55 protein-coding genes and 3 pseudogenes (2 of these 58 only partly in view) are annotated in these 57,049 nt (G+C 58.1%); 39 read left to right on the top strand and 19 right to left on the bottom strand.

Translation table 11 applies throughout. From position 1 onward, the window contains the following. From CO675_RS27040 to CO675_RS27025, 4 genes are all read left to right on the top strand, one after another. Positions 1–674 carry the 3' portion of an LvrA C-terminal domain-related protein gene (locus CO675_RS27040; RefSeq protein ID WP_097674883.1) on the top strand. 322 nt of this gene lie to the left of the window's left edge, so only the last 674 of its 996 coding nucleotides appear in the window; the start codon falls outside the window, past its left edge; the stop codon is at positions 672–674. A 300-nt stretch (positions 675–974) separates the two neighbouring features. Continuing rightward, on the top strand, positions 975–1,286 hold the full coding sequence (locus tag CO675_RS27035) for a hypothetical protein (protein ID WP_097674882.1): 312 nt from the start codon (positions 975–977) through the stop codon (positions 1,284–1,286). Beyond that, a complete protein-coding gene (locus CO675_RS27030) occupies positions 1,283–1,870 on the top strand; it encodes a DUF6362 family protein (RefSeq protein WP_097674881.1) in 588 nt (195 codons plus the stop codon). Before CO675_RS27035 ends, CO675_RS27030 begins: the two co-directional genes overlap by 4 nt. Continuing rightward, the gene (locus tag CO675_RS27025; RefSeq protein ID WP_097674880.1) at positions 1,867–2,259 is read left to right on the top strand and encodes a hypothetical protein; all 393 of its coding nucleotides are present in this window, start codon (positions 1,867–1,869) and stop codon (positions 2,257–2,259) included. Before CO675_RS27030 ends, CO675_RS27025 begins: the two co-directional genes overlap by 4 nt. Positions 2,260–2,274: 15 nt before the next feature. Here the strand turns inward: CO675_RS27025 and CO675_RS40145 are convergent, their stop codons facing one another. After that, complete coding sequence (locus CO675_RS40145) at positions 2,275–2,745, bottom strand: hypothetical protein (protein ID WP_143279127.1); 471 nt, start codon at positions 2,743–2,745, stop codon at positions 2,275–2,277. Between the two features lie 325 nt (positions 2,746–3,070). Then, a complete protein-coding gene (locus tag CO675_RS42030; RefSeq protein WP_502693412.1) occupies positions 3,071–3,229 on the bottom strand; it encodes a YodC family protein in 159 nt (52 codons plus the stop codon). Between the two features lie 113 nt (positions 3,230–3,342). Here CO675_RS42030 and CO675_RS27015 point away from each other — a divergent pair, with 113 nt between their 5' ends. From CO675_RS27015 to CO675_RS26945, 16 genes and pseudogenes are all read left to right on the top strand, one after another. Further along, positions 3,343–3,717, top strand: coding sequence for a DUF5681 domain-containing protein (locus CO675_RS27015; RefSeq protein ID WP_143279125.1), 375 nt, complete (start codon positions 3,343–3,345; stop codon positions 3,715–3,717). Then, a pseudogene (locus tag CO675_RS41565) lies at positions 3,602–5,076 on the top strand (terminase large subunit domain-containing protein). Before CO675_RS27015 ends, CO675_RS41565 begins: the two are co-directional and overlap by 116 nt. After that, the gene (locus tag CO675_RS27000) at positions 5,076–7,340 is read left to right on the top strand and encodes a portal protein (RefSeq protein ID WP_097674876.1); all 2,265 of its coding nucleotides are present in this window, start codon (positions 5,076–5,078) and stop codon (positions 7,338–7,340) included. The pseudogene CO675_RS41565 and the gene CO675_RS27000 overlap by 1 nt, the downstream one beginning before the upstream one ends. Before the next feature lie 71 nt (positions 7,341–7,411). Next, a complete protein-coding gene (locus CO675_RS26995; protein WP_097674875.1) occupies positions 7,412–8,254 on the top strand; it encodes a hypothetical protein in 843 nt (280 codons plus the stop codon). A gap of 30 nt (positions 8,255–8,284) precedes the next feature. Then, positions 8,285–9,523 (top strand): P22 phage major capsid protein family protein, encoded by a 1,239-nt coding sequence (locus CO675_RS26990; RefSeq protein WP_097674874.1) that lies wholly within the window; start codon positions 8,285–8,287, stop codon positions 9,521–9,523. 56 nt (positions 9,524–9,579) lie between these two features. Beyond that, complete coding sequence (locus tag CO675_RS26985) at positions 9,580–9,804, top strand: hypothetical protein (protein WP_097674873.1); 225 nt, start codon at positions 9,580–9,582, stop codon at positions 9,802–9,804. Continuing rightward, entirely contained in the window at positions 9,804–9,974 is a 171-nt protein-coding gene (locus CO675_RS40680) for a hypothetical protein (RefSeq protein ID WP_158231309.1), read from the top strand. The genes CO675_RS26985 and CO675_RS40680 overlap by 1 nt, the downstream gene beginning before the upstream one ends. Next, entirely contained in the window at positions 9,955–10,371 is a 417-nt protein-coding gene (locus tag CO675_RS26980) for a hypothetical protein (RefSeq protein ID WP_097674872.1), read from the top strand. The genes CO675_RS40680 and CO675_RS26980 overlap by 20 nt, the downstream gene beginning before the upstream one ends. Next, entirely contained in the window at positions 10,365–11,792 is a 1,428-nt protein-coding gene (locus tag CO675_RS26975; protein WP_097674871.1) for a packaged DNA stabilization protein, read from the top strand. Before CO675_RS26980 ends, CO675_RS26975 begins: the two co-directional genes overlap by 7 nt. Beyond that, positions 11,792–12,007 carry a hypothetical protein gene (locus CO675_RS40140; RefSeq protein ID WP_143279124.1) on the top strand — a complete coding sequence of 72 codons (216 nt, stop codon included), beginning with the start codon at positions 11,792–11,794 and terminating at the stop codon, positions 12,005–12,007. The genes CO675_RS26975 and CO675_RS40140 overlap by 1 nt, the downstream gene beginning before the upstream one ends. A 3-nt stretch (positions 12,008–12,010) precedes the next feature. Further along, entirely contained in the window at positions 12,011–12,700 is a 690-nt protein-coding gene (locus CO675_RS26970; protein ID WP_097674870.1) for a hypothetical protein, read from the top strand. A 3-nt stretch (positions 12,701–12,703) separates the two neighbouring features. Further along, a complete protein-coding gene (locus tag CO675_RS26965) occupies positions 12,704–14,167 on the top strand; it encodes a hypothetical protein (RefSeq protein ID WP_097674869.1) in 1,464 nt (487 codons plus the stop codon). Beyond that, the gene (locus CO675_RS26960; RefSeq protein ID WP_097674868.1) at positions 14,168–16,831 is read left to right on the top strand and encodes a hypothetical protein; all 2,664 of its coding nucleotides are present in this window, start codon (positions 14,168–14,170) and stop codon (positions 16,829–16,831) included. It begins immediately after the preceding gene. A gap of 61 nt (positions 16,832–16,892) precedes the next feature. Beyond that, the gene (locus tag CO675_RS26955; protein ID WP_097674867.1) at positions 16,893–17,945 is read left to right on the top strand and encodes a hypothetical protein; all 1,053 of its coding nucleotides are present in this window, start codon (positions 16,893–16,895) and stop codon (positions 17,943–17,945) included. A 12-nt stretch (positions 17,946–17,957) separates the two neighbouring features. Further along, complete coding sequence (locus CO675_RS26950) at positions 17,958–18,302, top strand: hypothetical protein (protein WP_097674866.1); 345 nt, start codon at positions 17,958–17,960, stop codon at positions 18,300–18,302. Further along, the gene (locus tag CO675_RS26945; RefSeq protein WP_097674865.1) at positions 18,302–20,092 is read left to right on the top strand and encodes a glycosyl hydrolase family 28-related protein; all 1,791 of its coding nucleotides are present in this window, start codon (positions 18,302–18,304) and stop codon (positions 20,090–20,092) included. Before CO675_RS26950 ends, CO675_RS26945 begins: the two co-directional genes overlap by 1 nt. A 58-nt stretch (positions 20,093–20,150) precedes the next feature. Here CO675_RS26945 and CO675_RS26940 read toward each other — a convergent pair whose 3' ends face one another. Continuing rightward, complete coding sequence (locus tag CO675_RS26940) at positions 20,151–20,966, bottom strand: FkbM family methyltransferase (protein WP_245452930.1); 816 nt, start codon at positions 20,964–20,966, stop codon at positions 20,151–20,153. Positions 20,967–20,976: 10 nt separating this feature from the next. Between CO675_RS26940 and CO675_RS26935 the strand changes: the two genes are divergently transcribed. The 6 genes from CO675_RS26935 to CO675_RS26910 all read left to right on the top strand — a co-directional run bounded on the left by CO675_RS26935 (position 20,977) and on the right by CO675_RS26910 (position 23,923). Next, positions 20,977–21,642 (top strand): hypothetical protein, encoded by a 666-nt coding sequence (locus tag CO675_RS26935; protein ID WP_143279122.1) that lies wholly within the window; start codon positions 20,977–20,979, stop codon positions 21,640–21,642. After that, entirely contained in the window at positions 21,639–22,001 is a 363-nt protein-coding gene (locus tag CO675_RS26930) for a hypothetical protein (protein WP_097674862.1), read from the top strand. The genes CO675_RS26935 and CO675_RS26930 overlap by 4 nt, the downstream gene beginning before the upstream one ends. A gap of 3 nt (positions 22,002–22,004) precedes the next feature. Further along, positions 22,005–22,442 carry a hypothetical protein gene (locus CO675_RS26925; RefSeq protein ID WP_097674861.1) on the top strand — a complete coding sequence of 146 codons (438 nt, stop codon included), beginning with the start codon at positions 22,005–22,007 and terminating at the stop codon, positions 22,440–22,442. A gap of 116 nt (positions 22,443–22,558) precedes the next feature. Further along, a complete protein-coding gene (locus CO675_RS26920; RefSeq protein WP_097674860.1) occupies positions 22,559–22,807 on the top strand; it encodes a hypothetical protein in 249 nt (82 codons plus the stop codon). After that, positions 22,804–22,986 carry a hypothetical protein gene (locus CO675_RS26915; RefSeq protein ID WP_097674859.1) on the top strand — a complete coding sequence of 61 codons (183 nt, stop codon included), beginning with the start codon at positions 22,804–22,806 and terminating at the stop codon, positions 22,984–22,986. Before CO675_RS26920 ends, CO675_RS26915 begins: the two co-directional genes overlap by 4 nt. Positions 22,987–23,128: 142 nt before the next feature. Then, the gene (locus tag CO675_RS26910) at positions 23,129–23,923 is read left to right on the top strand and encodes an outer membrane protein (RefSeq protein WP_097674858.1); all 795 of its coding nucleotides are present in this window, start codon (positions 23,129–23,131) and stop codon (positions 23,921–23,923) included. Between the two features lie 58 nt (positions 23,924–23,981). Here the strand turns inward: CO675_RS26910 and CO675_RS26905 are convergent, their stop codons facing one another. The 10 genes from CO675_RS26905 to CO675_RS26850 form a co-directional block, all read right to left on the bottom strand. After that, entirely contained in the window at positions 23,982–24,266 is a 285-nt protein-coding gene (locus CO675_RS26905) for a hypothetical protein (protein ID WP_143279121.1), read from the bottom strand. A gap of 130 nt (positions 24,267–24,396) precedes the next feature. After that, positions 24,397–24,582: a hypothetical protein gene (locus CO675_RS26900; RefSeq protein WP_097674856.1), complete on the bottom strand. Its 186-nt coding sequence runs from the start codon at positions 24,580–24,582 to the stop codon at positions 24,397–24,399. Then, positions 24,579–24,785 (bottom strand): hypothetical protein, encoded by a 207-nt coding sequence (locus CO675_RS26895; protein WP_097674855.1) that lies wholly within the window; start codon positions 24,783–24,785, stop codon positions 24,579–24,581. Before CO675_RS26895 ends, CO675_RS26900 begins: the two co-directional genes overlap by 4 nt. A 769-nt stretch (positions 24,786–25,554) precedes the next feature. Further along, the gene (locus CO675_RS26885; protein WP_097674853.1) at positions 25,555–26,412 is read right to left on the bottom strand and encodes a GumC domain-containing protein; all 858 of its coding nucleotides are present in this window, start codon (positions 26,410–26,412) and stop codon (positions 25,555–25,557) included. A 1,157-nt stretch (positions 26,413–27,569) separates the two neighbouring features. Beyond that, positions 27,570–27,851: a hypothetical protein gene (locus CO675_RS41885; RefSeq protein ID WP_097674851.1), complete on the bottom strand. Its 282-nt coding sequence runs from the start codon at positions 27,849–27,851 to the stop codon at positions 27,570–27,572. 9 nt (positions 27,852–27,860) lie between these two features. Beyond that, on the bottom strand, positions 27,861–28,997 hold the full coding sequence (locus tag CO675_RS26870; protein ID WP_158231308.1) for an acyltransferase family protein: 1,137 nt from the start codon (positions 28,995–28,997) through the stop codon (positions 27,861–27,863). Further along, positions 28,997–29,260: a hypothetical protein gene (locus CO675_RS26865; RefSeq protein ID WP_097674850.1), complete on the bottom strand. Its 264-nt coding sequence runs from the start codon at positions 29,258–29,260 to the stop codon at positions 28,997–28,999. The genes CO675_RS26870 and CO675_RS26865 overlap by 1 nt, the downstream gene beginning before the upstream one ends. 880 nt (positions 29,261–30,140) lie before the next feature. Beyond that, on the bottom strand, positions 30,141–30,935 hold the full coding sequence (locus CO675_RS26860) for a hypothetical protein (RefSeq protein WP_143279119.1): 795 nt from the start codon (positions 30,933–30,935) through the stop codon (positions 30,141–30,143). Positions 30,936–31,162: 227 nt separating this feature from the next. Further along, positions 31,163–31,681 carry a WbuC family cupin fold metalloprotein gene (locus CO675_RS42025; protein ID WP_097674848.1) on the bottom strand — a complete coding sequence of 173 codons (519 nt, stop codon included), beginning with the start codon at positions 31,679–31,681 and terminating at the stop codon, positions 31,163–31,165. 246 nt (positions 31,682–31,927) lie between these two features. Beyond that, positions 31,928–32,539: a hypothetical protein gene (locus tag CO675_RS26850; RefSeq protein ID WP_245452929.1), complete on the bottom strand. Its 612-nt coding sequence runs from the start codon at positions 32,537–32,539 to the stop codon at positions 31,928–31,930. 673 nt (positions 32,540–33,212) lie between these two features. Between CO675_RS26850 and CO675_RS26845 the strand changes: the two genes are divergently transcribed. The 5 genes from CO675_RS26845 (at position 33,213) to CO675_RS26825 (ending at position 38,514) form a co-directional block, all read left to right on the top strand. After that, positions 33,213–34,190, top strand: a complete 978-nt coding sequence (locus CO675_RS26845) for a Bug family tripartite tricarboxylate transporter substrate binding protein (protein WP_502693411.1) — start codon at positions 33,213–33,215, stop codon at positions 34,188–34,190. 152 nt (positions 34,191–34,342) lie between these two features. After that, positions 34,343–35,218, top strand: coding sequence for an S-methyl-5'-thioadenosine phosphorylase (locus CO675_RS26840; RefSeq protein WP_097674846.1), 876 nt, complete (start codon positions 34,343–34,345; stop codon positions 35,216–35,218). A 41-nt stretch (positions 35,219–35,259) separates the two neighbouring features. Next, the gene (mtnA, locus tag CO675_RS26835) at positions 35,260–36,360 is read left to right on the top strand and encodes an S-methyl-5-thioribose-1-phosphate isomerase (RefSeq protein ID WP_097674845.1); all 1,101 of its coding nucleotides are present in this window, start codon (positions 35,260–35,262) and stop codon (positions 36,358–36,360) included. A gap of 76 nt (positions 36,361–36,436) precedes the next feature. Then, complete coding sequence (locus CO675_RS26830; protein WP_097674844.1) at positions 36,437–36,979, top strand: tripartite tricarboxylate transporter TctB family protein; 543 nt, start codon at positions 36,437–36,439, stop codon at positions 36,977–36,979. A gap of 23 nt (positions 36,980–37,002) precedes the next feature. Next, positions 37,003–38,514, top strand: coding sequence for a tripartite tricarboxylate transporter permease (locus tag CO675_RS26825; RefSeq protein WP_097674843.1), 1,512 nt, complete (start codon positions 37,003–37,005; stop codon positions 38,512–38,514). Between the two features lie 4 nt (positions 38,515–38,518). On the opposite strand, the gene CO675_RS26820 is transcribed toward CO675_RS26825, so the two are convergent. Then, positions 38,519–39,712, bottom strand: coding sequence for a CaiB/BaiF CoA transferase family protein (locus tag CO675_RS26820; RefSeq protein WP_097674842.1), 1,194 nt, complete (start codon positions 39,710–39,712; stop codon positions 38,519–38,521). 964 nt (positions 39,713–40,676) lie between these two features. Here CO675_RS26820 and CO675_RS26815 point away from each other — a divergent pair. Genes CO675_RS26815 through CO675_RS26785 form a run of 7 tightly spaced genes read left to right on the top strand, consistent with a single transcriptional unit; the run spans position 40,677 to position 48,928 of the window. Continuing rightward, on the top strand, positions 40,677–41,687 hold the full coding sequence (locus CO675_RS26815; RefSeq protein ID WP_097674841.1) for a polysaccharide biosynthesis protein: 1,011 nt from the start codon (positions 40,677–40,679) through the stop codon (positions 41,685–41,687). Then, a complete protein-coding gene (wecB, locus tag CO675_RS26810; protein WP_097674840.1) occupies positions 41,680–42,804 on the top strand; it encodes a non-hydrolyzing UDP-N-acetylglucosamine 2-epimerase in 1,125 nt (374 codons plus the stop codon). The genes CO675_RS26815 and wecB overlap by 8 nt, the downstream gene beginning before the upstream one ends. A gap of 27 nt (positions 42,805–42,831) precedes the next feature. After that, on the top strand, positions 42,832–43,713 hold the full coding sequence (locus CO675_RS26805) for a GumC domain-containing protein (protein ID WP_097674839.1): 882 nt from the start codon (positions 42,832–42,834) through the stop codon (positions 43,711–43,713). Continuing rightward, the gene (locus CO675_RS26800) at positions 43,714–45,189 is read left to right on the top strand and encodes an oligosaccharide flippase family protein (protein ID WP_097674838.1); all 1,476 of its coding nucleotides are present in this window, start codon (positions 43,714–43,716) and stop codon (positions 45,187–45,189) included. A 15-nt stretch (positions 45,190–45,204) separates the two neighbouring features. After that, a complete protein-coding gene (locus tag CO675_RS26795) occupies positions 45,205–46,506 on the top strand; it encodes a glycosyltransferase family 2 protein (protein WP_097674837.1) in 1,302 nt (433 codons plus the stop codon). A 2-nt stretch (positions 46,507–46,508) separates the two neighbouring features. Next, entirely contained in the window at positions 46,509–47,972 is a 1,464-nt protein-coding gene (locus tag CO675_RS26790) for a hypothetical protein (RefSeq protein ID WP_143279118.1), read from the top strand. Further along, positions 47,969–48,928, top strand: a complete 960-nt coding sequence (locus CO675_RS26785; protein WP_097674835.1) for a GDP-mannose 4,6-dehydratase — start codon at positions 47,969–47,971, stop codon at positions 48,926–48,928. The genes CO675_RS26790 and CO675_RS26785 overlap by 4 nt, the downstream gene beginning before the upstream one ends. A 403-nt stretch (positions 48,929–49,331) precedes the next feature. On the opposite strand, the pseudogene CO675_RS26780 reads toward CO675_RS26785, so the two are convergent. Then, positions 49,332–49,583: pseudogene (locus CO675_RS26780) on the bottom strand (hypothetical protein). A 218-nt stretch (positions 49,584–49,801) separates the two neighbouring features. On the opposite strand from CO675_RS26780, the gene CO675_RS26775 reads away from it, so the two are divergent. Next, positions 49,802–50,842, top strand: a complete 1,041-nt coding sequence (locus tag CO675_RS26775) for a glycosyltransferase family 4 protein (RefSeq protein ID WP_097674834.1) — start codon at positions 49,802–49,804, stop codon at positions 50,840–50,842. 419 nt (positions 50,843–51,261) lie between these two features. On the opposite strand, the pseudogene CO675_RS26770 reads toward CO675_RS26775, so the two are convergent. The 4 genes and pseudogenes from CO675_RS26770 to CO675_RS26745 all read right to left on the bottom strand — a co-directional run. Next, a pseudogene (locus CO675_RS26770) lies at positions 51,262–51,824 on the bottom strand (IS110 family transposase); the annotation flags it as partial. Positions 51,825–52,093: 269 nt separating this feature from the next. After that, on the bottom strand, positions 52,094–53,314 hold the full coding sequence (locus tag CO675_RS26760; protein WP_097674833.1) for a glycosyltransferase family 4 protein: 1,221 nt from the start codon (positions 53,312–53,314) through the stop codon (positions 52,094–52,096). A gap of 2 nt (positions 53,315–53,316) precedes the next feature. Continuing rightward, on the bottom strand, positions 53,317–55,230 hold the full coding sequence (locus CO675_RS26755; protein WP_198964753.1) for an SDR family NAD(P)-dependent oxidoreductase: 1,914 nt from the start codon (positions 55,228–55,230) through the stop codon (positions 53,317–53,319). 949 nt (positions 55,231–56,179) lie between these two features. Beyond that, on the bottom strand, positions 56,180–57,049 hold the 3' portion of the coding sequence (locus tag CO675_RS26745) for a UDP-glucose 4-epimerase family protein (protein ID WP_097674830.1). The gene runs 60 nt beyond the window's last position; the window shows 870 of its 930 coding nt (coding positions 61–930); its start codon lies beyond the right edge, outside the window — the gene reads right to left on this strand; it ends in the stop codon at positions 56,180–56,182.

Raw genomic sequence — 57,049 nt, 5'->3', positions numbered from 1 at the left:
ATTATGAAAAATATCAGGGGTCGATGGATGAAACCGGGACAGAAAGCGAGACGCAATCAGGGACAGATGATGGGACGCTCGCGGGACAGCAGCGGGACAAACGAGAAAACAATAAACAAATAAAACAAACACAGACGCGCGCGAAGCGCGCTCCGGCGAGCGTTGGACGTTTCAACGAATTCTGGGCGGAGTACCCGCGCCGAGATGGTCCCAATCCACGGAAAGAAGCCCTGAAGGCCTATCAGCGCGCCGTGGAATCCGGCGTCGACGAGCAGGTCATGATCGATGGCGCCAAGCGCTACCGCGCCGATCTGCGCCGTCGAGGGCAAGAGGGAACGAGGTTCATCCCGCAGGCGGTGACGTGGCTCAATCAGTGCCGATGGGAGGATGATCTGCCGACCGCTGCCCCAGCGTCAGCTCCGAATTTCGCGACGGAGGGTGCTGCCGTCGATTGGCACAAGTGGATGAACGGCTACATGAGGATGCCGGCTTACTCCCGTTCCTGGTTCGGGCCCGGTGGTGAGCCCGGGCGAGAGGGCTGCGAGGTCCCCTGCAGCATTTTGCGCGAATACGGGATCGAGCCGGTGCCTTGGATACGGCGATCGGACGGCAAGCAATTCGGCATTGAAGACAACGGAGGGCGCGATGAACTACCACGTCAAGCTGCTGGCTGATGCCATGGGCAGCCGCTCAGCACCGCCCAACATTGCAGGGCTACACCCGGTAATTGGATCGTGGCATCGCCAGGGTCCTTGGATCAGGGGTAGGCGCCGCGGCACTTATCAGGCCTGCTACGCTCGATCCGTTCCGGATCCAGCTGAACGTCGGCACCCCGTCGTGGACGCGGCCATCGTCCATGACGAAAGCGCCGTGAGTTGGGTGCTCGATCGCACGCCTGGAGCGTTTACGCGCATTACACGCGCGGTTGGCGACTCGCGATCGATGGCTACAGGAACCGCGGAGCCCGTCGGCCCATGACGCCAGAGCAATTCCTGGAACGCAATCCCAACTGGAAGCAGGACGCTTCCGAGCTCTGTGGGCTCACGGTCCTTCGGATGATCAAGGATTCGCGGCTGCCGATGCCATGGACGGATGAAACGGTGACGCTGATCGGCGAGATGGCAACGAAAATGACCTTGGAAATCTTCGAACAGCACCGTGCCCAGATGGGCGATGACCTATTCGGCGAACTCGTCCTGTTCATGGGCGAGGAAGCGATGCGCTATGCCAACCTGGCGCGATCTGGCACTGAGTTGTCCGCTGCCAAGCGGGAGACGCTGCAGTGACGCCGAAACAGCAGCATTCCGCCCTCAAGATCGCGATCAAGCGCGGGATCGTGGTGCTCGACGCGCTCGGCGATAACGAGCTCAAATTCCAGAGCGTGTCGCAGGTCTGGAATCGTGCGACCGCCGACGCCGCCTTGGCTTACGGATACAATGAAACTCGTGTCAGGATCGTGCCGACGGCTCGGGAGATCGCCCAGGCTGAGACGGTGGCCGATTGGCTGGCGTGGCTAGGGCATCACCACGGCGGCGTCCAGCGGTTGGTGGCTTGGGCGCACGATGATCCGATCTGGCGGATAGCAGAGCGGGAACGTTGCAGCGAGCGCACGATCCACAATCGAATCGATCGGTCCGTGGCGCTGATCCTCCAGCAGTTCGGCGGCGTGGAGGTCGAGGTCGAACTCGTCGACGAGCCGGCCGGTCGCGCGCACCCGCCGAATTTCATGACCGAGCGGGGCATGGTTGGGGTTAACCCGGTCGTTAACCCGCACGGCAAGGTCTGGATCGGCGGCGTCGGCTGGATGAAGGATGGGAAGCGGTGGCATGACGGCCAGTATAAGGCGGCTCGATTTGAGGGGCGCTCATGATCGATCTTGCCGACTACACCAAACCGATCCGCGATGCGCTGCGGAATGGGGGATTTGCCTGCGTCTATGCGGTGGCTAGCGCGGATAAGACTCGCGTCGGGTACTCACAGGATCTCCCGTCGACGATTACCCGGCTGCAGGCCTCGTCGCCGTCCGAATTGTCTTTGGAGGGCGCGCTATGGGTGCCTGACAGAGGCATTGCCACGAATATCTCCAAGGCCGTCCATTGTGACCTGATGCCGAACAGGACATCCGGAGGATGGTTCAATCTGCCGGCGCCGAGCGCCGCGCAAGCGATCGAGATCGCAGCCTTTCGCATCTATCCTAGTGCCGCGATGGTTTGGCATAACGAGTTGATGCAGCAATGTCGTTGGAGAGCCATTGGATGATGGAGATATCGCCCACTAACGGTCGGGTTTCTTTGAAGACTGCCGCTCAGACTGCCGCCGCTGCTTTTTGGCTTGGCGTTCTTTGTGGCGCTGTTGCTGTCTGCTCATCTTTGGTTTTTCTTCAGGTCTTGACTGGCTCTCCGCCGGTCGCGAGGTTTGAGGGTAAGGGTCTGCTCCAGTGGCATAAACATGAACCTGGTCGATTAGTTTGTTCCAATCAAGTGTCGTGTTCATTGAGCACCCTGCCAACAGAGCGAACAACAACGACGCAAGGATTGGCTTCGCACTCGCGGAGACTTTTTTCTGAATAGCCCCGGCTAGTTCGGGAGATGCTGTTTCTATTCTAGAGAGAACTTCTGCGTCCGGCTTGCCCTGTTCGGCATCTCGTAGAGCCGATTGGAGGACGGAAAGAATTGCAAGCGTCCGGGCTGGTGCACTTTTTACGCGGATGGCATTGCTGACAAAGTCAAATGTGCCATCTATCACTTGGGCTGATCCTCCACAGCCGGGACAGCTGAGCCACATGTCTTGAAACGATATATTCCTGACGTCCCCCTCGACGCTGAATAGGTTGGATACGAATACGAGTCCGCACTTATTGCAATGGCTTGGTAGCCCCGTCATCCCGCCCCCCCCCTGCTTCCGTACCGTTTTAGCAAGCTATAACGTCGCTAACCGTTTATACTTTAGGTTGACCCCTTGACTTCTGCAGCGACATGGCCACAAATGGCATGCAAATCAGCTTGAGTGAATAGATGCGCCCGCCCGGAGATATCCGCGGCGGGCTTTCTTATGTAGAACCGGCCCAAGCCTATCCTATTACTGGGCCGCCGTCGTTGGATTCAAGGACTGTCGGCTTAAAGGATTGGCCCTTTAGTTCCTGGTTCTTATCGAACCATTGGCACCAGATATTCCCATCCGTTTGAATGGACGAGATTGTCATGAGGGGGCCACCAGATTTAAGGCGCACAGTATCACCCGGCTTGAAGTCAGCCACAGCAGTTCTCCTAAATTGAAAGTAGTAACATCAGCCTAGATCAACGCCAGATAAAGGCAAGTAGACCGAAAGTCGGTGAAATCGGCATGACTGATCAAACAGAGAATGAACAGCGGCCGGAACATCTGTTTAAGCCGGGCCAATCTGGCAACCCCGCCGGTCGCCCGAAGGGCTCCCGGAACAAGCTCGGCGAGGAGTTCATCCAGAAGCTCTATGCCGACTTCCAGGAGCACGGCGAGGCCGCGATCGTGAAGGTTCGCACCGAGAAGCCCGACGCTTACCTCAAGGTCATCGCTGGCATCCTGCCGAAGGAACTGAAGATCACCAATGAATCCGATCTGACAGATGAGCAGCTTATCGAGCGTATCAGGCAGCTCGACTCCGTCATTCGACCTTTCCTCGGCTCTGAAGGAGAGGGCGGCGCTGGCGGCCGAGATCAGCCGCCGGCTGTCACGCACTAAGCTCAAGCGTTACAAGCCGTACAGCAAGCAGAAGGTCTTTCACGCGAACGGCGCAAAGCATACCGAGCGCTTGTTCATGGCGGGCAACCAGCTCGGCAAGACGGTTGCTGGTGGAGCTGAGTGGGCGATCCATGCGACTGGCCGCTATCCGGATTGGTGGCAGGGCGCAGTCTTCGACAAGTCGCCGCTGCTCTGGGCAGGATCCGTGACCGGTGAGAGCACGCGCGATAACCCGCAGCGCATTCTGGTGGGTCCGCCTCCGAAAGAGGAGGAATGGGGGACGGGTTTTTTGCCTGGTGATGCGTTGGTTGATTGGGATCGCGCTATGGGCGTGCCTAATCTGCTTGATAACGTACAGGTTCGCTGGGGAGGCGGCGGCGACGTTCAGGGCGGCATCGCTGTGGTGGCCTTCAAGGCCTACGAGAAGGGCCGCGAGAAGTGGCAGGGCCCGACTGTAGACGGTGTGTGGTTCGATGAGGAGCCGCCGCAGGACATCTACACCGAGGGCCTGACGCGAACCAACAACGGGCAGCGGGGGCAGTTCGCCATGCTGACGTTTACGCCATTGCTCGGCATGTCGGACGTGGTGCACATGTTCATTCAGGAATGCGGGCTGGAATGAGCCGGTCGATTGTGAGGATGACAATCGATGACGCGGAGCACTACACCCCTGCGCAGCGCGCAGCGATCATTGCGAGCTATCCGGAGCACGAGCGGGAAGCGCGCGTAAAGGGCATTCCGACGCTCGGCAGCGGTCGCGTGTTCCCGATCGCCGACGAGAAGATCACGATAGACCCAGTTGAGATTCCGCGGCATTGGGCTCGGATCAATGGGCTAGACTTTGGATGGGATCACCCGTTCGCGGCCGTGTCCTGTGCCTGGGATCGCGACGCTGATGTTTGGTACGTGACGGCCATCTATCGAGAGGCCAAATCGACGCCGGTCATTCATGCGGCGTCGATCAAGCCGTGGGGCGACTGGATACCCTGCGCATGGCCTCACGACGGCCTGCAGCACGACAAGGGGAGCGGCGACCAGCTCGCCAGCCTCTACAGCGACCAGGGCCTGAACACGCTCCCTGAGCGCGCTACGTTCGAGGACGGCGGCAATGGCGTTGAGGCCGGTGTGATCGAAATGCTCGACATGATGCAGACCGGTCGCTTCAAGGTCTTCGCGCATCTCAAAGAATGGTTCGATGAATTCAGGTTATACCACCGCAAGGATGGCAAGATCGTGAAAGAGCGTGACGACCTCCTGTCGGCGACTCGGTACGCGCTGATGATGAAGCGCTTCGCTGAGACCGCGCCGAACTCGCGCGAGCGGAAGCCGCGTGCCGGCGGCGGCTGGATGGGCGCGTAATGGCTGACGATTACGACGATAACGATGCCGACAAAAGCGCCCCTGACAAGGATGACGCGCCTAATTCCGACTGGGAAGAGGTGCATCGTCAGGCGCTAGAGGAATACGAGCGCGATTATGAGCGCGAGCGCCACAACATCAACGATGCCTATGAGGATTTACGGTTCCGTCGAGGTCGTCTTGAGGATCAGTGGGATCCGTTGGCATTGCAGGCTCGCAAGGGTCGCCCGTGCCATGTCGTGAACAAGCTGCCTCAGTTCGTCCGTCAGGTGACTGGCGACATGCGGCAGTCACGCCCGGGCATCAAGGTCGTACCGGTCGATAGCGGGGCCGATATCGAGACGGCGGAAATCCGCGCCGGCATGATCCGGTATGTGGAAAACCGGAGCAAAGCGAAGCACATTTACACCACCGGCGCCGACAGCCAGGTGACGTGCGGTATCGGTCACTGGGCCGTGACGACGGAATACGCCCACGCCGGTACGTTCAATCAGGAACTGCGGGTTGTCGGCATCGAGGACGGTGTGTCTGTCGTCTGGGATGCGGACTCGTTCCTGCCGAACAAGGCGGATGCGGATCATTGCTTCGTCCCGAACGACATGACGACGGCTAAGTTCAAAAAAGCTTGGCCGAACGCCAAGGCTGATGGGTTCGATACCGGAATCTACGGCTGTACTTCCGGGGCTTTCGATAGCTGGGCGACGGACGACTGCATCCGCGTGATGCAGTATTGGAAGAAGAAGCCGATCAAGCGGACGCTGGCGCTTCTTCCCGATGGTTCGATCGAGGATTTGACCGACCAGATCGCGGGATTTGATCCGGAACAGGTCAAGACCGGTCTTGATTGGCTTGCTCAGCAGAAGGGTGCCCGGATCGAGGAGCGCGAGAGCTACAAAATCTGCCGCTACCTGATCACGATGGCGGAGGTTCTTGAGGAGCAGGACTGGCCCGGCATGAATATCCCGGTCGTGCCTGTGATCGGCGAGGAAGTGCGTGTTGGGCGCGAGATTTACCGGCACGGCATCGTTCGCTATGCCCGCGACCTTCAGCGGATGGAAAACTACTACGCTTCGGCCGAAACTGAGGTGATCGCACTTCAGCCGAAATCGCCATGGATCGGGACCAAGAAGCAGTTCCAGGATCATTACGACATCTGGGAAACGGCCAACACCGAGGCGCATCCGTTCCTGGAGTACACGCCTGATCCGGCAGCGCCGGGACCGCCCCAACGGGTTCAGCCGCCCGTAGCCTCCCAGGCCATCATCGAGGGCAAGCAGCGCAATTCCGAGGATATGAAGGCCGTTATCGGCATTTATGATGCCAGCCTCGGTGCCAAGTCCAACGAAACCAGCGGCGTTGCCATTGCTCGCAGGGATGCACAGGGCGATACCGGGACGTTCGTCTATCACGACAATTTTGCGCTGGCGATCGAGCGCACCGGCGAGATCATCAACGAGCTGTTCCCGAAGATTTACGACACGCAGCGGACGATCCAGATCCTTGGCGACGACGGCAAGCCAGATTTTGTCGAGATCAATAAGCCGATCATCATCGGAGGCGTCGAGAAGATCCAGCATGACATGTCGTCTGGCTCCTATGATGTGGTGATGGAGGCCGGCCCGAACTACGCGACCAAGCGTGAGCAGGCGCAGGACGGCATGACAGAGTTCATCCGGGCATTCCCGCCGGCCGCACCGCTGATCGGTGACATCTACGCCAAGTCGATGGACTGGCCGCACGCCCAGGAGATCGGCGAACGGCTGGAAGAGGCGTTGCCGCCTCCGATCAAGGCGAAGCTCGAGGCCGATCGGCAGCAGCGGGAGCGTGTCGCTGGAAAACCGCCATCGCCGCAGGAACAGCAGGCCGCGGCAGCGCAGCAGGAGCAGCAGCAGAAGGCTCAGCAGGCCGAAGCGGTCCAGATGGCCGTCGTGCAAGCTCAGCTGGACAAGGCGCGCGCCGAGGCGCTGGAAGCCCAGGCTAAGGCCCGCAAGGCGATTGCCGAGGCGCAGAAGGCAGAAGCCGAGGCCGGTTTCAAGCGTGCAGAGACCGCCGGCCTGCATATGGAAGAACTCCGCAACATCGAGCGACATGATGCCGAGATGGTGCGCGGCGACGATCAGCACCGGCAGGATAGGGCGCATAAGCAGGATCGGCATGAGGCTGATCTGGTCATTCTCGGCCTGAACGCGAACCGCGCGGGCGAGAAGCACGACCTTTCGATGGAACAGATGCGACAGCCGCAGGAGCCGGCGAGCGTCCAGTGAGATAGTCCGGCGCATTCGGTGCTGGGCATTTGGCAGCCGTCCTTCGGGGCGGCTTTTTTCATGAGTGAACCATGAGCGACGAAAAGACGGCGGAAGCGCTGGCTGACGACACGACCACGGATGCAACGCCCGTCAATGACGGCATTATCGATCTTGATGCTCAGCCCGAGGTCAAGGACGAAGCAGCGGAAGAGGAAGAAGGCGAAGCCAAGCCGGAGGGCAAAGAAGAGCCCGAAGGCGAGGACAAGCCGAAGAAGCCGAGCGGTGCACAGCGGGCCAAGTTCCGCGAGCAGCGCCTGCTCAACGAATTGCAAGCGCGAGAGCGCGAGATTGAAGAACTCCGGCGTTCGACGCCAGCGGCGAAGACCGCAGGCGAGGGCGAGGATAAGCCGCCGCGTGAGGAAGACTACAACGGGGATTGGTTCGCCTGGCAACGTGCACTGACGGCGTATGACGCTGGCAAAGCCGCACGGGAAGCCATCAAGGGCGAATTCAAGACCCGCGAGCAGTCAGAGCACGAAAAGCGGCAGGTTGAAGTCGCTCGGGAGCGCAGTGTTGCGCACGCCGAGCGGGTCGAGGACGCGCGCGAGGTTATCGCGGACTTCGATCAAGCCATGGAAGGAATGAAGGGCGTCAACGTCCGTAACGATGTGCTCGATGAGATCATGTCGTCGGATAAGTCGGCCCTGATCGCCTATCACCTCGCAAAGAACCCCGACGAGCTGAATGCACTCAACAGCATGAGCGGACGCGAGCTGGCCCGAGCGATGGGACGGCTGGAAGCCACTGTTCGGATGCCGGAAGCGAAGAAAGCAACATCCGCTCCCCCTCCGTTATCGAAGCCGAAAGGCGGCGCCAGCCCTTCAAGCCCTGAAGCGGACCTTCAGGCATGGCTCAAGCGCAAATACGGGTGAGGGAGCCATTCCGCAAAGGAATAGGCTTCAATGGCTAACACTACCCTCAATGCGTCGATCATCGCGAAAGCTGCGGTCGGCATCCTCGAAAACGAGCTCACGATGGCCGGCATGGTCTATCGTGGCTACGAAGACGAGTTCGACAAGAAGATCAACGGCTACACGGTCGGTGACACCATCACCATCCGCAAGCCGACCGACTTCACGGTTCGTAACACGATCACTGCATCGCCGCAGGACGTGAGTGAAGCCAAGCTGACCCTGCAGATCAACCAGATCGCCGGTGTGGACTTCAAGTTCACCTCCCAGCAGTTGACCCTGAATATCGCTCAGCTTTCCGAGCGCGTGATTCAGCCCGCTCTGGTTCAGGTTGCCAACCAGATCGATGTTTCGGTCATGTCCCTGTTCAAGGACATCCCGCAGTGGGTTGGTACCACGACCGGCACTCCGATGGGGTCCTTTGCCGCCTTCGCCAAGGGCGCGCAGAACATGGATCAGCGCTCGGTGCCGCAGGGCAACCGTTCCGCAATCCTCAACCCGGCGGATTACTGGGGCATGGCCGGTTCGCAGACCGCTCTGTTCTCCCAGGCGATCAACAACAAGGCCTATCGTCAGGGCCGGATCGGCGAGGTTGGCGGCATCGACACCTATATGTCGCAGAACGCGCCGACGTTCACTGTTGGCCCGCTGGGCGGCGCTCCCGCCGTCAACGGTGCCGCTCAGAACACTGCTTACGACCTGACCGGCGCCAACACCCAGACGCTGATCACCAACGCATGGACCGCTGCGGCGGCTCAGCGTGTGAACGTCGGTGACGTGTTCACCATTGCCGGCGTGTTCGATGTCAACCCCGTGACCAAGGCGACGCTTCCGATCCTGAAGCAGTTCACCGTGGCTCCGGGAAGCACCCTCAACTCGGACGCCTCTGGCAACCTGACGCTGACCATCGCGCCGCAGATCATTACCTCCGGCGCGTTCCAGAACTGCTCGGCGGTCCCGGCCAGCGGTGCGTTGCTGACCTTCGTCGGAACGGCGAATACGGCCTACGGGACCAATCTGTACTTCGACAAGAACGCTTTTGCGCTCTGCATGGTGCCGATGGTGAAGCCGCCCGGCTCGGTGGATTGCTCGCGCATCAGCAAGAACGGGATCAGCGTTCGCGTCATCCCGTACTATGATGGCACGAACGACGTGAGCAACTGGCGATTGGATGTTTTATACGGCGTCAAGACCGTCGATCGCCGGCTCGCGGTTCGCGTCACCAACTAAAGAGCATCGGGGCGGCCTTCGGGCCGTCCCTTTTTCTTTCCCGATGGAGGTGTGAAATGGCTGACGAGACTACGGCGACGTGGGGCTATAGCAAGAAAGATGCCCGGATTTTCGACCTCAAGGAAGGCGAGAGCCTGCCGAAGGGCTATTACTCGCATCCCGCAATGGTGCCGGGCTCGGACGCTGAAAAGCAGTATCGCGCCGACGCCGAGAGCGAGGGTGTCTCGGTGCCTTGGGAAAAGGCTACGGAGACTTCCGACGAGGGAAAGTCGGAATCCTGATGCCGACCGACAAGCAGATCGACGCAGCAACGGACGCCTATCTCAAGGCCCGCGGCTGGTCGGATGACACGATCAAGGTCAACGCCGTCACGCGCGCGGAGGTCCGCGATCGGATGGTTGCAGCCTTGAAGGCAGCGGAAGAGGCGGCGAATGTCCAAATCTCGGGCTGAGCTGATCAATCAGTGCCTGACGAACCTCGGCGTCATTGCACAGGGGCAGTCCATCTCGCCTGAGGAAACCAGCAAGATGGACGGCATAGTTGATCCGGCCGTCGCGCAGCTTGCGGACTTGGACATCTATTATGTTCAGGACGCCGGCAGTCTCGGTCCATCAGATGGTGCGATCGAGGACAGCGCTTTCCTGCCATTGGCAGCCTACATCGCCAACGAGGCCTGCGCGGCTTTCAATCTGCCGGCAGATGCCAAGATGCAGGCATTGGCGCAGATTGCTGAGCAGAAGCTGCGGACGCTTGCGGCGCCTGCCCGGACACGACGGACCTTGCAGATTGATCCCGCCTTGCGTCGCCGGTTTTGGCCGCGAATTGTCAACGGTAACTTTACGTGGTGAAGCGATCAATCCCGTTCCCGGTCCAGACGGCCCCAGGCGCAAAGTCGCAGGAGGGCGGCGGCCGGATCATCAATGGATACGCGGAAGAGCTCGGCGATCAGGCGCCGAACAAGACGGTTATTCGACGTGGGCCCGGCTTGGTGAACTTCGGCACGGCGGCCGGCCGGTCAGGCTACCGTGGCGCGATCATCGTTCAGAATGTGCTCTATGTCGCCTTCAATGGGAAACTCGAAAAGTGGACTGCCGCAGGCGGAGCCTCGGTCAACATCGGTAACCTGAACGGCACCAGGCGCGGTTTCTTCTCGTCCAACAACAACACGACGCCGGATAAGGTCTTTGTTGATCCTGATGGTAACGTCGCGACCTTCACACCGACAACTGTCACGAATTCTTATCCGGATCCCGACCTCCCGGCGGTCAACTCGGTGGATTTTCTTGACGGTTATCTGGTCTTCACGACTGGCGATGGTCGAGCCTTTGCGACGGATCTGAACTCGACTTCGGTCAACGCTCTTTCATTCGGGAAGGCCGAGGCGAAGCCTGATGGGTTGGTCAGGGTGGTGGCATGGGGCGGCCGCCTACTGCTGTTCGGAACCATTTCCACTGAAGTTTGGACAGACGCCGGAACGACGCCGTTCCCGTTCGCGCGCGCGACCGTTATTCCTCGAGGACTCGCTGGTCCTTATTGCGTGTCGGCATATGAAGATGGGTTAAGCCGTGGTCCGATCTTTGTCGGCGATGATAACTGCATTTATAAACTGGACGGCTACACCCCGACGAAGGTTTCGACTCCAGATATCGAGGGACTGATTGAAGCTGTCACGGACAAGACGACGCTAGAGGCCACGGCGTATATCTCGCGCGGTCATGCCTTCTTTCAGTTGTCGTCCCCGGCTTGGACGTGGGTGCTCGACATCTCGACTTCGCAATGGGCGCAGCGAGACAGCTATCAGCAGACGCGATCACGGATTTCCGGAGCGATCAACGCCTTTGGCCAGTGGCTAACAGGGGACACCCAGACCGGAAACCTCCAGTCCATTCAGACTGCGGCGAACGATGAGGTTAGCAATCCGCTGCGTCTTCGGATCGAAAGCGGGCCTGTCATGGATTTCCCCGGCGGCTCCGTGGTTGGCAGGGCTGATTTCTACTTTACGACCGGCATCGGCATCGCAACAGGGCGGGATCCAGACCAGACCGATCCCCAAGTAGAGATTTCGTGGTCGGACGATGGTGGACTCACTTGGTCAAATCCGATCTTGCGCAAGCTTGGTCGGCAGTCTGAGCCGCGGCAGCTTATTTCGCTCGTGTCGTGCACGGGCCGCACAAGTTGGCAAGGGCGCAGGTGGCGACTTGATGTTTCGAGCGCAGTCTATTCGTCGTTCATGTTTGGAACGATGTCAGATGATCCGCGAGCTGCTTGATGGCCCGCGTTCGTATTCCACCGGTAGATGTTCCGCCGATCGAGATCGACCCGGTGACGAAGCAGTTTCGATGGACGGCTGATTGGTATGACGTTCTGAAGGCGCTTGAGCGCTTGCGTCTGATTGACTTGGCCGATGTGACGACAGCGGTGCCTGCCGACACGAATACTGTTCGGTATAGCGCATCTTCGTCGAAATGGAATTTCGGAGCTTAGACGATGGGCCTTTTTACCGATCTTTTTTCCACGAAGCCTGCGCAAGATGCAGCAAACGCCATCAAGCAGGGCTATGCGACAGGTCTCGATCAGTCCAATACGACGCTCACCGGCGCTCAGACGAATGCTGACGCACTTTACGGGCAGGCATATTCTCCCTTTAGCAGCCTGATCAGCTCGACCGGCGCAGGTTCTGCTGCCTATGGCGACGCTACGGGAGCTAACGGGCAGGCGGGATTGGATCGAGCAAAGGCGCAGTTCACTTCTACGCCTGGTTACCAGTCTGGTTTCGACCTTCTAACGAACGCGAACGATCGTCTCGCAGCCTCACGCGGCATTCTCGCGAGCGGCAACACGATCGCGGACACGGCAAAGCTTGCGACGACTTACGCAGATCAGAATTACGGCAACTATGTCAATCGGCTTGCACCTTATCTGGGTGCGAACCAGAGCGCAGTGTCTGGGGGGGCTGGCGTGCTTACTGGGCAGGCCGGACTTGATACCGGCATCGCCGGCCAAAAGGCAACGAACCAGTGGAATGCTGCGACGGGATCGGGACAAGCTCAGGCAAATGCCGATCTCGCTGCGTACTCAACTTCAGGCAACTTCTGGAACACACTGCTCGGCGGCGCGGGTTTGGGGCTGAAAGCATCGGGTATTGGCGGTTTCGCTCCCTCGGCAAAGGCGGCTTAATCCATGGCTGGCTTCGGACCTCCTGCGGTCGATTTCTACAGCATGCTTTCTGGCCTCGGCGATACGATCCAGAAAAATCGTGTTGAACAGGCCAAGCGTGATGCATTTGCGCAAGCAACCACGCCAGGGCCTGACGGGAAAGTCGATTTTGGGAGAGCCATTCTCGGGCTTGCTCAGGTTGATCCGCAAGCGGCTTCTATTCTTGCCCAGCGACAGAACCACGAAGACCTGCTGAAGCAGCAGGCGATTGAAAATCAGCACTGGGTCGATACGTTCGGGCTGCAAAAGCGCGCTGCGGATCGGGCCGACGACCCGACGCCGGCTGGCTTTGTCCGAAAGGGGGATAATGCCGCTGTTCCGCTTGTTGGAGGGCCGGCTGATCCAAACTATCTGGCGAGTGTTGCTCGGGCGAAAGCCGAAGCAGAGGCACAGGCTGGCGGCGGGAAACCAATCGAATTTTCGACGCTCGGCGGTTCAAAGTTCTTGGTCAGGCAACCGGGCGGCGGATATACCGTTGTAGACCCCAACACAATCGGGCAGCCGGGCGCTCCTGTGCCGTCCACCCCGAAAGTGGTTGGCGATGCCGAGGGGGTTGCAAGCGGTCTGTACGATCCTCCGAAGGCGCCGGGCCAGCGTCCTCCGATCCAGGTGGCGGACGCTCAGCCGAACTTTGCGGCGAGGTTTCAGGGACAGCCGCCAGGTCAACCCGCTCAGCCGCAAGCGCCGCAGCCTCCGGTAGACATTACGGCGGTTGATCCTCAGACCGGGCGCCGCGAAAACTGGCTGAAGAGCCAGCCGCCGGACGTGCAGGCCTACATCAAGAAAATCGCCGACTACGAGATTGACCCGCGCACGACCTCCATTAAGGGCGGCCACCGCGAGCAGGTTTTGTCGGCTGTTGCTCAGTACGACCCGACCTATGATCAGAACAGCTTTGGCTCGCGCGCGAAGGCGATGCGTGACTTTGCAACGGGCACCCAAGGCAATGCCATCCGCTCGTTTGATGTGGCGATCGATCATCTCGATACGCTGCAAAAGTACTCTGATGCCCTGAAAAGCGGCGACGTGCGCCTGATCAATTCGCTCCGCAATAAATGGCTCACGGAAACTGGCTCCGCATTGCCGACGAACGTTCAGGCTGTCGCACCCATTGTCGGCGCCGAAGTCTCCAAGGCGATCATCGGCTCCAACAACGCCTTGGCCGATCGCGAGGAGTTGAGAAAGCCGCTCCAGATCGCGAACTCTCCAGAGCAGATATCGGGCGCAATTCAGGGCTACAAAGGCCTGATGGCCGGCCAGCTGAAGGGTCTCAAAAAGCAATACGAAGACACGACCGGGAAGAAGGATTTCGATTCCCGCGTTCGTCCCGCTACGCGCAGCGCGCTTCTTGGTGGCGGCGAAGGGGCGTCGTCCGATACTTCCCAGCCAAACGTCACCAGCACTGGCGTTAAGTGGAGCATTCAATAGATGCCGACTCTTAACATCGAGGGACGCTCTGTTCAGGTAGACGACAGCTTTCTAAAGCTGTCTGCCGACCAGCAGAATGCTACCGTCGATGAGATCGCAAAGTCATTTGGTGCAAAGTCCGATGCTGAACCGGCCGACCACGGCTTGTCTGAACGGCAGAAGCTGTCTCCGATCGAAAAGGCCGTCAGCCCGATCACCAGTTACCCTGAGACCTACCAGCGTATGAACAAAGAGGCGCGAGATCAGGTTTCGCGCGGCATCGGTCAGCTCTCAACAGGGTTTGGCAATGCAAGGGAAGCAAGTTTTGACGGGTTGTGGGACGCCGCAAAGGGCGCCGCGAACGTCGGGCTTGGCACGATTGGCTATGTCGCGTCACCTATCAGTGCTGCCTATCGCTCGGTTATCGGGCAGCCCGTTGAGGACGTAACCGGCATTCCTCGCGAGTACACGGAATTTGCGGCGCAATTGGCGACGCCCGGAATTGGGTTGCCAGGAACCGTCAAGACGCCGACGCCAAACCTTCCGCGTCCAGCTCCAGTCGTTCCTACCAACGAAATCGTTGATGCTGCGCGCCGCGTCTCTGAAGTAGCGCCGGAGCCGGTTAACGTTCCACGCGCATTTGCCAGCGACAACATGGCGACGCAGAGGACAGCGCAAGGTATCCGCAATCTACCAGTAATCGGTGATGCAATTCCACGCGCCACGGGCGAGATGACAGACCAACTGGGGAACGCGGTCAAATCAATTGCCTCTTCCTATGGCGAGGGAAGCGGGCCGAATGTTGCCAGCAGAATAGGACGCAATCTCGGTTCTCAGGCAGAAGCCGAGACGCAGGCTGCCTCTGCCGCTGCGGCGCAGAGTGATGCCGCGGTTTTGGCTGATTGGGAGCGGGCGCACACAGGCGCCCGAGACGCGATCGGCGCGGCTGAAACCAATGCGGCAGACGCCACAAGGCGTGCCGTTGGCGATATGTCCCCCCAGGACATGGGTGCGACGCTCATTGCTCGACTTCGGCAGGGCGAACGGGAGGCCCACGCTACCAAGGAGCGGCTATACGGTGTTGCCGCCAACAGTGACGGGGCGATAGATGCCAATGCCGTCCGAGGCATTCGCGCCGATGTCACGCGCTCGCTAGACGAACAGGGGTTGGTCGTAGATCCGATGTTGACGCCAGCGGCCTCCCGGATGGTGACCGAACTGGACAACATCTCGTCGCTGCGCATTCCGAACAGGGTTGCTTCGCCCACCTCGACGGTACCCGCTGGCAGCGATGTTAATGTTGCGGCCGTCAATATGCAGGGGCTCGAGCAAACCCGCAAACGGCTCAACGCGCTGTCTCGGGCTGCGACAAACGATGCCGATCGTAGGGCTGCACGCCACGTTATCGGAGCCTTTGACGACTGGATCGGGAATGCCTTTGACAATGCGCTGTTTTCGGGCAGTGACGAGGCGTTGCAGTCTTACCGTGCGGCGCGGGCTGCCAATGCAGATTGGCGCCAGCGGTTCGGGTTTAACGCGCGGGATGACGCAGACAGGATTGTCAATCGGATTGTAACGGGAGAGGTCACGCCGCAGGAGGTTTCAAACTACATCGTTGGAGCCTCCAAGGTGGGGGCCAAGGGCGTTTCGTCCCGCCTTCTGACAAGATTGGCTGATGCAACTGGCAACGATCCTGAGGCGCTCCAGGCCATCCGTGGGGGTGTCTGGAATCGTCTCTCTCAGGCAACAGAAGGGACGGCCGCCAAGCCCCCGGCGAAGATCATCAACGACATCCACGAATTTCTGAATGGCTCCGGCCAAGATGTAGCACACCGACTATTCACGCCAGAGCAGCAGGGCGTCATGCGGGCCTACGCCGATACGCTTCGGCGCGGTGGCCAGGCGCGCGAAACACTGGAAGAGGCTGCCAAGAACACCAAACCAAGCCCGATGGAAACCAATATCGGACCGATGCAGGAGCTCGCAAGCGCTGTCCTCGGGAAGAATGGCAAGTCAGACGAAGCACTTTTCAACGCCATCGACTCTTATGCCAAAGCGGGCGGCCGGTCTGACGTTCAGACGTTGGCTGATATCGTGCGCAACATCCCCGTTAAAGATCGCGGCGACTTGGCTGGCTCGATCATTAGGAATCTCGGGCAGTCAAAACAGACGGGCGGCTTCTCGCTCGACCTGTACGCCTCCGAATGGGCTAAATATACGCCGCAGGCCAAAGCAATCCTGTTTGGCAATTCCGGGCCGTATCGCACTGCGCTAGACGACATTGCCAAGATATCGCAGCGCTACAAGGATATCGGCAAGCGATTTGGCAACCCATCTGGGACGGCGCAGAACGCAAACTTGCTCGGCACTGCAGCATGGGTAGCGACATCACCGTATACCGCTATTCCAACCCTTCTGGGCGCTGGTGTAGCGGCAAAGATGCTGTCCGCGCCAGCCGGCGCCTCGAGCTTGGCCAAATGGGGTAAAGCCTACGAGGCTCTCCAATTCTCACCAGATGCGCAGCGTCTTGTGGCCTTCCAGATAGCGTCTCGAAACCTGACGAATACCGCTTCAGGCTTCGGCGCGAACGTCAATCCGGCGGATTTTATGCGGCTGATCCAATCGCCTCAAAAGGCAGCAGCCGACGAACAGCAGCCCCAAGTTCCACGGCGCGTAAGCCAGTAAAATGACTACCACGCAATATACCAACAGCGCCCACTGGGGCGCTTTTTTAATGGGTTGATCGATGATCAAACGCTTCTTCCTGACACTCGCTCTTAGCTTTGGCCTCATGTCGCCTAGCTTTGCCGCCGGCACCATCCCGTTCAGTCTGTCGCAGCAGTTCGATAGCCTTGGGAAGCCGCTGGCGAACTGCTTCTTCTATATCATTCAGGCCGGCACGACCAGTACACCGCAGAGCGCTTATCAGGACTCGGCGTTGACGCAGGCACTTCCCAACCCGATGCGCTGCGATGCGTCGGGGCGCCTCCCGCAGTTCTTCCTTGCCGATGGGCTTATCAAAGTCCGGATCGCCGATAAAAACGGCGTTGCGCAGGCCTACCCGAACGGCGCGAACGGCATCGACAATATCCAAGTCATCGGCCCCTCAGGGGGCGGCGGTGGCGGTGGTGGCGGCCCCGATCCGACGACCCTTTTGCAGACCGGGCACATGGAGCTGTTCTACGGATCTGGCACTCTGTCTGGTTTTGTTAGGTGCAACGGTCGGACAATCGGCTCTTCTGTTTCCGGTGCGACTGAGCGAGCCAATGCAGATACGTCCGCTCTGTTCAACTACCTCTGGGGTGCTGACGCAAATCTGGTTGTCTCCGGTGGTCGCGGGGCTTCTGCCGCCGCTGATTTCGCGGCGAACAAGACGATCACTCTTCCGGACTGTCGCGGCCGCACAATCGCTGGCCTTGACGATATGGGTAATGCAGCCGCAGGGCGCCTGACTTCCTCCTACTTCGGAGCTGTCGCAACGACCCTTGGCGCTGTTGGCGGTGCCGAAAGTCAGACTTTGACCATTGCGCAAATGCCATCGCATTACCACTCTGCCAGCATTCTTGATCCGGGGCACACTCATCCGTTTTCGGCAGCGCAGTTTGCCGCAGGTGCGTTTGGCATCTCAGGATCTTCCGCTCAGCAGGTAAATTTAGCGTCGTCAGCGACAGCTTCCGCCACGACGGGTGTGCGTGTGACTAGCTCCAACGGTCTGGACACGACGAATAGTGCTGGTGGTGGTCTGCCCCATCCTATCGTTGCGCCGACCATCCTCACGACAATCTATATCAAGCTATAGAGGCGCGATCTGATGTTCACGGGGCAAGTCGCTGTCATCTCCAACAAGGCCACATGGGTCAGCGATACCTATGAACTTGAAGACGAGGAAGACGGCTCGACCATCGATCTTGCGAGTACGGCATACACCGTCGCCATTACCTTTTACATCAAAGACCTCGAAGGCTGTACGCGCCTTACGGGCTCTCTGACTGACGGCAAGGTCATTATCGACGGTCCTGGCTTTCATTGGCAATTCGAAGACACCGATCTGAACCAATTCTGCGCCGGCACATACAAGTGCGGTGCGAAGATCACGATCAATGGGTTCATCACCGACATCATCGTTGGTGATGTCGCGATTATTGAGGGCAACTGATGTCGAACCGGCTCAAGCTCAAGGTAAAGACCAAGATCCCGGCCGCACTGCTAGGCGGGATCGGTACAGTCATCACCAAAGACGGCATCACCTATAAAGTCGAGCTTGATTATTCGAGGCTGCAAGATGTTGGCAACACGTTCGATCCGAACTATGTGGTCGTCGCAATCTGGAATCCGCATACCGGCGACTGGGCGCGTGTATCCCTCACCAATTTCATCAATGGATCGCTTAGCCCGGCTGCGTTCGACATCATAGCGCCGACGACGACCGAAGGCGACATGATCGTTCGCGAGGGCGGACACAATGTACGCTTGCCTGTCGGCCAGGCAGGTTATGCGTTGCTGTCCAACGGTACAGATCCGATTTACGACGGCTTTCTTCAGTCTGGAACGGGCGCGGCTAAGAGGACGTGGCAGGATAAGGCGCGCGAGACTGTTAGCGTCAAGGATTTCGGCGCGGTTGGCAATGGCGTCGCAGACGATACATCAGCTTTCCAGAACGCTATTGCGGCCCTTCCCGGTGGTGGGCGTATTTATGTTCCACGTGGGTTTTATCGCATCACTGCAACATTGACATTGCATGGCGGACTGACGTTCTACGGCGATACGTGCGTCACGAACGTTTTTGGGTTGCCGACCGGCAACGAAACTCCGTCGCACGTTTTCATTGATAGCGATACGCTCGCTCTTTTTCAGAACGTATCCGGCGTGTCGATGGAGGGTGTCAGTTTCACTGACATTACTTTCGCTGCCCGGTTGACCCCAAGCGTCACCCCCCGCGGGACCGCAACCGGTTTTAATCTTTCCGGGTCTGCGCCAAGCGATATCAAGAACCTGAACTTCAACCACTGCCAATTTACAAACTTTGGTGGCTACGCGATCCGCGTGCGCGATCCTTTGGCGCCCGGTGCCAATCCCGACTGGAACGTCTGCCCCGCTACGCTGAGTGACTGCACATTCTATTACAACGCGGTCGGCATCTCGTTTGAAACGGACAACGCAGACTTTTGGCAGTTGAATGGGACCGCGTTCTTCCAAGGAACGGGGATGTACGGGATCATCTGTCAACGCTCCGGCGTCTTGGTGCTGAACCAATGCTTTGGCGGCGGTGGAATAATGCTGATCACCGGCGGTTCTGGCCCGCAGGATCGCGATAGCATCACCTTCATTGCGTGCCAGTTCGAGCAGGGCACCGCGATGCTGCAGGTCGCTGACAACATGTCGACGCAGCGAACTTATCGCCCGATCAAAATGATTTCATGCGTCGTCGAGTCGCCCATTCTCTTGAGTGCCTCGTGCCATTTCATCAGTGAGGGCAGCCGCTACGTCAACAATATCGAAGTTACGGCGTCTGGAGTTCTTATCGATTCCTACTCCGACTCGTTCCTGCCGACGACCGCTATCAACCTTGTTGCGGGCAGCTCAGTTCGAAACTATGTCACGCACGGAACGGATTATCCGATTGGTGTTCGTGGTCCAATCATAGACGGGAAGTGTATCAGAACAGCGTCGGCGGCCCCTGTTGGGGGATCCGTGGCCTACGTGGCTGGTGACATCACGTACAATTCTAGCCCGTCAACGGGTTCTCCGATGGGATGGATTTGTCTTACCAGCGGCACTCCCGGAACGTGGGACATACTCGGGCAGATCGGCTTCCGCGTGCATGCCGGCTCGCCAGTGGGTGCAGTTGTGCCTAATTTCTTAGGAGAAGAACTCCTCGATAACACGACAGCCAAGTGGTGGAAGTCGATCGATGTTGGCATCAACAATTGGGTGGCGTTGAACTGATAACCTTGCGCTCTACAAGGCTCAAATCCCGTCCTGTGGTTTCCCCGCATCCTGCCAATTATTTGATGTCTCTGACAAAGATAAAATTTGAACAATATCCACGCTTCTTCCAAAAGTAGTCACCGTCTCTCTTTTGGTGAATGTCTTCATTGAAAAATGAAAGCGGCCTTGTCTGTCCTTGCTGAACGAAAGAGCCCCGATACCCCAAGTCTTCCAGGTACGAGAAGACATCACTCATATTTCCGTCAATGTGCCGGGACTCGCATTCAAAAACTAGAAGCGGCATGTCTCGTTCAAGAATGCGGCGTGCACCGTCAAACACGTGTTTTTCGGCTCCTTCAACGTCAACCTTTAAAACAGCTACTCGCGTATCGTCGCTGAAATAGTCATCCAGGGAAACTGTCGGGACTGACACAATGCCAGTGTCCCCATCATGAGGGGTCTGGATAAGTGATGCGCCAGGCTTGTGATCCAATGGGATAAAGAGTTGCTGCTCACCTGTTTTCGAAAAGACTGCGGAGTGTTCGATGGTTGTGTTGTTGAGTTGCAGATTCCGGCACATCATCACCAGATATTCCGCAAGGTCAGCCTGCGGCTCGAAGGCGACGACGCGCCCATGTTGGCACCAGCGAGATAGCCAATAAAGAAAGCTGCCCTTATTCGCCCCGATATCGCAGACCACATCGCCCGGTCTGATGTGTCGGCGGATTGCAGAGAGTTCGCCTCTATGGTCACGGAATCGAGATCGCAAAGCGCGCCAAATGAATCTTGCTGGTTCCATTATCTCCCGCCCTCCCAACCGAGAGGGGATAGATAACCAGCCGCAACCGCCGCGTGCAAGTGCAGCCAGCCGCCTTCGGGCGGCTTTTTTCATGGGAAATCGTATGACTGAACCAGCTTCAATCCGATACAAGAACCCCGGCGCAATGTGGGGGAGTGCGCTTGCCATCAAGTGGGGTGCGGCGAAGAAGGCCGTCACCCTCAACGACGGCTTGGGGCAGGGCAACAACATCGCGGTCTTCCCGACCTACGTGCAGGGCATCTGCGCGCAGCTCGACCTGTGGCGGACCTCGAAGAACTACCGCAACAAGCGGTTCGCAGATGCGATCGCGATTTGGTCGGGCGGCAACTACGTCCAATCTTATATCAATTTCTGCAAGGCGCGCGTTCCCGGCCTGACTGAAAACACCATCATGAACGATGCCTTTTGGAAAAGCTCCATGGGCATTGCTTTTCTGAAGGCGCAGGCTTGGCACGAGGCCGGTAAGCAGTATCCGGCATCAGACAGCGACTGGACTGAGGCGCAAAAGCGCGTCTTCTCCGGCGTGCCAACCGCCAACACCATGAAGAAAGCAGCGGGCTCCGTGGCGTCGGTTGTGCCGACCGCTGCAGCCGCTCATGCGTCCGGCATCTCCCTGCCGGTTGCGATAGGCATCGCCGCCGCCATCGCGCTCGTTGGTTTCCTCGTGTGGAAGTTCAAGCCGCACGAAGCCACTCCCGACACGCCTCATCTTGATCTTGTCACGCCTACTGTGGAGCAGCCCAAATGAATTGGCTTTGGTTTATTTTGATCGTGCCTGGTCTTATCTGTGGTTACGCGCTCCTGCTGCGCCCCGTTTTGCACGCTATTCCAGCGCTCAAGGCCTTTTACAATGAGGCCGATACGATCTGGGGTAAGGTCTGGGCCGTTTGCGGTAAGTCCGTGACGGTGCTTTGGGGCTTGTTTCTGAGCGCGGCAGCCACCGCTTTTTCATGGCTTGACCCGCTTGCGTCGGCTCTAGGTGATCCGGATCTCAAGGCGCAGCTCATGAATGTGCTGAAGAACAACCCGCAGTTCTTGGGATACGCGATGTTCGGGATTTCGCTGATCACGGTCGTCGCGCGGTTGCGGTCAATTGGGAAGACCTGAAAAATGCTGACCGCAATCCTCGCCTTCTTCCAGGCGATCCCGGCTATCACAGGCGGCATCAACAACTTCGTCTCCAAGTACTACGACGCTAAGGTCCAGATCACCACGGCGCGCATTGGAGGCGATGTCACCGTCGCGAGGGCGCTCGTTTCAGGCGTTGTCGCTGAAGGCGGCGTTCGTGTCGAATTCCTGAAGGCCGTTAGCCAGAGCCGCTTTCTGATGTGCCTAGTGGGCGGCTTTGCCTTCCCGTGGATCGCCTACGAGTGGAAAGTGGTGCTCTGGGACAACATGCTGTGCCCAGCGCTCTATGGCTCAGTGGGCTTCACGCCAACCATACAAGGCCTCGTTGCGGATTGGTCTGGTGTCATCCTCGCCGGCATCTTCGGTACGGGCTCGGTGATGGCGGTCGGGCAGATGTTCTTTAACAGAAAGCAATCTTGAAGGACGGCTCGGCCTGCAACGCGGTGTAGCAGGCCGAGCCTGACCCCTTACGGATCAGGCTCCGTAAAAGGCTGGGAATGATCCTAGCAAGCGGCGGTGGCTAGGAGCTTAACGGAATGGAAATAGCGCAAGAGTTCCTGAAGGCGTGGGGGCCTCCTGGCCTGATCGCTATCGTGATGTGGGTGATGCTGCTGAAGTCGGAGAAGCGGGAAGAAAAGAAAGACACCCGCATTCAGTTGCTCGAGAATCTTCTGACTGAGAGTTACGACGAACGTATCGCTGCGGCCGATCGGATCGCTGAGGCGATACATGGCAATGCAACGGCGCTTATTGCCCTCGTGAACGAGATCAGAGCGAAAAAATGATCCAAGTGTTTAATCAGTTCCGCCGCGTCTGGTCCGACGATGGGCGAGGAGACAAGGATTTTTCAAGCCAGGAAAGCCGGCTCCATGAGGTGCAGGCCAAGCTTGAAGAAGCAACGAAGCTCTTGCGCCAGGCGTCCGAGACGCTGACTGGCTTGATCCAGACCAAGGGTCTGCATTGATCGGCTCATTCTGGTGGATCAGGCAGACTGCAATTGTTACGTGTGGAAATGTACGGCTGTTGCCCTGAGGGCATATCAGTCTCTGGGAGGCCCAGCTAGGGATATTCGCGCTCTAGTTGCGAAATGTCCTCAGGAGATTGACATGAAGAAACTTGCACTCGCGGCCTTACTTCTCGTGCTCCCGTTTCACACAGCGTTGGCGGCGGACCTGGCGATGAGGAGTCCGGCTGCACCAATAGCTGCGGTCCCATCGTGGGCGGGATTCTATCTCGGCATACATGGTGGTTACGGCCGGAATGACGATGACTTCAGCCAAACCATCTTCTCGGGCGTCGCCGTGTCCGGATTCAACTCCCAAGGGTGGGTTGCAGGTGGCCATGCTGGATACAATTGGCAATTTGGATACGTGGTCGCGGGCATGGAAGGCGATTTCAGCGCCACAGGGATCAAGGGAGTGAGCGATCCCGTTACTGGATTTCTTACTCCTGTTGTTCCGTTCATCGGGACCGTGAGCACTGACATAAAATACATCAGCACCGTGCGTGCGCGTCTCGGCTTCGCTGCCGACGGGCTCGGTTCGAGTTTCATGCTCTACGGCACTGCCGGAGCTGCTTGGGAGCGGGTCAACGAGACCACGACTCGAATTATTCCAGCAAGTCCAATTATTGGAGGAAGTTCTAGCTCCACTACAACGCCAACTAACCTTTTCGGTTGGGTGGCAGGCGCCGGCGTAGAGGCTAATGTGCTTAGAAGCAATTGGATCGCTCGTCTTGAGTATTTGCATTACGACTTCGGTAGCGCACATACGCAAGTGACCAATATCGACCCCGGTTCTCCTGCTCTCGCTTCAGTGGACAGGGCGGGAAGTCAGACATTGGATGTTGTGCGTGCCGGCCTATCTTACAAATTCAGCGTGGACGCGGTTGGGCGTTATTGAATTTCCTCGCAACTCCCTGGACTGCCCGGCGCCTAAACAGCGCCGGGCTTTTTGTTTTTCAAACTTTTGGCTCGTAGCTCTGGCGCATTACTTCATTCATATAGAGCCATTGCCTTAGAACGTCGTTCATCCTTCGGTGCGCTTCTTCGATCATGGCATGAACGCCGGCCCCGCCGTTTGGGATATCGATATGAAAATCTGCGATCTTCTCTTTTTCTTCGTTGTTGATCGCAAAGAAAAACCGGACGACGCCGGTTCCGTGCATAATTTCCATGCCGTACCATCTGATCGATGAATCAGTTAGGCCATCTTGGGGCATTAAGTGATCTGGAATAGTCGCCATTTAAAAACACCTTTTGGTTGAGCAATAGCGTCCTTATAACTCATCTATTTCGACATTGCCAAATGACCCGCGGCTGGCGAGGACGGCTTCCGCTTCAGGGCTCCACGATGATCCGCTCGGGATCGGTGCCCTAGCCGGCGCCGGGCTCTTCTTGCGGCAGGATATAGCTCGCCACGACCTCATTGACCTTCATCCGGTCGCGTCGATCGTGCGGCGCAAGCTGCATAACAGGATTGTGGATCTCGGCCGGGATCGTCAACGGGCTATCAAGCGGCTTCTCAGCCCATTCCCACCATTGATCAAATGCGTCTTTCATCGCATCAGCTCGAATAGTTCCTTGACCTCGCTCAACCGTAGCTTGGTGCCAGTCGGCATGTGTTGCAACAGCATATGCCGGGTGCCGACCGCGATCCGGTCCTGCCGGATTTCATCCTGCTCGGCGTGATAGGCCTTCATGTCCGCTACAAACTCGCGGGCGATTTCGGGCGGGATCTCGATCGGCTTTCGCTTGACGGGCATAATCCAAAGACGGGCTGGCGGCCCCCCGCGATCGGGGCGGGACCGTCGCTCCGTGGGCCTGGAGCGGCGATCCCTCGTCGCGCGCATGGGTCGGGATGTGGGGTTGTTCGGCCAATCCGCACGATTGGGTGGATCGTAAATAGACGAATGCCCATGACAATTGCCATTCCGAACTAGCGATGCATATGGGGAAGGCCAAAGCCTTGGCGCAAAAGTAGTAGCGCGCCGCAGCAATAGCGAATTGCGTGTCAAGAGTCATGGATCTGTTGGGCAATGAAGGTCCCAAGCGAAGTGCGCGGTCCGTGATCTCCGGGGCTGGCGGATGAACCATCACGGACCGCGCTCCACGCCGCTGGCGGGTTTTTCATAAATAGAGAATCGCCGGAAAGGTTCCGGCCGGATTTGGATACATAACGTGACTCACGTCACGTTCGCCCGAAGCCGCATTCGGCGGTCGCCGAAATGGTCTCAGGTCATTGAGCTACTGGAGCGCGAGTTCCGCGTTCGTCGGCGGCTCCTTTCCCATGCCGCCTTGATCTCGAACACTGCAACGATGGCGGACCACAAAGCCAAGCCCGCTACGCCCATCATGAAAAAATTTGCTTCAGTCATCGGACAAGACCACAATTTGGCCCCGCCCATGAACGGCTAACGTGGCATCCGGTTCCACTGCGCGGTTATAATTCGGGCGCGCGTTGTGGCGGTGGTAAGGACACGAAGGCGAGGCGGGTGTTGGCGTGATTGGTCTGCCAGATTGTCGCTGCTGATCTCACTCAGCTTGGCGCCATTCAATCGAGTGTCGGAACCAGAAAAACATCAAGAGCAAAATTTCCGCGGCGATCGCTGCGAGCAGGCCCCAGCGAACAGCGTGAGATGGGTTGGGAGCATCGGGAAGGTTCGGTGGGCTAAACACCGCATCCTGCGAGGCCCCGAGCGTTTGCAGTTTTAGCTGCTCAATTCGTTTATTGGCCTGGTCGATCTTGGTGATAAGAGCGATGGCCGGGGTCAAGGCATCTTCGGAAAGCGTGTTCTCGGCGTGCAGCACTGGTGGCGACGCCTTCTTGATGACGTCGAGCAAGGCCGACATCTGCGGAATCAATTGCTCCGTTCGCGCAATCTCGTCGTTCAGTGTCCGCAGATTAATTGGCGGCGGGATTGTTGCCTGAAGCCAGGCCGCTATGAACGCCGCATTGATGGCTTGCGCCATCGCCGGATCGGCATTGGTTACACTGAGACGAAACAGTGTCGATGTTCGAGGGTTTTGGTTTGGCGCGACGGAGATCGACCGTTTGCTATCGAGTTCGCGGCGGCGATCCTCGGCGGTGGCGCCGTCGACCTTGAATTCGGTGAGTAGCTGCACGAGGACGGGAACACTGCTCATGATGGCGTCGGCTGCGCGTGCCGAGTTCTCATCAAGCCGCAGATAGGCTAGGCTAGTATATTCCTTGGTCCGGAAGCTCGCGTAAGCTGCAACCAGGGTGCCTGCAATGAGTGGCGCCGCGATCAATGCGACAACATTCTTGCGAATCACCGTAAAGAGTTCGCGGATGATGATAGCTGCTACGAAACTGGTTTCAGAAAACTGCGATTCTTGAAAATGGCTTGAAACTGACGTCACTTCGTCCAACCCCTTTTGTCCAATCTCCTTTTTTCGATATCTATCGCCCGATTGTGATCGGTTGTGAAGGCCGAAGAACTACGGTCAGCGTTATCGGAAAAAATAACCTATGCTAATGTCGAGACCGAATTAGGTCGTCACGTATCTGCCATTTGGTCCCCAGGGGATCCGGGTGCTGGAGCCCTGCAGGCGGCGTTTGACGCGGCGTTGGCTTTGCTTCCTGGCTTAGGTCAAAGCACATTAACCGGCGTCCGGTTTTTCGCGATCAGTGGAAAGTGAATGGGAAGAGGCGCCATCTGGTCTGAGGTGGGATTGCTCAGGGCCTCGCCTTGCGCGGTAGAGGCCTCGACCTTGGAGAGGGCCGGGGATTGAAGGTGAAATTCGGTTCTGCCGCAGCGTCAAGTGGATCGGGAGAAAGTGGCAATTTGCAAAGGTCCCTACTAAGTCGCCCGAACGTAACCGGTTGTGAAGGTCCCGTCGGAAACTCCTACACGGGAAGAAACTGATTCTCTGGTCCAAAGTTCAACGAATGATCAATCGCCGGCCGACGTTGCCGTCCCAAACTGGCTTCGTTGACGTTCTGGCGGTGCAAGGAGGTCTCAGGGTGGGGGCTTTGGCCCGACCTGAGGAGTCGGGCAAACATTATCCCAACCCTCTCTAGGCTGTTCGTCAATCATCCGGACAGGTACTGCTAATTCGGGGAATTGGGACGCAACCCGGAAAACACCGGGCAGACGCGGCCTCCGAAATCTGCAATTCGTGCGGGCATTTCAGAATGTATCAATTTTGGGGAAGTCCAATGCCAGCTTGGTCGCAAGAGGACGAGCAGAGATTGCTGCAATTGGTGCGCGAGACTGGTCTGTCGCAACGGGAGATCGCTCAGAAGATTGGGCGCTCAGAGGCTTCAATCCAAGCCCGCTTGATTTACTTAAGGAAGCGAGTGACGGAAACTGGCAAGACATCGGCTTGCGATCAAACGGCACGGCGCCGTCCGCCTAAAATGAATGCGGTCAGCGCCGGCGCTAGCCTCGGTGAGGAAATGCAAAATCCTGACGCTAACGGGACGTGGAAGCTGTCCGAAGGTTCGTACCTAATAGATCGGCGGAGTAGGTAGCTCGAAAGGGCTACATGAACAGATCTTTCTCAACCTGCATTTCCGGCTTCAGCTAGCGTCGCTTTTGCGCGGATTTGACGTTGCGGATATTGGTGATGGGCGGACCGTCATACTGCGGCGGCGATGGCTTACCCCAGCGCATCGGCGCCATCTCGCGGCCGTAAGTGCCCTCGCGCACGACGGGCGCCGGCTGGTCCGGAAACACGCTCGGCATCGCCGGGTACTGTCCGAATCCGGTCCAGCCGGTCGAACCTTCGCCGACCCGGAAGCAGCCGCCCGCGACCTGATGGAGATGCCCACGCCGTCGACGGTAAAGGGCCAGATCCACCGGCATACGATATGCTCAGGCTCTGCTTGCAATGCGCCGACCAAGTCGCCGGCACGGAGATTCAATGAATCGATATGAGCATTCGGAAAGAATTAAAGAAAACGCCAACCCAAGTGCGAGAGCAAATATCTGATGTTGCAGGTTAGTAGCGATCTGCAACGTGCTGAATTTGAGAAGCATCTCTCGCAGCACCCAAAGAATTGGCACATGTACGAGGTAGAGCGAGTATGAGCGCGACCCAATATAAGTTGCAACAATCTTGGACATTCGCGCTTCGGTGAATAGGTTGCTATTCCTCGACAAAATCAAAACAATCAGGCCTGCGGTGACAGCCACCAGTCCCATGTGGCGCTGTGATATCTGGTCGCGAGCAACAACGATTAAGAGCACTGACAGGCCAGCGAGAAACAGCTGAAGTAACCACCTTGGGAAGGCTGAAAACCCTGATTCGAGGGTGGGTCCATAGTAGCGCCAACCAATCCCAACCACAGTCCCGTACATGAGTGAATCACTTCTGATAAACCAAAGCAAATGCCCCCACGGCCTAAGCGAAACCGCCTGACAGAAAGCAATCGCCAGACACGGCCAGATCAATAACTTGCGTTGACGCGTAAAGAACAAGGCAAACGGCAATAGCAGGTAAAACTGTTCCTCTAAAGATAAGCTCCAGTAGTGCCAAAGTGGGGTGATACTGCATGGCGGGCTGCTCTTCGAACATGCATAGATATAAAGATTTTCTATATTGAGGGCGCCAAAGAGCCAAGATCTGAAAACCTCATCCCGTTCGAAGCCGGTGAAATCTACGAAAATTGATAGCAGGAGGAAGAGCGTAGACCAGGTCAGCGCTGCCGGCCACAGTCGGAAGAGCCTGCGAATCCAGAACAATTTTGCGTAGGCCACAAATGACCTGTTCCTCTCAAGAGAATCAAGCAGCGACCGAGTTATTAAAAAACCGGATATCGCAAAGAATAGGTCAACTCCACCACCGAGCCAGAAGTAGCCAGTCCATTCGAACCATTCATGGATGAGATACCCAAAGTGGGAAACCACAGTAATGGCGACAGCGAATCCTCGGAACAGTTCTATATCGAGATTTTTCTGTTGTTCTTTATTCGCTGCTTGGTTGGCGGTGATGGAATAAAGGTTGCGCATCAGTCGAACAGGTCCGCGCCGGCCGGCTTCATCCTGATGAAGGCGCCGCTCTCGTGATACTCCAGCCAGCATTGCTTGATCGCGTATTGCAGACCCGCCCAATATTCGGCCGGTGACGCCTTATCAATGTAAACCAACGGATAGTTGATTTTCTCAATGTAGATTCGGCCATCCCGGATCGGCTCGAACGCACGGGCGTGCTCCGTGAGTCTGCGGACTGCCTTTTCGGGGTCGGAGTAGGGACGATTACCGACGTGTTTCATTCAGCAGTTCCTTCGTGCGTCTGGCAAACGCTTTTGCGTTCTCTAGCGCCTGGTGGCTATCGTCAACCCCTCGAACGGATCGGCGGTCGGGGTTGTCGTCCCAATTGAAATGGAAGCTCTTGTCCAGAAGCCTCACCTCATACCTGCTCATGTCGGGAATGGAAGCAGTCCGGCAATGACGGTGGGCTAGGAAGAAGTCCATCAGGCCTGCGGTTTTCGAAACGGCACCACGACGCCGTCGGCCGCGCGAATTGCTACCTTGGCCAATTCGAGCGCGTCGAACCTGAGATTCACAGATTCACAAGCACATCAGCGACGCCTTGACGGTCGAGCTCCCGGACGAGCGCTTCAGTCACCCTCATCAGTCTAGCGGTCTCAGCTTCGGCCATGGACATGGGCTACGGCTATGACGACGGGGGTGGAGGAAGAGGTCCATCCCTGCAGGTTAGCAGGCGAGCTGGAGGGATGGGAGTCCATCACAAGATATCCGTGAGGTATTCAAGCTCACGCTTGTATTTGATCCGCGATTTGTTGACCTGCAGGCCTGCAGCGCTTGCCATCAATCGTCTTGAACGTGTCAACCTGGAGCTACGGAATCGGGACGCGCTGGGCGCCGCTGATACGACCCGCTGACATAAAGTCGTCTGTGATGGCGAATGCATCGGCGGGGTCTTCGTGGTCAAGCAGTTCGAGGTGCTTTGCCGCAACCTTGATTCGTGAGCACTTTCCTCCGCAACGTCTTCCAACCAGCGTTTTGACAGTGTTGAAGGCGAAAAGTCTGACGCGAAATTGCACCTGACTAGGAAGCCATGGTTCTGCTGCTGATGTCACTCAGCTTGGCGCCATTCAATCGAGTGTCGGAGCAGAAAAAAATCAGGAGTTATACCTCGGCGGCGATCGCCGCGAGCAGGCCCCAGCGAACAACGTGAGATGGGTTGGGAGCATCAGGCAGGTTCGGTGCGCCAAACACGGCATCCTGCGAGGCCCCCAGCATCTGCAGTTTCAGCTGCTCAATTCGTTGATTGGCCTGATCGATCTTGGGGATAAGAGCGATGGCCGGGGGCAAGGTATCCTCGGAAAGCGTGTTCTCGGCGTGCAACACCGGCGGCGACGCCTTGATGGCGTCTAGCAACGCCGACATTTGCGGAATCAACTGTTCCGTTCGCGCAATCTCATCGTTCAGTGACCGCAGTTTAATTGGCGGCGGAATTGTTGTCTCAAACCAGGCCGCTATGAACGCCGCATTGATGGCTTGCGCCATAGCCGGATCGGGATTTGTTACGCTGAGACGAAAGAGTGTTGATGTTCGAGGGTTTTGGTTTGGCGCGACGGAGATCGACCGTTTCCTATCGAGTGCGCGGCGGCGATCCTCGGCAGTAGCGCCGTCAACCTTAAATTTGGAGAGTAGCTGATCGAGGACGGGAACACTGCTCATGATGGCATCGGCAGCGCGTGCCGAGTTCTCGTCAAGCCGCAGGTAGGCGTGGCTAGTATACATTTCAGTTCGGAAGCTTGCGTAGGCGGCGGCCAGCGTGCCTGCGAGGAGTGGTACCACCATCAATGCGACAACGTTCTTGCGAGCCATCGCAAAGATTTCTCGGATGATGCGGGCTGCGACAAAGAAACTGGTTTCAGGAAATTGCGGATCTTGAAAATGGCTTGAAGCTGACGTCACTTAGTCTAATCCCCTTCTGTGTAGTCACCCTTTTTGAAAATAGTTATCCGTTGGAAACTAGTTATCGTCCGAAACGTCGTCAGTTGTGAAGGCCCATCGGAAACCACCGACAGGGGCAATGCTGGCGCTTTGGTCTAAAGCGCGCCAAGGATCAGGGCCGCGCGGATAGGTAGGAACTTGACTTGAGTTCCTGCACGACGTTCGAAAGTGAAGCCCGTTCCTCAAAATCAGCTGGTTGATTTCAGTTTGTTTCCAAACCGATCGCCTCGCTTCGCGTCTCTCAGCCACGCTGTAGCTTGCGCAGCCACAGACGTGCCCTCCGAGGGCGACCAGGGCGCGAATTCCGCTGGCCTAAATGGGCCTGGTTTTATTTCAAACATCAGAGCACATTCGGAGACCGGCACGAGTGTATGCCAAATACCCGCAGGTATCTCCATAACTCGCGTGTTGCCTGGGGCAATCTCGAACATCTCCGTGACAGTGCCAGCTTCCGAAAATAAATAAACGGCTAACGTGCCTTGGAGCGGCACGATCAACTCCCATTGCTCGCGATGTCTGTGCGGTTGAACATACGTGCCGCGCGCGAGCCCAACGAGCAGCCTTTGCACCGGATCCGCGTGGTTCTGGTGGAAGAGCATATGCGTTCGAAGCCGCGTCGCAGAATTCGCGCCCTCGAGTAGTTCGTCGCCCGCGCTGTTGCGAACTATTTGGACTGGTCCCACAGCCTGCGGCCAGTTGGAAAACATGATATCGAAGCCCTTTATTGCGCGTTGTCGTTCGAATAGACAAAGTTGTGGGCACCCTAGCCAGGCTTCGAGCGCCGGTCCGTCGTTGCCTGGAGTCGAGAAGGTGGAGCCCTGGGACGGGGCGCAGGGATCGGCGCGCCTTCCGGTCCGTGCTCGGCCTCATCAATCCGATTTGCGGACGGCTGATCATATGCCCGATTACGCCGACAACTACCAGCAAAACGCCTGCCGTACCAGGGCGCTGGGCTACGGTCCTGCGCTACCCATCGTGAAGCTCCGTTGCAGTACCTTAGCGATGCCGATGACAAGCAGCACAAAAGCGAATTGTGAAGTAGCGGCGAGCCGAGGCCCGAGCTTTCGGTTGGTGTGTATCCAGACGTGAAAGCGTTGCAGCGATCGCAACGGCTCTTTAGGATACAGCCGATAGGCGAGTTGTAGTGGGTCCGGCAAAATGGCGCCGATAGCTCCGGAAAGAACCGCAAACGTTGCTCCCGAGCCCGCATACAACCAGAGCGCAACGGCAACGCCGATCGCGGCGTCGGCGGCAAGAAGAGTCAGATCGCGAAGGATTGACCGATCAAACGTGAGTGCTGACCGGCTGCGCCCAATGGAGATCGATCTGAGCCGATAGTCGGAATGCGGGATCGCGTCGATTGCGAAATGGCTGGCAACACCGGCCACAAACGCCACTACGGGGTGTCCGGGCATGAAGCTGGCTATAGCCGCTCCTACAATCGCGTGAGTACTCAAAATCATCCCGGAAGTTCCCGCTGGGCCCATGGCGCGAGGTCCCGGTTCCGCGCCGGTGCCTTCATTGATCACGTTGACCGCCTGTACCGACGCAGCAGCGGCGGCCAAAGCCAATATCTATACGCCATCGAAAGCACAAGGAATGCGTTGAGACGGCGCTGAGATCGGCACTCGCATGGATCTGGCAGATTTGGATCGGAGAACCGGGGGCCCCGGCAGTATAATTGCCCTCGGGTGTTGTGCGCGTGATTTCAGGCTTGCCTGTTCGGCAGCGACACCGGCGGCTAAAGGGGGAGCAGCTGCTGCGATCGCCTTGGCCATTCGGTCCGATCCAACCGGTCCGGTTCTTCAGAACGATGTCTAAGCCGGATTCTTGCTCGCTCGCCCCAAAGTTGTGCAGCCATCGCTGTCGTCGTACCAGCCAAGTCTCTTATCGCGTTCGGTTAGGGGGAGGCTTCCCAGCCATCGATGCCCGGTCGAATTCGTTCGTCAAAATCACGGCGCAAAGACACAATCGGCGCGTTGATTAGTGGAGCGTCCACTAACGCAAGCACATGCGCTGAGATTGCCGTGTTCGGAACTAAAGCGGACTGCGGAGCACCGGGCCGCGCCGAGAGGGGGCCAGCGATGATGACAGTACTTGCCTCATTCCAAAGTCATACGCCGTGCGGCAGTTCGGCGGCTTGAACTCACCTGCATTCTCGGCACAATGACGCCAACCCGCCACCTCGCAGGTTTTGCCAAGCCGAACAAATAGATAGGGAAGAAGAACGTGGGACAGATTGTAAAAACCACGGCTGCAATCGCGGCCCTGCTGCTGAGCACGCCGGCCTTTGCCGGCTGGGAGCCGAGCAAGCCGGTCGAGATCGTGGTTGCGGCGGGCGCCGGTGGTGCCTCCGACCAGATGGCGCGCATGATGCAGGCGGCGATCCAGAAGAACAATCTGATGAAGCAGCCGATGGTGGTGTCGCTGAAGGGCGGCGCGTCGGGGGCGGAAGCGCTGATGTACATGAAGTCCAGCGAGGGCGATCCCAACAAGGTGCTGATCGCTTATTCGCTGATCTACATGCTGCCGCTGTCCGCCAAGATTCCGTTCAACTGGCGCGACCTGACGCCAGTGTCGGTGATCGCGCTCGACCAGTTCGTGTTGTGGGACAACACCAACGGTCCCAAGACCGTGAAGGAGTTCATCGATGCCGCCAAGGCGGCGGGCGCGCCGTTCAAGATGGGCGGCACCGGCTCCAAGCGCGAGGACCACGTGCTGACGGTGTTCATGGAGCAGAAGACCGGCGCCAAGTTCTCCTATCTGCCGTACAAGTCCGGCGGCGAGGCTGCGACCCAGCTTGTCGGCGGCCATACCGAATCCAACGTCAACAACCCGAGCGAAAATCTCGAGGTCTGGCGCGCCGGACAGGTTCGCGCGCTCTGCGTGTTTGACAAGGAGCGCATCGCCTACAAGACCAAGGTCACCGGCACGCAATCCTGGAACGATATCCCGACCTGCAAGGAAGAGGGGCTGGACGTGCAGTATCTGATGCTGCGCGCCATGTTCCTGCCGGGCAATGTCACCCAGGAGCAGCAGGCGTTCTATGCCGACCTGTTCCAGAAGGTGACGCAGACGGCGGAATACAAGGACTACATGGAGAAGCAGGCGCTGAAGCCGATCTTCCTCACCGGCAAGGACATGGTCGAGTTCCTCGAGGATGACGACAAGCTCAATGCCTCGCTGATGAACGCGGCGGGCTTCGTCGCGAAATAGCCCTGAAGCCGATGCCGCCACATTGCCTCGACCGGCATGTGTCGGCGGCAGGTCATGCTTTACCTTCCGTCCGGAATCGCCTTGCATCGCGGCGCCGCGCCATCGATATTGCGCCGCGATAAGGCGCCGTTGCGGGAGCGTGAGGAGCGATCATGACCAAAGCCGTTCTCGGGATCATCGGCGGATCCGGCATCTACGATCTGCCGGGCCTGGAAGATGTCCGCGAAGAAGCGATCACGAGTCCCTGGGGCGAGCCGTCGGCGCCGCTGCGCCGTGGCGAGATGGCGGGGCTGCCGATCGTGTTCCTGCCGCGGCACGGCCCGGGACATGCGCTGTCGCCGTCCGACATCAATTATCGTGCCAATATCGACGTGCTGAAGCGGGCCGGGGTCACCGACCTGGTCGCGCTGTCCGCCTGCGGCTCGTTCAAGGAAGAGCTGCTGCCGGGCACCTTTGTACTGGTCGATCAGTTCGTCGATCGCACCCACAAGCGCGAGAGCTCGTTCTTCGGCAAGGGCTGCGTCGCGCATGTCTCGATGGCGCATCCAGTATCGCCGTTGCTGGCGAAGCATCTCGCCGCTGCCGCCGAGGCCGAACGCATCGCGTTTGCGCGCGGCGGCACCTATCTCTGCATGGAGGGGCCGCAATTCTCCTCGCTCGCCGAAAGCCTGACCTACAAGGCGCAGGGCTATTCGGTGATCGGCATGACCAACATGCCGGAAGCCAAGCTCGCCCGCGAGGCCGAGATCTGCTACGCCAGCGTGGCGATGGTCACCGATTTCGACTGCTGGCATCCGGCGCATGATGCCGTGACTGTGCAGGATATCATCCGCGTGCTGAATTCGAACGCCGAGAAGGCCAAGGCGCTGGTCGCGCGGCTGGCGCGGGATTTCCCGCGCCAGCATGAGCCGTGTCCGATCGGTTCGGATCGCGCGCTGGACACCGCGCTGATCACGGCGCCCGCGGCGCGAGATCCGCAGCTGCTTGCCAGGCTCGATGCGGTCGCCGGAAGGGTGCTACGGTCGTGAAGAAGTCCTCCATGAAGCGCATGACGCGAAGGGCGTAGGGCATGAAGGTCGATGGCCGGCATTTTCGCAGCATCTGGCTCGAACCCGACGGCTGGTCGGTCGGCGCGATCGATCAGCGCCGGCTGCCGCATGAGTTCATCGTGGCGAAGATCACGACGGCAGACGAGGCAGGCGAGGCGATCAGCTCGATGCTGGTGCGCGGCGCGCCGTTGATCGGCGCCACCGCGGCCTATGGCATGGCGCTTGCGATGCGCGAGGACGCCTCCGACGCGGCGCTCGAGCGCGCCGGCAAGATGCTGGCCGCGACCCGGCCGACCGCGATCAATCTGAAGTGGGCGATCGACGAGATGCAGCGCGCGCTCGCACCGCTCGCAGCGTCGGCCCGCGCGGAGGCGGCCTATGCCCGCGCCCGCGAGATCGCCGACGAGGATGTCGAGATCAACCGCGAGATCGGCAGCCACGGTCTCGGCCTGATCGAAAAAATCGCCGCAACCAAGAAGCCGGGCGAGCCGGTGAATGTGCTGACGCATTGCAATGCCGGCTGGCTTGCAACCGTCGATTGGGGAACGGCGACCTCACCAATCTACCAGGCGCATGATCGCGGCATTGCGGTCCATGTCTGGGTCGACGAAACGCGGCCGCGCAATCAAGGCGCCTCGCTCACCGCCTGGGAACTCGGCCATCACGGCGTGCCGCACACCGTGATTCCGGACAATACCGGCGGCCATCTGATGCAGCATCGCATGGTCGATCTCGCGATCGTCGGCACCGACCGCGTCGCCGCCAATGGCGACGTCTGCAACAAGATCGGGACCTATCTGAAAGCGCTCGCCGCCCACGACAACGGCGTGCCGTTCTACGTTGCGCTGCCGTCGCCGACCATCGACTTTAGTATCGACGATGGCGTCAGGCAGATTCCGATCGAGCAGCGCGCCGCCAGCGAAGTGACGCACCTCACCGGGCGCACGGCGGATGGACGGATCGAGACCGTGCGCGTGGTTCCGGACGGCTCTTCCGTTGCCAATTTCGGCTTCGATGTCACGCCGGCGCGGCTGGTGACGGGATTGATCACCGAGCGCGGCGTGCTCGGCGCTGATCGTGCTGCACTTGCGAGCGCATTTCTCGAACGTTCCGGACGTTAGCTGAAGGCTGCATTGACGGTGATTGGTTCAGCACGCTATCCCAATCGTTGCCCTCGCAACCCAAACCGTCCAGTCCATGTCCAATACCGAACTTGAGATCGTCGTCGACGATCCGACCGCGCCTGAAGAGAACTCCCCCGCCGTCGTCTCTACCGGCACCGTCGACATCATCGTCTCGCTGCTCTTGCTTGCGCTCGCGTTGGTGCTCGGCTGGGACAATTGGCGGACCGGCGCATCGTGGGATTCGACCGGGCCGCAGCCGGGCTATTTTCCGTTCTATCTCTCGGTGATCCTCGGTGCCGCCAGCCTCTATGGTCTCGGCGCCGCCTTCATGTCGCGCAGGGAAGCCGGCGAGACCTTCGTCACCCGCGCCCAGTTTCGCCGGGTGCTGGCGGTGTTCGTGCCAACCTTCCTGTTCTGCCTCGCCACCCAATATCTCGGCCTCTATGTCGCGAGCTTTCTTCTGATCGCGGGCTTCATGCGCCTCGTCGGCAAGATCGCGCTGTGGAAGTCGCTGCTCACCGCCTTCGTCTTCACCGCCGCGATGTTCGTGACCTTCGACATCGCATTCGACGTCATCATGCCGAAGGGGCCGCTCGAAGCGGCCTTCGGCTACTGAGCTAACCGACAGGATTTCGAGACATGGAAGCCTTCGGTCTTCTGCTGCACGGCTTTGCCGTCCTCCTGACCTGGAAGACGCTGCTGTTGATGATGGTCGGCCTCGTGCTCGGCATCTTCGTCGGTGTGCTGCCCGGGCTTGGCGGCCCCAACGGCGTTGCGATCCTGCTGCCTTTGACCTTCACGATGGACCCGACGTCCGCCATCGTGATGCTGTCCTGCATCTACTGGGGCGCGCTGTTCGGCGGCGCCATCACCTCGATCCTGTTCAACATCCCCGGCGAAGCCTGGTCGGTTGCGACCACGTTCGACGGCTATCCGATGGCACAGCAGGGCAGGGCGGCCGAAGCGCTGACAGCCGCGTTCACCTCATCGTTCATCGGTTCGCTGGTCGCGGTGCTCTTGATCACCTTCCTGGCGCCGATGATCTCGTCGTTCGCGCTGAGATTCGGCCCGCCGGAGTTCTTTGCCGTCTATCTCCTGACATTCTGTTCCTTCGTCGGCCTCGGCCGCGAAGCCAAGCACAAGACCGTAATCTCGATGTCGCTCGGGCTGCTGCTCGCCGGCGTCGGCATGGATACGGTGTCGGGGCAGCTGCGCATGACGTTCGGGTCCGCTGAGCTGCTGCGCGGCATCAACTTCCTCGTCGCGGTGATCGGCCTGTTCGGCATCAGCGAGATCCTGCTCACGATGGAGGAACGCCTGGCGCTGCGCGGACACGCCGCCGGCATCAGCCTGCGCGTCGTGCTGTCGGTGTGGAAGGACCTGCCGAAGTACTGGGTGACGCTGCTGCGCTCGTCGGTGATCGGCTGCTGGCTCGGGATCACGCCGGGCGGCGCGATCGCGGCCTCCTTCATGGGCTACAACCTCGCCAAGCGCTTTTCCAAGGATCAGGAGAGTTTTGGCAAGGGCCGCATCGAGGGCGTGTTCGCGCCGGAGACCGCCGCCCACGCCTCGGGCACCTCGGCGTTGTTGCCGATGCTCGCGCTCGGCATTCCCGGTTCGGGGACCGCGGCGATCCTGCTTGGCGGCCTGATGGTATGGGGCCTCAACCCCGGCCCGCTGCTGTTCATCGAGCACAAGGACTTCGTCTGGGGCCTGATCGCCTCGATGTATCTCGGCAACGTCGTCGGCCTGGTGTTGGTGTTGACCACCGTGCCGATCTTCGCCTCGATCCTGCGGGTGCCGTTCGCGGCCGTGGCCCCCATGATCGTGGTGTCCTGCGCGATCGGCGCCTACGCGATCCAGAATGCGATGTTCGATATCTGGTTGATGCTAGGCTTCGGCGTGGTCGGCTACGTCTTCAAGAAGATCGGGATCCCGCTTGCGCCGTTCACGCTCGCTTTGGTGCTCGGCAGCCGCGCCGAGGACGCATTCCGGCTCTCGATGATCGGCTCGGGCGGCGACATGAAGGTGTTCTGGTCGAACGGCCTCGTCGGCACCATCACGACCCTGGCGATCGTGCTGTTGTTCTGGCCGGTGATCGATCGGGCCTTTGCCGGCGTCGCGCGTCTGGTGCGGCCGGCAAAGGCGTGAAGCGTCAGACGACCTTGCGCTGGCGCAGCTCGGCGATCTCGTCCTGGCCGAAGCCGAACTCGGCCAGCACTTCCTCGGTCTGCTCGCCAAATTCCGGCGGCCGCGCCGCCATCTTGCTCGGCGTCCGCGACAACGTCACGGGCTGGCTGACCAGCTGGATGTGGCGGTTCTCGTCATTGGGGACATGCTGGGCGATGCCGAGATGCTTGACCTGAGCGTCCTCGAACATCTGGTCGATCGAATAGATCGGCCCGCACGGCACGCCGGCGGCGTTCAGCTCCTCGACCCAGGTCTCGGTCGATTTCTTCTCGGTCAGCGCGCTGATTCGTGCATTCAGCGCGTCGCGGTTCTTCGAGCGCGCCGGTGCGGTCGCATAGTCGGGGTCGGTGATCAGGTCGGGGGCGCCGATCGCCTGGGCGCAGCGCTCCCAGATCCGCCCGCCCGTGGTGGCGATATTGATGTAGCCATCGGAGGTCTTGAACACGCCGGTCGGGATCGAGGTCGGATGGTTGTTGCCGGCCTGCTTGGCGACTTCCTTTTCCATCAGCCAGCGCGCTGCCTGGAAATCCAGCATGAAGATCTGCGCCTGCAGCAGCGAGGTCTGCACCCACTGGCCTTCGCCGGAGACGTCGCGTTCCAGCAGCGCGGTAAGGATGCCGATCGCGCAGAACAGCCCCGCGGTGAGGTCGGCGACGGGAATGCCGACCCGCATCGGGCCGCCGCCGGGCGCGCCGGTCACCGACATCAGGCCGCCCATGCCCTGCGCGATCTGATCGAAGCCGGGCCGCTTGTGATAGGGGCCGTCCTGGCCGAATCCGGAGATGCTGCCATAGACGATCCGCGGATTGATCTTGCGCACGCTCTCATAGTCGATGCCGAGCTTGGCCTTCACATCCGGCCGAAAATTCTCGACGATCACGTCAGCCTGCTCGGCCAGCCGCTTGAATACCTCGAGCCCCTTGGGGTCCTTCAGGTTCAGCGTCATGGCGCGCTTGTTGCGGTGCAGGTTCTGGAAGTCGGATCCGCCGCGCGGGCCGCCCGGCTGCTCGCCGCCGCCGTCCTCCAGCAGCGCATCGATCTTGATCACGTTGGCACCCCAGTCCGCGAGCTGACGCACGCAGGTCGGACCAGACCGGACCCTAGTCAAATCCAGTACGGTGAAGCGCGACAGGGCCTCTGAGGCGGACGGGAAGGGCATTTCTAATGGCTCCGGATCAGCTTTCGCTCCACCATAGGGCCGAAAGATCGGACCGCAAACCTCGCCGACGGTGGTTGCATTGCTTGAGTTGTCTAGTTATCCCAAGTCTTACTTCGCCGCCCAATTCTGCCGACAAGTGTTTCCATTGCGCGGACCGAACAGAAGTCGGAACAACTTAGGCAAATTGCTGGCCTCGCGGGGGCTTGTCCACATCCGGCGAAGGAAATTTACCCGGATGTTATTGGGCGTTAAAGGAGATTGCAAGCCCTCTCCCTCTCCGTCCAAGCAAATAGGCAGGGCAGCTTCTCTCGGGACGGGTGGGAGGCCTGGAACATGGCCGCCTTTGCCCAAATTGTCTTACCGTGCCTCTAGATAAATCGGTGCTTGAGGGCGGCGGTTCGTAGCCGAAGAGAAGCTACGCTGCGAGAACTGCAGTATATCGAGTGGGATAGCCGGCTGACGACTTGCGGCGGACTATCATGATAGGTTCAAAGAATTCCCATAACTCAAGCCGCTAGCATCCCTGAGGACTTGAGCCGAGGTAGTTTTCGCCTTCTTCGAGTTTGCAATTCGATTGGCGAGCAGCCGATTGACCGGTATAGGGTCGATGCTGCGCCATTCGATGAGGGCAACGCGTGCTGCGGTAGTGAGTTGAGCGCAATGCAAAGTCTCGTTGTGAGAGCCGGTGGCATCGTTCTAGGCTATATTGTTAAGCGCCCCGGCGAAACGTCGCTAGCGTCGTTTCGCGTGCGGCGCCGCAATTGCACAGTCGAGTGGCTCTCGGGTACTCTCGCCGCGCTCGAAACCTGGAAGCCGCCTGCGTTCGCGATCTTGTACTGCGCGGCGGAGGTGGTCTGTTGGCGGATGTACCGCCGCGCATCCGTTCAACGGCCTTGAAGCGCGTCGTCAACTTCACCTTACCAGTATCGTCACAAATGGATTCCGAAAGGTTGCCTGATAAAACATGTTTAAAGATAGGACGCTCCTTATCACCGGTGGCACCGGCTCCTTCGGCAACGCTGTGCTCAGTCACTTTCTGCATTCGGATTTTGCAGAGATACGCATCTTTAGCCGGGATGAGAAGAAACAGGAGGACATGCGTATTGCCCTGAAGAACGATAAGTTGAAGTTCTACATCGGCGATGTTCGTGAATATGATGCTGTTCACGACGCGTTGCGGGGCGTTGATTATGTATTTCATGCAGCCGCGCTGAAGCAGGTGCCGTCTTGCGAGTTCTATCCGATGGAAGCCGTAAGGACCAACGTGATAGGCGCCGAGAATGTGATGCGTGCGGCGATTGCAAACGAAGTTAGTCGCTGCGTCGTGCTAAGTACCGACAAGGCGGTGTATCCGATCAATGCTATGGGGATTTCGAAAGCCATGATGGAGCGAGTCATGGTTGCTAAGTCCAGGCTTTGTGATCCAGGCAAGACGGTGCTCAGCGCAACGCGTTATGGCAATGTCATGGCTTCACGCGGTTCGGTCATTCCTCTCTTTCTGAGCCAGCTCCAAAAGGGCATGCCGCTCACGCTGACGGATCCGAAGATGACCCGGTTCCTTATGTCGTTGGAAGAGTCGGTCGATCTGGTGCTCTATGCGTTTGAACATGCGCGCCCCGGCGACATTTTTGTACAGAAGGCGCCGGCCTCCACCGTGGGCGATCTGGCGCGTGCATTGAAGGAATTGCTGGGAGGCAAGAGCGAACTCAAGATTATCGGAACTCGCCATGGCGAGAAGCTTTACGAGTCGCTGGTTTCACGAGAGGAAATGGTGCGTGCCGAAGATCTCGGCGGCTACTACCGTATTCCGGCGGATTCTCGGGATCTCAACTACAACAAATATTTTGTAGAGGGCGAAACTGAAATTTCGGAGGTGGATGACTACACGTCGCACAATACTCATCGCCTCAATGTGGAGCAGGTGAAGGAAGTGCTGATGAGACTCGATATTATTCAGGAAGCCATCAATGCTTAAGGTACTGACCGTTGTTGGCACACGCCCGGAGATCATCCGTCTCTCCCGCGTGATCAAGAAGCTAGACTGCTATTGTGAACATACCCTCGTTCACACCGGCCAGAATTACGACTATGAGCTCAATGAAATTTTCTTCAGCGATCTCGGCATTCGCAAGCCTGATCACTTCCTTGAGGCGGCCGGCGCCACTGCTGCCGAGACGATCGGAAAAGTGATCATTGCCGCGGACAAAGTTATCGAGACGCTCAGGCCTGACGCGCTTCTGTTGCTCGGCGATACGAATAGCGCGCTGGCTGCGATTGCTGCCAAGCGCCGCAAGGTGCCGATCTTTCACATGGAAGCAGGCAACCGGTGTTTCGATTTTCGTGTTCCCGAGGAAATCAATAGGCGCATCGTCGATCATATTGCGGATATCAATCTGACTTATAGCGAGATCGCGCGCGAGTATTTGCTGCGTGAGGGGTTGCCGCCCGATCAGGTGATCAAGACTGGAAGCCCGATGCGCGAGGTGATTGAACACTACCAAGACGCAATCAATGCGTCCGACGTATTGACGCGCCTGGGTCTGTCGGCCGGACACTACTTCGTCGTAAGCTCTCATCGCGAGGAGAACGTGGACTCGCCAGAGCAATTGCGCAAGCTGATTGAGATGCTGAGCGCAATTACGCAGCGCTACGATGAGCCGGTGATCGTTTCCACGCACCCCCGTACGCGTAAGCGCATGGATGCTTTGGGCTTGCTGGCCGATTCCCGGGTGCGGTTCCTGAAGCCATTTGGCTTTCTCGACTACATCAAGTTGCAGACTAATGCGCGAGCTGTTTTGTCTGACAGTGGTACGATTACCGAAGAATCGTCAATCCTGAACTTCCCGGCCCTGAACCTGCGAGAAGTCCATGAACGTCCGGAAGGATTCGAGGAGGCCGCAGTGATGTTCGTTGGTATGAATGTCGATCGGACGTTGCAGGCGCTCGACATCCTGGCATCTCAGCCGCGTGGCGAAAAGCGAGCCCTGAGGTTAGTTGCCGACTACGAGCCCGACAATGTTTCAGATAAGGTGCTGCGCATCATTCTAAGCTACACGGATTTTGTGAAGCGCAGGGTATGGCGTAGCCTTTGACGCCAACGAAAGAGAAGTCCAAGTTCAATGAGCAGTGATCTTAAGACAACCTCTGATAGCATTCTCAGTGACGGCCTTACCCTAGAGGGAGGTATTGAATTCCTGCGGCGTTACAAGTACAGGCTCGCCATTCCTCTGCTGGCTGGCGCCGCGCTGGCGGTTTCGATAGCCTTTTTCTTGCCGAAGCAGTGGGAAGCACATGCAGTCCTGCAGATGGGCCAGGTTTTCTCTAAGCTGGGCAATGGCCAGTCACAGATCGCCTTAGTCGAGAGCGGCGCTATCGCGGTGGAGAGAATTAGGCAAGAGCAGTTTCAAGATGCCGTTCTCCGAAGGCTGAATCTGCCGGTTGAACCGAACGTCAACCGTGAGACTGATTTGGTTCGCGCCTCGGCCAATCCACGTGTTGTTCGCAACACTGAATTCGTAGACGTTGCTGTACGCGGTACGTCGCCCGAGCAGGCCAGGAAAGCTGCCGAAGCATATCAGCTCGAGCTTATCAAGGAGCATGCCGAGATGGCGCAGCCCTCGTTGGCGAGGATTGCGGAAAACAAAGCGCAGTTCTCACAGGAAATCCAGAACGCCGAATTGCGCCGTCAATCTTTGCAAAAGCTCGTCATTGAGCGCGACAAATCGCCCTTGCAAGATCAGTTTTCCGAAATGGTGGTTCTGAACCAGTTGATCCAGCAGAATGATGTTGATTTACGGAGTTACCGGCAGACGTTGTTGTCGCTGGAGGAGGAGGGGAGCCCAGAGCGCACTTTCAACACGCGGCCTCTCTTCGACGTTGTTGTCGGTCGTCGTCCTGTCTCGCCTGGCAAGACGAACTTTCTGATTGTTGGTGCAACAATCGGATTTGTGCTTGGTCTGTTCGGGGCATATCTTGCTGAGCGCAAACGAGGTACGAACTAATTGCATCCCAGACTATTATTGAGATCTATTGGCGCGAATTTCCTGGGCGGCATCTGGGCTGGGGCTCTTATTGTCCTGACCACGCCCCTCTTCGTCGCCAGACTAGGGCTCGAGGGTTTTGCTTTCATTGGCTTTTGGCAACTGCTTGCATTGGTCTCCGCAGTCTTTGATTTTGGGTTAGGCGCATCGCTGATCAGGGAATTTGCGCGTTACCAAGGCAGCAAAGAGACCAAGAATAAATACCGCAGCCTTCTGTATTCCCTTGAGTGGATATATCTTGGGTTGGCGGCGTCAATCGGTCTTGTGATCGCGTTGGCGGCAAACTGGCTGGCCGGGAGTTGGCTAAAACTCTTGGAGGTACAGCCTGACGAAGCTGCCCTGCTCATCCGCCTAATGGCGGGGTCGATCGCCCTCCAGTTTCTATCCTTGCTGTATTCCAACGCCCTTTCTGGCATGCAGCACCACGCGGTGATGAACTCATTCCAGATGTTGGGTAACTCGCTCAAGTATTTGGGCGGAGTTGCTGTACTACTTTTTGAAAATAGTCTCGTCCTGTTCTTCTCGTATCAGATATTGGCGGCGCTGATCGTATGCTGGCTTACCCGGCGCCGGCTGCTCAAACAGTTGGATGACCTGGGTGATAAACACGAGCCGGTACTTGATTTCGCTAAGGTTCGGCGAATGTCGAGATATTCTGCCGGTATGTTCCTGACCGCTCTGTGCGGGCTGCTTCTCGCCAATATCGACCGGATTGCGCTGAGCAAGATCGTTCCAGCGTCTGACTTCGGGAAATATACCGTGGCTTTCACGGCTACTGGGCTGCTGCAGATGGTCATTCTGGCTTTCTATCGGACTTACTATCCCAAGTTCTCTGAGTTGAAGGTTGCCGAAGACGAGGCGGGGCTCAAGAAGGCGTATTACCAGGGGTGCCGTTTGGTCGGCGCGGTGATTATCCCGACGGCTGTCGCTGCACTCGTTTTTGCTCCGAAATTATTTCAGATTTGGTTGGGGTATTGCGACAACAGCGTTGTCCTGGTGTTCCGGCTGCTGATCGTGGGTACGACGCTTTCCGGCCTGATGTGGTTGCCGGCAGCGCTGCAGCAGGCGGTGGGATGGACGCGTCTCCACGTTGCGTTGATGATCCTTGCGCTTGCGCTGGGGGTACCCTTTCTGTTCGCGGGAATTGGCAGATTCGGACTTCCCGGTGCTACAGCGATGGTACTCGTACATGGAGCGATCGAGATCACCCTTGGCCTGTGGCTGATGAATCGTGTCCTGTTCCCTGGTGAGAATCTGCGCTGGTACGGTTTAGTCATAGTGGCTCCGACTTTGGCATGCCTGCCGGTTGCGCTACTTTCTGTCATGTCGATGCCGACGGACATCGCGCGCCACATTGGTTTCGTGTGGTTACTTGGAACTGGCGTGGCCATGCTCTTATCATCGGTCATGGTAAATCGTCGCTTCTCAAACGGATGAAACTGGCTTGGTCACATGAGCGACAATACTTCCGATACAAATCCGAGATTCACCATCGTTATTCCGACGAAAGATCGGGCCGATTACCTCTATCACACGCTTCGTACGTGTAGCGCCCAAGATTACGACAATCTGGTCGTGATTGTTTCTGACGACGGTAGTACCGATCATACGAAGGATGTCGTGATGGACGCCGCCAGTCGCGATGCCCGCATTCGGTATATGAAGAACGGTATGGCTCCAGGCATGCGTGACAACTTCGAGTTCGCGCTGAATCAGGCGGAGCGCGGATTTGTGATGGCGCTGGGAAGCGATGACGGAATCATGCCCCGAGGAATTACCGGCATGAGGAATGTATTGTGTGATACCGGGCTCGAGCTACTCTCTTGGGCCTCGCCACTTTTTGTCTATGCTGGTGTACGCGACCCTCGTGGGCAGTTGATGCTCTACCATCCCAAGAAGGACCGACTGATCGAATCACGGCAGTTTCTTGCCAGGCAGGCCCAGCACCTCAATTATCTTGGGGACGTGGAATCCCCTATGACATACGTCAAGGGCGTTGCATCAACCCGCCTAGTTAGGCAGGTGCAGGCGCGCAGCGCAGATGGCCGTTTCTACCGTTGCCCGACTCCCGATGGCTACTCCGGGATCGTTCTCGCGGGTGAGGTGGAGCGGTTTGCCTTTTCAGGCATCCCATTTGCCATCTACGGTTTATCGCCGACATCTCAGGGCCTGAACTACCTAACAAGTGACGAGGCGGCAAAGAAAAATTCGGACTCTTTCTTTAAGAGTGTGGACGCCGTTCCGATGCATCGCGAGCTGGCAGGACAGCCTTACTCTCCTCTAATCACGCTGATGACCGTCGATTATCTGCTGACCGCCAGAGACTTGCCGGGATGGAGGGGGACGTTTTCGTCAATCGATTTTAAGCGGGTCATCGTTTCAAGCATCGCGGAACTCGCTCACGGACTCTACAGTGAAGAGCGCTTGTTGCGAGAGATGCAAATACTGAAGATGATCGCAGACCATCACGGACTAGGTCCATATTTTGAAGGAACATTAAGGAAGTCAAGGAGGAGAAAGGCCAAGCAGCCTTTTGCAGGCAACGGGATCAATCTCCGGTTGATCCTCCTCGATGCCGTCGATTATGGGATTGCCGATATCTTTGATGCCTCGGTGGCGGCATCACATCTGCAGCCCTTCTATGCTAACTTGATGCCCAGGAATCTCGTGAAAATTTTCCGACGCTCTCTCGACTACTTCCTTGCTTCCACTGGTCGTGGATCCCCGTTTCCTATGCTGGGGCGAGAGGGGTAACGATGACCATCGGACAGCAATCCACACCCCGAACCAGTCGCAGGCCTGCACGCCTATCGTTAATAATAGTCGATGTAGTGTTATTCTTCTTGCTCTCGGTCGCAGCATCGTTAGCGATGGCTCGGGATTATCAATTCATTGTTGTCCTCCCTGCTCTGAGCATTTGCTTGGCCTTTGTTATCTTTTGCCTGATATTGGCCAGCCGTGTTCGCTCGGGAGTGTTCGGCGAGGTTGGCTTTATTTTTCTTGGCTTCGTGGTTGCCTATTCGGTGATCCCTGCAGCGAATTTTTTGCTTATAGATTTCGACTTTCCGCAGGACTTCGATGCCTTAAATTTTTCCGTACTGAACCCGAGGCCGGATGAAATTGCGCTGCATCTTTGGCGCCATTTTCTATTCGCCGTCACAGTGATCTTCGGGTACCTCGCTGCGCGTGGATCCGGGCGAGATGATGTTGCAGATCTGAGGTTGAAGCCAGTCGATATTCGGATCGTTGGCTCGATGCTGATGATTGTAGTCCTTTGCATCGGCACGGTCACAATGCTCTCTTCTCCCGTAGAGAACTACTACGAGCACTACACTCGTTTTGATGCGCTTCCGTGGTTTGAAAAGCGCGTAGCTTACCTGGCAGTGATGATTAAATCCGGAGCGTACTACGTCGCATTGGCCCTTATGTTTGCTGACTACAAACGATTTCGTTGGATTATTCCGTTTTTCGTGGTGTCGATCTCAGCTTATGAGTTGGTGTACTCGCTGGGCTCAAGAATTGAAACGCTCTCCATTCTGCTAGCAACCTTGTGCCTTTATCACTTAATGGTGCGGAAAATCAGATTGCGCGAAGGTTTATTCGCTCTAGGTGGATTGCTTGTTCTGTTTACTGCGGTGGAGTTTTTTCGGGGGGCCAACTTCGATTTGAATGCGGTTCTGGATAGTCTCAGGGAAAAGGGGCCTAAACTTGCCGCCGAATTCGGGGCTGTGTTTTACACGAGTTTTCATCTTTATTCAGAGCGTCTAAGCGGGACGATGCCACGGCATGAGTGGCCGATGCTCTTCAATGATTTTCTTACAGCAGTGCCGTTCTTCGATCATATTCAGTACAACTCCCAGTACTGGTATGCGCAAGCATTTTTTCCGACCGCCATCGTCCCACCACAAACTATGGGACCGATTGCCGATAGTGCAATTTGGGGCGGAGAGGTCGACCTCGCTCTGCGCGGAGTGTTCACTGGCCTTGGTTTCGGATGGCTGGCCCGGTGGGCGCTGGGCTCTCGCAATAGGCTTTTTCCGCTGCTTTGCTATACGTTTTTGTTTGCAACTTGCGTGATTTCGCTCAAATACTCCTTGATCTACCTGATGTCGAGAATGCTGCAAACCTTGGTGCCCACAGTGCTGGTTTACTTTATCATCAGCCGGATAGTCGGCGGCCTACCTGGAGCTAGGATAGTTTATCAGAAGAGGTTGTCGTGAGAGCTTTGATTTGTGGTGCAGCGGGGCAGGATGGCAGTTATCTGGCTCGCTTGTTGCTGAATAAGGGGTACGAGGTTGTCGGCACCTCACGTGATGCCATGATGACCTCATTCCACAATCTTGAGCGCTTGGGCATACATAAGAAGGTACATACGGCTTCAATGGCGATCAATGATTTCCGCAGTGTACTGAATGTCGTGGAACGATATCGCCCAGATGAAATATACAACTTGGCGGGGCAGACCTCCGTGGGCTTATCGTTCGAACAGCCTGTGGAGGCAATGGAGAGTATTGCCGGAGGCACCTTGAACCTACTGGAGGTCATCCGTTTTGTTGATCGCCCGATTCGTTTTTACAATGCCGGTTCTAGCGAGTGCTTTGGCGACACAGGAGCAACAGCGGCTTCGGAACAAACTCCCTTTCTCCCCAGGAGCCCGTATGCAGTAGCTAAAGCTTCGGCGCATTGGTTACTTAAGAACTATCGCGACGCCTATAGTTTGTTTGCCTGCACAGGCGTCCTTTTCAACCACGAGTCGCCTTTGCGGCCTGAGCGTTTTGTGACCCAGAAAATCGTTCGGGCGGCGGCCAAAATTGCAGGGGGGAGTCGCGAAAAATTAGTTCTAGGGAATATCGATATTCATCGCGACTGGGGCTGGGCACCGGAATATGTAGAAGCGATGTGGTTGATGTTACAACAATCAGCGCCCGACGATTTTGTGATTGCGACAGGACAAACACACTCACTTCAGTATTTTATTTCGAAGGTATTTGCTCGCTTCGGTTTGGATTGGCGAGAGCATGTGACTTTTGACAATAGCCTATTCCGTCCTTCGGACATCAAGGAGAGCCGCGGGAATCCGGCAAAAGCTAGAGTTCAGCTCGGTTGGAGTGCACAGGTAATGCTAGACGGCGTAATTGATGGGATGTGTGAAGCTTCCCACGTCGATCGCACGTGATCCGTATTTTCAGGAATGTGGTATCAGGGTTCAGCATCTCAATCGTCCGATGGCGCTGAAGTGTCTATCGGCACTATCCATGATCGGGGCTACCACAAGCGCGGCCTTCATTCGTATGAAATGCAAGATCCCGAGACCGAACGACATTGTCGTTACGCGCGATAAGTGCCGCGGCCACGGGCGACCGGCATGGCAAAACGTCTATGTGAAAGGTCACCGCCGACTGTCTTGACGTCGCTGGAGACCCATCGCAAAGCCTGCGTTACGTTGGCCTTGGAACCAGCCTCGAAGAGGGTCGGCCGCGTCACCCTGCACACTGCCGTATCCGGTGGCAAAGCAGGAGGACTACTAGGGTGCGGTTGTCCGAAGAGTACGTATCCGGCGTAGGCCGCGGCTGGTTGGATCATTCCCGTTGCCAGCGCGTGAGCAACTTGGGGTTTTCCTTGTAGAACCTGACGAGCTCGATCAGGTTTTCGATACCAAAGTCGGTGAACGCCTGAACACCATCTTCGCCGACGCCATAGACCTAGATCAGGCTGTCCTCGATCTCCATTTCGATGGCAATGTCGCGCAGCCAGTCTTCGTCTTCGCCGATGTCCTTTGCGACCTGGGTGATGGTGGCGACGTGATGAACCTTGTTGACGTGCGTGGTCACGCCGCTCGAGCGGGGAACGCTGATGCCGGCGTCCAATTCCAGGGCAGAAGCTCGTCCAGCCGGTGAGGGGAAGCGATGCGTTGGAAATCGATTGCTGCAGGCCATTCGATCTTGCCCTTGACCTCGCCGCTTGATCGCATAACTTGAGCTCAGTGGAGGCTGCTTGGACAGGTTCCAATACACGTCGCTATGGTACCTCTTCAGCATCTCCTAACAATATGAGCATCACTATCGACGGCATCATCTTTTCACTGCAGCGACAGGGCGGAATTTCTGTTTATTTTCGCGAGCTGATTGCTCACCTCGAAAAGGTTCATGTCCCAGCAACATTAACTATCGACGCGCCAACGATTCAGGATACCCCGCCATCCTCGGGTACACTTCAGGTCGTCCAGCAAACCAGCCGTTGGCTTGAGCGCTACCGCGCTGCCCGGGATCCTGCTGGAAGCACAGTCTTGCACTCCAGCTACTACCGGCTACCAGCACGAGGTCGCCAAGCGTCTGTTGTCACTGTGTATGACTTCACTTACGAGCGATTTATAAAAGGGCCGGCTCTATGGGTGCATCGCCACCAAAAGCATGCGGCCATCCGTGCAGCGCAGGCCATCATCTGTATCTCTGAGGCTACGCGGGACGATTTGCTTGAGTTTGTTGGCGTTAAGTCCAATCAGACGATCCACGTCATACCACTTGGCGGCAGCGAAACGTACCGACCGCTTGATGATGTTGCGGCAAGTTCACGTGATCTCCTGTTTGTTGGAGAACGGCGTGGCTACAAAAATTTTCGATTGCTTCTGGAAGCGCTAACCTTCCTCACTGAATATCGTGTGCAGTGTATCGGTGGTGGTCCATTGCGGGCTGAGGAACTTGAAGGAATTTCTACGGATGTCCAAAATCGCGTGAGCCATCTCGGTTTCGTTACGGACGAGCAACTCAACGGTCACTATAACAGAGTTGCTGGCCTCGTTTATCCATCTGCTTATGAGGGCTTCGGCATTCCAGTGCTTGAGGCAATGCGCGCTGGCTGCCCGGTGGTGGCAATTGAATGCAAGGCGGTTAAGGAGGTCGGTGGTCCAGCGCTAATTGTCGCTTCAGACCTCGCACCTGTCGCGTTGGCTGAAGCGATCAGGCGGCTCGAGGATGCAACTTTCCGCAGCGCGACGATCTCGACAGGGCTCAAACGAGCCGCAGAGTTCTCTTGGCAAGCCACACATGAGAGAACGCTACAGGTCTACCGAGAATTAGGGGGATTCTCGTAAACTGAGGATCGATACCACGAAGCCGGCGCGAGAGGAGTTGGCCCGGCATTGAACCGATCAAGCAGACTTTGTCTTCACTGCAACAGGCGGTGCAAGGCATTCAAGCTGAGCAGCAAAAGCAGGCCGAACGAGCCGGCGACGTCCAAAGAAACTGCATCGCACTAAGGTGAGCAAAAGCTGCTATTTGATCAGCTAGGCGCGCTCAGTGGGCAGGTCAACTCACTGGAATCGGCAAGAGCTGAGAACTCGGCTCCGGCACCCACACCTCCCGCTGCTTCTAGACGGTCCAAGCAGAGGTGTGAAGGAGAGCGGCGAACCCCTCAGCTGCCGTTGTCTAGGATGCGAAGGCGCGCGGGCGTTGGCGTGATTGGTGTGGCAGGGACGTGTCGATAACTGTCGAGAGCGCTCTGAATACTGCAATACTGCTGCTCTTGGAGCCAACGCAAATAGCGCATAGTCCAGCCCTTTTTGCGGGGATAAGTGCGGCCATGCTTGAGCATGAAAGCGCTCATCTGCTGCCGGTGGATCCGCAGCGTCTCTACCGCTGCCGATCGGGGGCGCGAACGAGGTCGCGCATCGCTTCGTGACCTTCATCGGGAACCCACACAGCCGTCAACTCGCCGGCGCGTAATAGCCGCGCGAGAGAAACGGCGTCCCGGCGATTCGTTTTCACACGATCGCCAAGCTTCCTTGGAATCAGCGATGGCGCCACCACCGTGCATTGGTGGCCGAGCGACCGGATCAGGCGATAAAGACCATAGCAGGTCGGGCCGGCTTCGTAACAGAAATGTACACGGCCGAACCGGCTCGCGATCCGCCCTATGACACGGCGCATGTTGGTCGCTGAAACATCGACCTCACCGAAGAAACGAACCTCTCCCTCCCGGCCTGCGTCCGCAATTGCGATCGCGTTTCTCAGCTTGGCCACATCGATTCCGACGAATGCTTCCTTATAATCTGCTACGGCTCGCGCTCCTGTGATGAGGATCGGCGCGGTCCGCCCGAGCAACCCTCGGACGCGCAGTGTAGGACGAGCCACCTCGTCGGCAGAGACGGAGGGTCTTACTTTTCGAGCACGCCTTGCAAGTCAGTATCGGGACCGATCGATCGCTTCGATCACGACCTCGTCGTCTACGCGTCCGGGCTACTAACCGCGTCGAACCGACAATATCTCGCGCGCCAGTGCGGGTTCGACACGGCGACCGACAAAGCCACTCGCTCTCGTCACTGGCTCGACCGGTCTACGCTCGCTTATCGCCGCTCCGCCAATTTGGGGCTGCGCAGCAATTCATCAATTAGACCGGCATAGGCTTTCATCGCCTCGGTCCGGTCGAATCGCGATGCCGCCTTCACCGCGCGCTCGGCCATGGCGGTAACGTCGGAGCGAGATGCTGCACGGATTGCCTCGGCGAGCAGATCGGCGCGGCCTGGCGTGACGACCCAACCCAGCTCGCTCTCCACCACCGTCAACGCGGCTTCGGCCTCGGGTTCGGAGACCAGCACCACGGGACGGCCGATCGCCAGCAGGTTGTAGAAGCGGCTCGGTACCGAAACACCCGCAACATCCTTCCGATATGGAATGATCCAGAGATTGGCGGAGGCCAGAAACGCTTCGAGCTCGGGATCCTCGACGCGAGCAACGAACGAGACATTAGTGAGATTCTCGGCCGCCTGCAATTGCTTGAGCCGTTCGAAGCCGACTCCCCAGCCGGAGAGTAGGAAATGGATGTCTGCCTCGTCCTTGAGCAGGCGTGCTGCCTCGAACACGATGTCCGGATCGTGGGTGAAGCCGAGATTTCCCGACAGACCGACGACGAAACGCGCGCCGAGCGCCTTGCGGAACGTATTGTCCTGAGACAGGGGACGCAGGCCGGGCACGAGTGTCGCCCAGTTCGGGATGAAGCGGATCTTGTTCCGCGTCATCCCGGAATAGCTCAGCAGCGGCCCTTCCGCATCGCGGCCGATGGTGATGACGGCATTGAGCGCTCGAAACATCAGGCTGTTGGCGGCGTGCATCATCAGCGTGACGACTGAGCCGGATTTCAGCATGCCCGCCATCACCAGTACTTCGGGAAAGAGATCGTGCATGATCAGTGCCGAGCGCGCGCCCTTCAGCCTTGCCGCTGCCGCGACCGCGTAGGGCAGCATGAACGGTGCGGTGACGGTGAGCACGACATCGCCTCGCCTCAGCCTCCTGATCAAGGCAAGGAACGTGCGCGCTGCGAACAGGAGTTCGGAGGCGCCGCGCCGCACGAGCGCCGCCTTCCCCGCCATCCGGTTCTTGATCGCAACAACGCGCGGCCTGCCCGAGCCGGTCTGCGCCGCCGGCAACGCGCCGGGCGAACCGGAGAGCACGACGACCTCGTAGCTTGTGGCCAGACGGCAGGCGATTTCGGCCATGATCGTTGCCGTAGTGCTCGGATCCGGTGGATAGTGCTGGCTCGCGACGACGATCTTGCTCTGGGACTGCATGGTCAGGCCGCGGTCGACCCGAATTCAGGAATCGCATCCTTTAGGACGGTCTTGATGGTGGCGCGATCATCGCACGCAATCGCCTGCTCCAGCGTCGTGATCCACTTGCGCAGCGTCTGCATCGGCGGTTGGTTCGGCTGCGCGGCCATGATGCCGGCAACGCCGATCTCGCGGGTCGGCTCCTCGGATGCAAACAGGATCTCGTGCAGGCGCTCACCCGGCCGCATGCCCGTGAATGCGATCTCGATGTCGTATCCGGGTTGAAGGCCCGAGAGGCGGATCATGCGTTCGGCGAGATCAACGATCTTCACCGGCTGGCCCATGTTGAGTACATAGACGGAAACGTCCGATCGTACGGCTCCGAGCGCGTGCGTGGCCGCCGTGATGACGAGGTCGCAGGCCTCGCGGATGGTCATGAAGTAACGGACCATGTCGGGATGCGTTACTGTCACGGGACCTCCAGCCTCGATCTGCGCCTTGAACTTCGGCACGACGGAGCCGTTCGACGCCAGAACGTTGCCGAACCGGACCGAGATCAGCCGCATTGGTCGCTTGGCGCTGCCGCTCCTTGCCGAAAGATCATGGTCAAGAGCTTGGCAGTACATCTCGGCGAAGCGTTTGGTCAGGCCGAGCATTGACACCGGCTCGATCGCCTTGTCGGTCGAGATCATGACCATGGCTTCGGCTCCGGCGGCAAGCGCGGCGTCGGCAACGTTGATCGAGCCGAAGATGTTGGTCTTGACCCCTTCGCTCCAGTCGCGCTCGAGGATCGGCACATGCTTGAGCGCAGCGGCATGGAACACGATGTTTGGCTTGAACTCGGTCATCAGGCGCGTAATGCGCTCGCGGTCCCGAATGTCGGCGATCCGCCCCTCGACTTTAGCGGTCGAGCCGTGCGCGGCGAGCACTTCCGTGACCGCATAAAGCGCTGGCTCGGAATTCTCCACAATCAGAAGGCGCGCGGCGCCGAAGGCGACCACACGCTCGCAGATTTCAGAACCGATCGAGCCACCACCGCCAGTGACGATCACAGCCTTGTCCTTGATCAGGGCTTCAAGTCGCGCGTAGTCGATCTTCTCGCTCGGCCGTAGCAACAGGTCTTCGACCGCAACGGCCGTGAGCCGCGGTGTATCGCCGCTCTCCAGTGACGGCATGCGGTTTACGATCACGCCGAGCTTGCGCGCCCGCATCAGGATGGATTCCGGATGGGCTTCCGGCTCGAATGCCGACGGCGTCATGATGAGCCGCGCGATCGCCTTGTTGCGTCTGGAGAAATCGGCAATGACATCTTCGACATCGTCGATGCCGCCCAGCACTGGCAGGTTACGGATGAACTGTCCGAGATCGGAGGCCGAAGGCGACACCACGCCGACCGGCCAGATGCGCTTGATCGCCCCGCTTTCGATGCCGCGCAACAGCACCTCGGCATCCGCGGCCCGGCCGATCAGCAGCGTGGGTGCGGCGTCCTCATTCCTCGCGTGACGACGGACCCGCGTATAGCGGAAATAGCGGTAGGCCATGCGCGCCGCGCTGAGGAAGGCAATCTCGAAGAACCAATAGAGAACGATGGTCACCTTGCCGAGAAAGAAGGCGCCGCGGACGTTGGGAGCGACGAAAACGTAGTCGAGTACGAGCAGGGCAACCGTCAGAATGGTCGAGACGCGGATGATATTCAGCGCGTCAGGAAGCGAGATGAAGCGCCACTTCGTCGTGGTCAGGTTGAAGACGAAGAATACGACTACGCTGAAGGCGAGGAAGTAAGGCAGAAGCTGGAACAGAAGCGGCAGACGGTCGAAGAAACCCTCGCCGCCCTCAAAGCGAATGTAGAAGGCGACGAACAACGCCCCTGTGGTCGCGAGCAGGTCGTGGAGCGCAATCAGGAAATTGCGTAAGGTGAGATGCGAAAAACGCGTCATCCGCCGGCCGATGGAGATCCAGTTAGTTGCAACCTTACCGGGCTGATAGCCCATCTCAGGCAGACTTACCAGCCACGCGGCCGCTCGGGAACCGGCTTCCCTCATCTTCATGTCCGCCTGTTGTGCCTGGATCACGATGCAGCCGGCTGCTCTGGCGCCGATCCAGCCCTCGTAACAGTCGAACAGATGGGAGTTGAACAGGGAGGTGACGACGTTCCTGCACTACGACCAGCAGCTCGATCCAGTGGCCAGCCCAGGAGATGAAGCCGCGCCTGGAGAATGATGATGCCCCATTGGACCGCAACGCTCAGCGTCTGACTATGGGGGCTGATCACCTCAGCCGAGGCCTGATATCCGCTTCCGGTCCTAATTTTTTCGATTAGCATTGAGACCGTGTCGTGCCCCGGAGCCTTGGCGAAAACCTGAGGTTCTTGCGCCCGAATTCGAGTCGCAGCCCGCGAAGGCGGCTCGCCTCTCCTTGTAGGCTGTGCTGTCCCTCGTAAAGGCGCGGTCTTGCGCAAATGCGGCGAGCCTGCCAGACGATAGCTGCCCCGGCGATCAGAACGGCGATGCTGCGCCACCTCAAATGAAGCAGTACGAACATGATAAGCACGATGGCCGCGGTGATGAGCACGGTGCGCGACACCATCACGACTGCCACATTGACCATGAAGCTTCAACGCCCACGTGACGAGCACGCCGGCGGACCAGTAGCGCCAAATTGGGCCTTGGACGATTTTTCGCCTGCAACGTAGGATTTGAAGTGAGCGCTCATGCACATGCCGTATGCCATCGCGACTTTGCAAAACGCGCTATCGATGGAGACGCGACCAGGCACTTACAAACGAACGACTCAGGAAGGGGGAAAACCCGCGTCCAAATAGCCCTGACCAGAAAAGTCAGCAACAATGGCGGACCAACGGTGAAGCCGAACAATGCCAAGAACAAGTCAAACCTCAAGAAGGGCCATCTTCTGCAATTGATTATCCATCGACACCACGGGCTGCCAGCCCAAGAGTTCACGAGCTTTGACACTGTCCACCACCAACGACCCCAACAACCTGTCCGCGGCTTCAGTCTTGCCCGCCATGTGCGCGACGAGCTTCAGCCACCCGGCTGGTATAGGCATCAATCGAGCCTTCACGTCATAGGCCTTGGCCACACGCCTCAATAAATCTGCAGTGGATACGTCGTCGCCATCCGATATGAGAAATACTTCGTTGGCGCCGCGTGGCGAACGATCGCGGTCCACACACAACGCAATGAAATCGATCAGATTATCCAGCGCCAAAAGGGAACGCCGGTTATTGACTGCGCCCAAGGGCAGCGGTATCCCCTTCTGAACCCACTTCACCATGGTGGCAAAATTGCCCTTAACACCAGGGCCGTAGACCAAGGGCGGACGGATGATCACCACCTCCATGGTGGTCTCGCGGGCAATGGTCATCAAGCCCTGTTCAGCCTCCATTTTGGAGATGCCGTAAGGATCTTTCGGCGCAGGGGTGGCATCTTCCCGCTGAGATCCGGACTCGCCGTTCACTTTGATCGAGCTCACGAACACAAAGCGCCGGACACCCGCAGCGACTGCCTGTCGCGCCAGATTGAGGGTTCCCTCTACGTTCACACGGCGAAATTCGGAGAGGGGGTCCGCAATTTGATCACGCATCACATGGACGCGCGCGGCGAGGTGGACGACGGTGTTACAGCCCGATAGGGCGCCCTGGAAGTCGGTTTGTGCACTGATTTCGGGAACGAGCATTTCGTCAGAAAGTCCGACACTGCGCCTGACAACCGGAATCGTCCTGTATCCGCGTAACCC

The sequence above is a fragment of the Bradyrhizobium sp. C9 genome (genome assembly GCF_002532045.1).
Lineage (GTDB): Bacteria > Pseudomonadota > Alphaproteobacteria > Rhizobiales > Xanthobacteraceae > Bradyrhizobium.
Note: the sequence above shows the minus strand (reverse complement) of the source record. Positions and strands in the feature narration are given on the sequence as shown.

What these genes read in the sequence shown, in the direction of transcription:
- CO675_RS40680 (WP_158231309.1), top strand. Translation starts at nt 9,804, where the DNA reads ATGCCGACCGACAAGCAGATCGACGCAGCAACGGACGCCTATCTCAAG.
- CO675_RS26910 (WP_097674858.1), top strand. Translation starts at nt 23,129, where the DNA reads ATGAAGAAACTTGCACTCGCGGCCTTACTTCTCGTGCTCCCGTTTCAC.
- CO675_RS26960 (WP_097674868.1), top strand. Translation starts at nt 14,168, where the DNA reads ATGCCGACTCTTAACATCGAGGGACGCTCTGTTCAGGTAGACGACAGC.
- mtnA (WP_097674845.1), top strand. Translation starts at nt 35,260, where the DNA reads ATGAAGGTCGATGGCCGGCATTTTCGCAGCATCTGGCTCGAACCCGAC.
- CO675_RS26830 (WP_097674844.1), top strand. Translation starts at nt 36,437, where the DNA reads ATGTCCAATACCGAACTTGAGATCGTCGTCGACGATCCGACCGCGCCT.
- CO675_RS26840 (WP_097674846.1), top strand. Translation starts at nt 34,343, where the DNA reads ATGACCAAAGCCGTTCTCGGGATCATCGGCGGATCCGGCATCTACGAT.
- CO675_RS26985 (WP_097674873.1), top strand. Translation starts at nt 9,580, where the DNA reads ATGGCTGACGAGACTACGGCGACGTGGGGCTATAGCAAGAAAGATGCC.
- CO675_RS26950 (WP_097674866.1), top strand. Translation starts at nt 17,958, where the DNA reads ATGTTCACGGGGCAAGTCGCTGTCATCTCCAACAAGGCCACATGGGTC.
- CO675_RS42025 (WP_097674848.1), bottom strand. Translation starts at nt 31,681, where the DNA reads ATGTTTTCCAACTGGCCGCAGGCTGTGGGACCAGTCCAAATAGTTCGC.
- CO675_RS26825 (WP_097674843.1), top strand. Translation starts at nt 37,003, where the DNA reads ATGGAAGCCTTCGGTCTTCTGCTGCACGGCTTTGCCGTCCTCCTGACC.
- CO675_RS26995 (WP_097674875.1), top strand. Translation starts at nt 7,412, where the DNA reads ATGAGCGACGAAAAGACGGCGGAAGCGCTGGCTGACGACACGACCACG.
- CO675_RS26755 (WP_198964753.1), bottom strand. Translation starts at nt 55,230, where the DNA reads ATGACGCGTTTTTCGCATCTCACCTTACGCAATTTCCTGATTGCGCTC.
- CO675_RS27015 (WP_143279125.1), top strand. Translation starts at nt 3,343, where the DNA reads ATGACTGATCAAACAGAGAATGAACAGCGGCCGGAACATCTGTTTAAG.
- CO675_RS26905 (WP_143279121.1), bottom strand. Translation starts at nt 24,266, where the DNA reads ATGGCGACTATTCCAGATCACTTAATGCCCCAAGATGGCCTAACTGAT.
- CO675_RS26920 (WP_097674860.1), top strand. Translation starts at nt 22,559, where the DNA reads ATGGAAATAGCGCAAGAGTTCCTGAAGGCGTGGGGGCCTCCTGGCCTG.
- CO675_RS26895 (WP_097674855.1), bottom strand. Translation starts at nt 24,785, where the DNA reads ATGCCCGTCAAGCGAAAGCCGATCGAGATCCCGCCCGAAATCGCCCGC.
- CO675_RS26815 (WP_097674841.1), top strand. Translation starts at nt 40,677, where the DNA reads ATGTTTAAAGATAGGACGCTCCTTATCACCGGTGGCACCGGCTCCTTC.
- CO675_RS26900 (WP_097674856.1), bottom strand. Translation starts at nt 24,582, where the DNA reads ATGAAAGACGCATTTGATCAATGGTGGGAATGGGCTGAGAAGCCGCTT.
- CO675_RS26790 (WP_143279118.1), top strand. Translation starts at nt 46,509, where the DNA reads ATGACCATCGGACAGCAATCCACACCCCGAACCAGTCGCAGGCCTGCA.
- CO675_RS27035 (WP_097674882.1), top strand. Translation starts at nt 975, where the DNA reads ATGACGCCAGAGCAATTCCTGGAACGCAATCCCAACTGGAAGCAGGAC.
- CO675_RS26935 (WP_143279122.1), top strand. Translation starts at nt 20,977, where the DNA reads ATGACTGAACCAGCTTCAATCCGATACAAGAACCCCGGCGCAATGTGG.
- CO675_RS26940 (WP_245452930.1), bottom strand. Translation starts at nt 20,966, where the DNA reads ATGAAAAAAGCCGCCCGAAGGCGGCTGGCTGCACTTGCACGCGGCGGT.
- CO675_RS26805 (WP_097674839.1), top strand. Translation starts at nt 42,832, where the DNA reads ATGAGCAGTGATCTTAAGACAACCTCTGATAGCATTCTCAGTGACGGC.
- CO675_RS26945 (WP_097674865.1), top strand. Translation starts at nt 18,302, where the DNA reads ATGTCGAACCGGCTCAAGCTCAAGGTAAAGACCAAGATCCCGGCCGCA.
- CO675_RS26865 (WP_097674850.1), bottom strand. Translation starts at nt 29,260, where the DNA reads ATGAAACACGTCGGTAATCGTCCCTACTCCGACCCCGAAAAGGCAGTC.
- CO675_RS26980 (WP_097674872.1), top strand. Translation starts at nt 9,955, where the DNA reads ATGTCCAAATCTCGGGCTGAGCTGATCAATCAGTGCCTGACGAACCTC.
- CO675_RS26990 (WP_097674874.1), top strand. Translation starts at nt 8,285, where the DNA reads ATGGCTAACACTACCCTCAATGCGTCGATCATCGCGAAAGCTGCGGTC.
- CO675_RS27000 (WP_097674876.1), top strand. Translation starts at nt 5,076, where the DNA reads ATGGCTGACGATTACGACGATAACGATGCCGACAAAAGCGCCCCTGAC.
- CO675_RS26930 (WP_097674862.1), top strand. Translation starts at nt 21,639, where the DNA reads ATGAATTGGCTTTGGTTTATTTTGATCGTGCCTGGTCTTATCTGTGGT.
- CO675_RS40140 (WP_143279124.1), top strand. Translation starts at nt 11,792, where the DNA reads ATGGCCCGCGTTCGTATTCCACCGGTAGATGTTCCGCCGATCGAGATC.
- CO675_RS26760 (WP_097674833.1), bottom strand. Translation starts at nt 53,314, where the DNA reads ATGCAGTCCCAGAGCAAGATCGTCGTCGCGAGCCAGCACTATCCACCG.
- wecB (WP_097674840.1), top strand. Translation starts at nt 41,680, where the DNA reads ATGCTTAAGGTACTGACCGTTGTTGGCACACGCCCGGAGATCATCCGT.
- CO675_RS26795 (WP_097674837.1), top strand. Translation starts at nt 45,205, where the DNA reads ATGAGCGACAATACTTCCGATACAAATCCGAGATTCACCATCGTTATT.
- CO675_RS26775 (WP_097674834.1), top strand. Translation starts at nt 49,802, where the DNA reads ATGAGCATCACTATCGACGGCATCATCTTTTCACTGCAGCGACAGGGC.
- CO675_RS26870 (WP_158231308.1), bottom strand. Translation starts at nt 28,997, where the DNA reads ATGCGCAACCTTTATTCCATCACCGCCAACCAAGCAGCGAATAAAGAA.
- CO675_RS26925 (WP_097674861.1), top strand. Translation starts at nt 22,005, where the DNA reads ATGCTGACCGCAATCCTCGCCTTCTTCCAGGCGATCCCGGCTATCACA.
- CO675_RS26970 (WP_097674870.1), top strand. Translation starts at nt 12,011, where the DNA reads ATGGGCCTTTTTACCGATCTTTTTTCCACGAAGCCTGCGCAAGATGCA.
- CO675_RS26820 (WP_097674842.1), bottom strand. Translation starts at nt 39,712, where the DNA reads ATGCCCTTCCCGTCCGCCTCAGAGGCCCTGTCGCGCTTCACCGTACTG.
- CO675_RS26915 (WP_097674859.1), top strand. Translation starts at nt 22,804, where the DNA reads ATGATCCAAGTGTTTAATCAGTTCCGCCGCGTCTGGTCCGACGATGGG.
- CO675_RS41885 (WP_097674851.1), bottom strand. Translation starts at nt 27,851, where the DNA reads ATGCCGGTGGATCTGGCCCTTTACCGTCGACGGCGTGGGCATCTCCAT.
- CO675_RS26965 (WP_097674869.1), top strand. Translation starts at nt 12,704, where the DNA reads ATGGCTGGCTTCGGACCTCCTGCGGTCGATTTCTACAGCATGCTTTCT.
- CO675_RS27025 (WP_097674880.1), top strand. Translation starts at nt 1,867, where the DNA reads ATGATCGATCTTGCCGACTACACCAAACCGATCCGCGATGCGCTGCGG.
- CO675_RS26955 (WP_097674867.1), top strand. Translation starts at nt 16,893, where the DNA reads ATGATCAAACGCTTCTTCCTGACACTCGCTCTTAGCTTTGGCCTCATG.